Annotated in this window: 43 protein-coding genes, 1 tRNA gene, 1 pseudogene and 1 riboswitch (1 of these 46 running past the window's edge); of the genes and pseudogenes, 24 read left to right on the forward strand and 21 right to left on the reverse strand. The window is 50.7% G+C overall.

All coding sequences use genetic code 11. From position 1 onward, the window contains the following. Nucleotides 1–38 precede the first annotated feature (38 nt). Nucleotides 39–1,367: pseudogene (locus HHO50_RS12770) on the forward strand (acetyl/propionyl/methylcrotonyl-CoA carboxylase subunit alpha); the annotation flags it as partial. 362 nt (nt 1,368–1,729) lie between these two features. Here HHO50_RS12770 and bshB1 read toward each other — a convergent pair. The 3 genes from bshB1 to trxB all read right to left on the reverse strand — a co-directional run bounded on the left by bshB1 (nt 1,730) and on the right by trxB (nt 4,566). Next, the gene (bshB1, locus tag HHO50_RS12775) at nt 1,730–2,458 is read right to left on the reverse strand and encodes a bacillithiol biosynthesis deacetylase BshB1 (protein ID WP_181306455.1); all 729 of its coding nucleotides are present in this window, start codon (nt 2,456–2,458) and stop codon (nt 1,730–1,732) included. Nucleotides 2,459–2,466: 8 nt separating this feature from the next. After that, complete coding sequence (locus tag HHO50_RS12780) at nt 2,467–3,513, reverse strand: M23 family metallopeptidase (RefSeq protein WP_219921543.1); 1,047 nt, start codon at nt 3,511–3,513, stop codon at nt 2,467–2,469. Nucleotides 3,514–3,624: 111 nt separating this feature from the next. Next, nucleotides 3,625–4,566, reverse strand: a complete 942-nt coding sequence (trxB, locus tag HHO50_RS12785) for a thioredoxin-disulfide reductase (RefSeq protein ID WP_181306456.1) — start codon at nt 4,564–4,566, stop codon at nt 3,625–3,627. Between the two features lie 447 nt (nt 4,567–5,013). On the opposite strand from trxB, the gene HHO50_RS21320 reads away from it, so the two are divergent. Next, nucleotides 5,014–5,145 (forward strand): hypothetical protein, encoded by a 132-nt coding sequence (locus HHO50_RS21320; RefSeq protein ID WP_255478727.1) that lies wholly within the window; start codon nt 5,014–5,016, stop codon nt 5,143–5,145. A 2-nt stretch (nt 5,146–5,147) separates the two neighbouring features. Here the strand turns inward: HHO50_RS21320 and HHO50_RS12790 are convergent, their stop codons facing one another. The 5 genes from HHO50_RS12790 to HHO50_RS12810 form a co-directional block, all read right to left on the reverse strand. Next, the gene (locus HHO50_RS12790) at nt 5,148–6,011 is read right to left on the reverse strand and encodes an RNA polymerase sigma factor RpoD/SigA (protein ID WP_048920485.1); all 864 of its coding nucleotides are present in this window, start codon (nt 6,009–6,011) and stop codon (nt 5,148–5,150) included. Nucleotides 6,012–6,214: 203 nt separating this feature from the next. Beyond that, nucleotides 6,215–8,365, reverse strand: a complete 2,151-nt coding sequence (pnp, locus tag HHO50_RS12795) for a polyribonucleotide nucleotidyltransferase (protein ID WP_181306457.1) — start codon at nt 8,363–8,365, stop codon at nt 6,215–6,217. Between the two features lie 141 nt (nt 8,366–8,506). After that, a complete protein-coding gene (rpsO, locus tag HHO50_RS12800) occupies nt 8,507–8,782 on the reverse strand; it encodes a 30S ribosomal protein S15 (protein WP_181306458.1) in 276 nt (91 codons plus the stop codon). A 111-nt stretch (nt 8,783–8,893) separates the two neighbouring features. Continuing rightward, nucleotides 8,894–10,306, reverse strand: a complete 1,413-nt coding sequence (locus HHO50_RS12805) for an LptF/LptG family permease (protein ID WP_181306459.1) — start codon at nt 10,304–10,306, stop codon at nt 8,894–8,896. Between the two features lie 95 nt (nt 10,307–10,401). Next, entirely contained in the window at nt 10,402–10,797 is a 396-nt protein-coding gene (locus HHO50_RS12810) for an START-like domain-containing protein (protein ID WP_181306460.1), read from the reverse strand. Nucleotides 10,798–10,932: 135 nt separating this feature from the next. Between HHO50_RS12810 and HHO50_RS12815 the strand changes: the two genes are divergently transcribed. Further along, nucleotides 10,933–11,006, forward strand: a tRNA-Met gene (locus HHO50_RS12815). A gap of 781 nt (nt 11,007–11,787) precedes the next feature. After that, nucleotides 11,788–13,107: a tRNA (N(6)-L-threonylcarbamoyladenosine(37)-C(2))-methylthiotransferase MtaB gene (gene mtaB / locus HHO50_RS12820; RefSeq protein ID WP_181306461.1), complete on the forward strand. Its 1,320-nt coding sequence runs from the start codon at nt 11,788–11,790 to the stop codon at nt 13,105–13,107. 623 nt (nt 13,108–13,730) lie between these two features. Here the strand turns inward: mtaB and HHO50_RS12825 are convergent. Then, a complete protein-coding gene (locus HHO50_RS12825; protein ID WP_181306462.1) occupies nt 13,731–14,786 on the reverse strand; it encodes a bile acid:sodium symporter family protein in 1,056 nt (351 codons plus the stop codon). A gap of 549 nt (nt 14,787–15,335) precedes the next feature. Between HHO50_RS12825 and HHO50_RS12830 the strand changes: the two genes are divergently transcribed. The 4 genes from HHO50_RS12830 to HHO50_RS12845 all read left to right on the forward strand — a co-directional run bounded on the left by HHO50_RS12830 (nt 15,336) and on the right by HHO50_RS12845 (nt 21,794). Next, nucleotides 15,336–17,771: an outer membrane beta-barrel protein gene (locus HHO50_RS12830; RefSeq protein WP_181306463.1), complete on the forward strand. Its 2,436-nt coding sequence runs from the start codon at nt 15,336–15,338 to the stop codon at nt 17,769–17,771. A 560-nt stretch (nt 17,772–18,331) separates the two neighbouring features. Next, complete coding sequence (locus HHO50_RS12835; protein WP_181306464.1) at nt 18,332–18,487, forward strand: hypothetical protein; 156 nt, start codon at nt 18,332–18,334, stop codon at nt 18,485–18,487. Nucleotides 18,488–18,571: 84 nt separating this feature from the next. Beyond that, nucleotides 18,572–21,016: an outer membrane beta-barrel family protein gene (locus tag HHO50_RS12840; RefSeq protein ID WP_181306465.1), complete on the forward strand. Its 2,445-nt coding sequence runs from the start codon at nt 18,572–18,574 to the stop codon at nt 21,014–21,016. A 130-nt stretch (nt 21,017–21,146) separates the two neighbouring features. Next, nucleotides 21,147–21,794, forward strand: coding sequence for an OmpH family outer membrane protein (locus HHO50_RS12845; protein ID WP_370457587.1), 648 nt, complete (start codon nt 21,147–21,149; stop codon nt 21,792–21,794). A 518-nt stretch (nt 21,795–22,312) separates the two neighbouring features. Here HHO50_RS12845 and HHO50_RS12850 read toward each other — a convergent pair. Together HHO50_RS12850 and HHO50_RS12855 are read right to left on the reverse strand one after the other, a co-directional pair. Next, a complete protein-coding gene (locus tag HHO50_RS12850; RefSeq protein WP_181306466.1) occupies nt 22,313–23,638 on the reverse strand; it encodes a voltage-gated chloride channel family protein in 1,326 nt (441 codons plus the stop codon). Between the two features lie 51 nt (nt 23,639–23,689). Further along, nucleotides 23,690–23,760, reverse strand: a riboswitch (Fluoride riboswitch). A 57-nt stretch (nt 23,761–23,817) separates the two neighbouring features. Further along, nucleotides 23,818–25,053, reverse strand: a complete 1,236-nt coding sequence (locus tag HHO50_RS12855; protein WP_181306467.1) for an ABC transporter permease — start codon at nt 25,051–25,053, stop codon at nt 23,818–23,820. 128 nt (nt 25,054–25,181) lie between these two features. On the opposite strand from HHO50_RS12855, the gene HHO50_RS12860 reads away from it, so the two are divergent. Beyond that, a complete protein-coding gene (locus HHO50_RS12860; protein WP_181306468.1) occupies nt 25,182–26,453 on the forward strand; it encodes an asparagine synthetase B in 1,272 nt (423 codons plus the stop codon). A gap of 798 nt (nt 26,454–27,251) precedes the next feature. Here HHO50_RS12860 and HHO50_RS12865 read toward each other — a convergent pair. The 3 genes from HHO50_RS12865 to lpxK all read right to left on the reverse strand — a co-directional run bounded on the left by HHO50_RS12865 (nt 27,252) and on the right by lpxK (nt 31,157). After that, on the reverse strand, nt 27,252–27,845 hold the full coding sequence (locus HHO50_RS12865) for a tRNA-(ms[2]io[6]A)-hydroxylase (protein WP_370457588.1): 594 nt from the start codon (nt 27,843–27,845) through the stop codon (nt 27,252–27,254). A gap of 268 nt (nt 27,846–28,113) precedes the next feature. Continuing rightward, a complete protein-coding gene (locus HHO50_RS12870; RefSeq protein ID WP_181306469.1) occupies nt 28,114–30,078 on the reverse strand; it encodes a putative porin in 1,965 nt (654 codons plus the stop codon). Between the two features lie 2 nt (nt 30,079–30,080). Continuing rightward, complete coding sequence (gene lpxK, locus HHO50_RS12875) at nt 30,081–31,157, reverse strand: tetraacyldisaccharide 4'-kinase (protein ID WP_181306470.1); 1,077 nt, start codon at nt 31,155–31,157, stop codon at nt 30,081–30,083. A gap of 60 nt (nt 31,158–31,217) precedes the next feature. On the opposite strand from lpxK, the gene HHO50_RS12880 reads away from it, so the two are divergent. The 10 genes from HHO50_RS12880 (at nt 31,218) to groL (ending at nt 43,025) form a co-directional block, all read left to right on the forward strand. After that, entirely contained in the window at nt 31,218–32,315 is a 1,098-nt protein-coding gene (locus HHO50_RS12880; RefSeq protein ID WP_181306471.1) for a Nif3-like dinuclear metal center hexameric protein, read from the forward strand. A 7-nt stretch (nt 32,316–32,322) separates the two neighbouring features. Next, the gene (locus HHO50_RS12885) at nt 32,323–33,060 is read left to right on the forward strand and encodes a zinc ribbon domain-containing protein (protein WP_181306472.1); all 738 of its coding nucleotides are present in this window, start codon (nt 32,323–32,325) and stop codon (nt 33,058–33,060) included. A gap of 360 nt (nt 33,061–33,420) precedes the next feature. Further along, on the forward strand, nt 33,421–34,713 hold the full coding sequence (gene pabB / locus HHO50_RS12890) for an aminodeoxychorismate synthase component I (RefSeq protein ID WP_181306473.1): 1,293 nt from the start codon (nt 33,421–33,423) through the stop codon (nt 34,711–34,713). A gap of 203 nt (nt 34,714–34,916) precedes the next feature. Then, nucleotides 34,917–36,350: a tRNA (N6-isopentenyl adenosine(37)-C2)-methylthiotransferase MiaB gene (miaB, locus tag HHO50_RS12895; protein ID WP_181306474.1), complete on the forward strand. Its 1,434-nt coding sequence runs from the start codon at nt 34,917–34,919 to the stop codon at nt 36,348–36,350. Between the two features lie 100 nt (nt 36,351–36,450). Next, nucleotides 36,451–37,725: a sigma-54-dependent Fis family transcriptional regulator gene (locus HHO50_RS12900; protein WP_181306475.1), complete on the forward strand. Its 1,275-nt coding sequence runs from the start codon at nt 36,451–36,453 to the stop codon at nt 37,723–37,725. After that, the gene (gene lptE, locus HHO50_RS12905) at nt 37,712–38,248 is read left to right on the forward strand and encodes an LPS assembly lipoprotein LptE (RefSeq protein ID WP_181306476.1); all 537 of its coding nucleotides are present in this window, start codon (nt 37,712–37,714) and stop codon (nt 38,246–38,248) included. The genes HHO50_RS12900 and lptE overlap by 14 nt, the downstream gene beginning before the upstream one ends. A gap of 116 nt (nt 38,249–38,364) precedes the next feature. Then, complete coding sequence (locus HHO50_RS12910) at nt 38,365–39,909, forward strand: tetratricopeptide repeat protein (protein ID WP_181306477.1); 1,545 nt, start codon at nt 38,365–38,367, stop codon at nt 39,907–39,909. Between the two features lie 7 nt (nt 39,910–39,916). Then, nucleotides 39,917–40,306, forward strand: coding sequence for a preprotein translocase subunit SecG (gene secG, locus HHO50_RS12915; protein WP_181306478.1), 390 nt, complete (start codon nt 39,917–39,919; stop codon nt 40,304–40,306). Between the two features lie 746 nt (nt 40,307–41,052). After that, nucleotides 41,053–41,340, forward strand: coding sequence for a co-chaperone GroES (locus HHO50_RS12920; RefSeq protein WP_181306479.1), 288 nt, complete (start codon nt 41,053–41,055; stop codon nt 41,338–41,340). 41 nt (nt 41,341–41,381) lie between these two features. Further along, on the forward strand, nt 41,382–43,025 hold the full coding sequence (gene groL / locus HHO50_RS12925; protein WP_181306480.1) for a chaperonin GroEL: 1,644 nt from the start codon (nt 41,382–41,384) through the stop codon (nt 43,023–43,025). A gap of 540 nt (nt 43,026–43,565) precedes the next feature. Here groL and HHO50_RS12930 read toward each other — a convergent pair. The 3 genes from HHO50_RS12930 to HHO50_RS12940 all read right to left on the reverse strand — a co-directional run bounded on the left by HHO50_RS12930 (nt 43,566) and on the right by HHO50_RS12940 (nt 46,863). After that, the gene (locus tag HHO50_RS12930; RefSeq protein WP_181306481.1) at nt 43,566–44,159 is read right to left on the reverse strand and encodes a hypothetical protein; all 594 of its coding nucleotides are present in this window, start codon (nt 44,157–44,159) and stop codon (nt 43,566–43,568) included. A gap of 118 nt (nt 44,160–44,277) precedes the next feature. After that, complete coding sequence (locus HHO50_RS12935; protein ID WP_181306482.1) at nt 44,278–45,123, reverse strand: glycoside hydrolase family 25 protein; 846 nt, start codon at nt 45,121–45,123, stop codon at nt 44,278–44,280. 345 nt (nt 45,124–45,468) lie between these two features. After that, complete coding sequence (locus tag HHO50_RS12940; protein WP_181306483.1) at nt 45,469–46,863, reverse strand: peptide MFS transporter; 1,395 nt, start codon at nt 46,861–46,863, stop codon at nt 45,469–45,471. 220 nt (nt 46,864–47,083) lie between these two features. Here HHO50_RS12940 and pckA point away from each other — a divergent pair, with 220 nt between their 5' ends. The 5 genes from pckA to smc all read left to right on the forward strand — a co-directional run bounded on the left by pckA (nt 47,084) and on the right by smc (nt 54,651). Beyond that, nucleotides 47,084–48,697, forward strand: a complete 1,614-nt coding sequence (gene pckA, locus HHO50_RS12945; RefSeq protein ID WP_181306484.1) for a phosphoenolpyruvate carboxykinase (ATP) — start codon at nt 47,084–47,086, stop codon at nt 48,695–48,697. Nucleotides 48,698–48,821: 124 nt separating this feature from the next. Then, nucleotides 48,822–49,535: a 16S rRNA (uracil(1498)-N(3))-methyltransferase gene (locus tag HHO50_RS12950; RefSeq protein WP_181306485.1), complete on the forward strand. Its 714-nt coding sequence runs from the start codon at nt 48,822–48,824 to the stop codon at nt 49,533–49,535. A 27-nt stretch (nt 49,536–49,562) separates the two neighbouring features. Beyond that, entirely contained in the window at nt 49,563–50,225 is a 663-nt protein-coding gene (locus HHO50_RS12955; protein ID WP_181306486.1) for a DUF4159 domain-containing protein, read from the forward strand. A 126-nt stretch (nt 50,226–50,351) separates the two neighbouring features. Further along, nucleotides 50,352–50,918 (forward strand): hypothetical protein, encoded by a 567-nt coding sequence (locus tag HHO50_RS12960; protein ID WP_181306487.1) that lies wholly within the window; start codon nt 50,352–50,354, stop codon nt 50,916–50,918. Nucleotides 50,919–51,090: 172 nt separating this feature from the next. Next, nucleotides 51,091–54,651: a chromosome segregation protein SMC gene (gene smc / locus HHO50_RS12965; RefSeq protein WP_181306488.1), complete on the forward strand. Its 3,561-nt coding sequence runs from the start codon at nt 51,091–51,093 to the stop codon at nt 54,649–54,651. 237 nt (nt 54,652–54,888) lie between these two features. Here the strand turns inward: smc and HHO50_RS12970 are convergent, their stop codons facing one another. The 4 genes from HHO50_RS12970 to HHO50_RS12985 form a co-directional block, all read right to left on the reverse strand. Further along, the gene (locus HHO50_RS12970; protein ID WP_181306489.1) at nt 54,889–55,437 is read right to left on the reverse strand and encodes a lysophospholipid acyltransferase family protein; all 549 of its coding nucleotides are present in this window, start codon (nt 55,435–55,437) and stop codon (nt 54,889–54,891) included. A gap of 73 nt (nt 55,438–55,510) precedes the next feature. After that, nucleotides 55,511–56,131 (reverse strand): hypothetical protein, encoded by a 621-nt coding sequence (locus HHO50_RS12975; protein WP_181306490.1) that lies wholly within the window; start codon nt 56,129–56,131, stop codon nt 55,511–55,513. A 102-nt stretch (nt 56,132–56,233) separates the two neighbouring features. After that, nucleotides 56,234–57,004 (reverse strand): patatin-like phospholipase family protein, encoded by a 771-nt coding sequence (locus HHO50_RS12980; protein WP_181306491.1) that lies wholly within the window; start codon nt 57,002–57,004, stop codon nt 56,234–56,236. Nucleotides 57,005–57,007: 3 nt separating this feature from the next. Further along, nucleotides 57,008–57,671 carry the 3' portion of an MBL fold metallo-hydrolase gene (locus HHO50_RS12985; protein ID WP_370457589.1) on the reverse strand. It continues 185 nt past the right edge of the window, so 664 of the gene's 849 nt are visible here — the last part of the coding sequence; the start codon falls outside the window, past its right edge — the gene reads right to left on this strand; it ends in the stop codon at nt 57,008–57,010.

Genomic DNA, 57,671 nt, shown 5'->3' on the forward strand with positions numbered 1-57,671 from the left:
GCCGTTATCAAAAGAGGGACACCGTATGAGGTGAGATTGAACAATATTTAGAGCAAAGCACTTGTTTTACTCATAGATTTCGGTTGGGGGTAGACGCCATTCACCCCGGCTACGGTTTTCTCTCTGAGAACGCCCAGTTTGCCCAACAGGTAAAAGAAGCCGGCATCACGTTTATTGGCCCCTCGCCAAATGCCATTGAGCTCATGGGCAGCAAGCTGGCCGCCAAAGCCGCGGTGGCGCAGTACAACATTCCTATGGTGCCCGGTACCGAGTACGCCATCACTGACCTGGAAGAAGCCAAAGTGATTGCCACCAACATCGGGTTTCCTATCCTGATCAAAGCCAGTGCGGGCGGTGGCGGAAAAGGCATGCGCGTGGTAGAGCGGGTCACCGAATTCGAGGAGCAGATGCAGCTAGCCGTGAGTGAGGCAACCTCCGCTTTCGGCAATGGGGCGGTCTTCATTGAGAAATACATCGGCTCGCCGCGCCATATTGAGATACAGGTGCTAGGCGATACCCACGGCAACATTGTGCACCTGTTTGAGCGGGAATGCTCCATTCAGCGGCGGCACCAGAAAGTGATTGAAGAAGCACCCTCGGCGGTACTTACCCCAGAGCTGCGGGCCCAGATGGGCCGTTGCGCCGTAGACGTGGCCAAAGCCTGTGACTATGTGGGCGCCGGTACCGTTGAATTCCTGTTAGACGAAAACCTAAACTTCTTCTTCCTGGAGATGAACACCCGTTTGCAGGTGGAACACCCGGTTACGGAGCAAATTACCGGGCTGGACTTGGTGAAAGAGCAAATCAAAATCGCGCAGGGCGCGCCCCTCTCCTTCTCCCAAAAAGATTTATCCATCAACGGGCACGCGTTGGAACTGCGCGTCTACGCCGAAGACCCTACCAACAATTTTCTCCCGGACATTGGGACGCTTACCACCTACAAACGCCCGCAGGGCTTAGGCGTGCGCGTGGACGATGGCTTTGAGGAAGGAATGGAGATTCCCATCTACTATGACCCCATGATTGCCAAGCTGGTCACCTTCGGGAAAGACCGCCAGGACGCCATTGACAAGATGATACGCGCCATTGATGAGTACCAGATCACCGGCATAGAAACCACCTTGCCCTTCGGGCGATTTGTGATGGAACATGAGGCATTCCGTTCCGGCAACTTTGACACGAAGTTCATCCAGCGTTACTTCCAAGACCCATCGGTTCTCAAGCCCGCCCCTTCTCAGGAAGAAGCCGAAATAGCCGCTGTCCTGGCCGCCCTGTTCGCCGGACAGACCAAGGAAACATCGACCTCAACGACACCTGCAACCCCCACCTCCGCCATGTCAGACTGGCGCAAGAACCGACTGAAGTAAACTATTCTTATGCAACCTGAAGCCCTGCGTTTTCAGCCTATTTTCTGGAAAGTAGGCTGAAAACGCAGGGCTTCGTTATAGTGAAAAGAGTTGTGCGTAGAGTTAGCGGCAGCGCTCTACGCACTAAAGGAAAGCCAATCTCCTGATTGGCAAAATGGGAAGGTTGTTGGCACAGACGCTACGAGGTCTTTTGGAGCAGACGGTATAGCGTTGCCAAAAACTCCCCTCCTATTGTAGGGGAGGTGCCCGGAGGGCGGGGTGGTACATTTTGCAGATTACCCTGTAAACTAGGATTCCGTTTTAGGCCCGCTTTTTAAAAAGTGGGCCTAAAACGGAATCCTAGTTTTTTCTAGCCTTTGTGTTTACATCAAATCAAAGAGGTTCTTCACCCCTAAGAAACGTTCTTTCGTGAAACCTTCCCCGTAGGTGGTGCCAATGGCGTGGCCAAACTCCAGCGCGCGGGCTTCAATGAACCGTACAAACTCTGGGGAGGAAATGTAGGTAGCGGGCTCATTGCTGTGGGGGCTATCCTGCGTGAAGAACTGGGTTTTAAACGCTCTGATCGCCTCTATTTTCTTCTCCCAGAAGGGGGTGATGTCTACTACCAGGTCTGGGGTAATGAAACGATCCTGTATGTAATGGTAGACTGCTTTGGGTCGCCAGGGCTGCTGCTCGGCTCCGTTTTGATCCTGCGTTTTGATTTGCCGCAACCCTGCGTAGAAACAAGCCTCAGATACCAATTGGCTGCCCCGCCCATGGTCTGGGTGGCGGTCATGGATGGCGTTCATCAGCACAATCTCTGGCTGGTACTTCCGGATGGCTTGAATGACTTTCCGCTGGTGTTCTTCATCGTTCCGGAAAAAGCCATCAGCTAACCCCAGGTTCTCCCGGGCATCTAATCCTAAGATTCGGGTAGAATCAGCAGATTCCTGGGCGCGGGTTTCCGGGGTTCCTCTGGTTCCCAGTTCGCCGCGGGTAAGGTCTACTACGCCTACTGTTTTTCCTTGGGCTTTATGGGCTAAAAGAGTGCCAACGCAGCCTAGCTCGGCATCATCTGGGTGGGAGGCAAACGCCAGTAAGTCAAGCTTCATGTAAGGTTTTATTTGATACGAAGACTACGCCCAATCTTTAAGGTAGTTCTGGTGCTGATGTTGTTGAGGCGGGTGATCTGGGAAACAGACACGCCGTATTTACGGGCAATGGAGCCCAATACCTCGCCGCTTCTTACTTTGTGGTAAACTACCCTCCTGGCACGGCTGGCCTGCGACGAAGATTTCTTTTTGGTTTTGTTGTAGTAACTGAAGAGTGCCGAGGTGATTGTGAAGTTTTCACCCTTTAGAAGATACTCAGGAAAGTCATAGAGTTCTTCGGGGTCAATGGGGTTTCCGGCATAGCGCACCTCGTAGTGCAAGTGGGGCCCGGAAGAACGGCCCGTGCTACCGCCCCAGCCAATCAGTTCCCCCGCTTTCACGTATTGTCCTACTTTGGCAATTGGTTTGCTCAAGTGACCGTACAGCGTTTCTAGCCCGTTCACGTGGCGTACCACCAGGTAGTTGCCGTAGCCGCCCCCGTCCCACTTGGATACCCTGATAACCCCGTCAAAGGCAGTTTTCACAGAGTCACCGGTGTCTAAGTCTAAGTCAGTACCGTAATGCCAGCGGTAGCCCCTAAACCCAAAATCTGAGGTGACAGGGGTTTTGACCAGGGGCATCTTGTAGGGGTGCTGCTTATCAAAGAGCCTCAGGTTGACCGTATCTTTGAGTTGGCGGCCGTCTTTGCGGTAGGGGTTCAGGTTTTGCGTGTCCCAAATGGCGTAATAAGCCGCAATCTTCACCCAGGCACTGTCATCCATCTGAATCTGCTCAGACATCTCCACTATGCTTTGCTCTCCCAGGTGCAAAGAACTGGTATCTTCGCTTACAATGGAGAGTTTGCGCACTGGGCTAAACTCTGCCCGGTTGGGCTTATCTTTGTCTTGTAACGTCTCTTGCTTAACCACCACCGCCGTGTCTGGCTTCACGTGGTTTATTTTGGGAGACTTCCTTCTGTATTCTTTCGTGTTTCTTTTTCTCTGCGCTTCGGCCAGGTGCCCAGAGAGGGTGAGGCTTGCGAACAGCAGAAAAAAAAGTAGCTTTCTTAGATACATTTAATCTGATTAATCACCAAAGCCCAAATTCCTTGGGTTTGGCTTTAGAACTGAACAAGCCCCTATTTTATTGCCTTGGCAACCCATAGGGGCTTGTTCTTCCTTTATTTTCTAATCCTCCAGCGAGGCTAAATACCGCTCGGCATCCAGGGCAGCCATACAACCGGTACCCGCGGCGGTCACCGCCTGGCGGTACACGTTGTCCTGCACATCGCCGCAGGCAAATACCCCGTCAACGTTTGTTTTAGACGTACCCGGAATGGTTTTGAGATAGCCGCTTTCATCATGCTCCAGGTAAGGCTGGAAGATTTTGGAGTTGGGCTCATGCCCAATAGCCACAAAGAAGCCATTCACGGCAATGTCTCTGGTCTCGCCGGTGGCGGTATCTTTGATGCGGGCTCCTTCCACCCCGTGCTCCCCCAGGATTTCCTCGGTCACGCTGTTCCAGAGAATCTCAATGTTGGGCGTGTGCTTCACGCGGTTCTGCATGATGGTGGACGCCCGCATTTCATTTCGGCGTACAATCATGTACACCTTGGAGCACAGGTTGGAGAGATAATGCGCCTCTTCGCAGGCGGTGTCACCGGCGCCCACAATGGCTACGTCCTGGCCGCGGTAAAAAAATCCGTCGCACACGGCGCAGGCAGAAACCCCGCTGCCGTTCAACCTTGATTCTGACTCCAGTCCCAGCCATTTGGCCGAAGCTCCGGTGGCGATGATCACGGTATCGGCTTCAATTTCTTTCTGCTCGTCAATGGTCACTTTGTGCGGCTTACCGGAGAAATCTACCGAAGTAGCAATGCCATAGCGAATATCGGTGCCGAATTTAGCGGCCTGCTGACGGAAGTCTTCCATCATCTGCGGGCCATTTATGCCGGAAGGATACCCGGGGTAATTTTCAACGTCGTTGGTAATGGTCAACTGACCACCGGGCTGTAAGCCTTGGTACATGACCGGTTTTAAACCGGCACGTGAGGCGTAAATGGCGGCAGTATATCCGGCCGGGCCGGAACCTATGATCAAACACTTTACGCGCTCCTTTTGGTTTTCCATATCAGGTAATAATTTGGGAGTGCAATATTACGAATTATTTTAAAGACAGCGGCAGAGGTACCCATTGCCTGTTCCTGCAAATAAAAGTTATCCAATAGGCTACTTTGAAAAAAAGGCCTATATGCCTAGAAAGAAAACTTATGGCCTCTGCTAAATAGAACAAAATAGAGGAAGGAAGAATTCTCTGAGGCCGGAACAATCTTTAGACAAGGAGTACGGCCGGTGGTTTAAAACGGCATTTCTGTTTTAAGCCTGTTTTGTTAAAAAGGGCTCTAAAACAGAATCATACCAGCCCTTCCGCAGAAAGCCTCACCCTAGCTTCTCTCCAGTAGAGCGTTTTGGGGCTGTTTTCCAGAAAACAGCCCCAAAACGCGGAGACCTGTGAGGTCTCCAAGACCTCACAGGTGTAGAGTAAACTGGCGCGAGACTCTCGTCTCATGACCGGGGATGAAGCGAGTTTCCCGACTCGCCGGGAACGACCAGCAGGATGGCGGAACGTCAGATTATAAAATAGGGCCCCAGAAAAAGCAAAAAGCCTTGGACTCTATTGAAACCAAGGCTTTCATGCTTCTCTGCTAAACTTATCCTAAGTAAGGTTTTAAGGCCTTGCTGCGGGAAGTATGGCGTAAACGACGGATGGCTTTCTCTTTGATCTGACGTACGCGCTCGCGGGTGAGGTTGAATTTCTCGCCAATCTCTTCTAAGGTAAGGGAGTGTTCCCCGTTCAATCCAAAGTAAAGGGTGATCACATCTGCTTCGCGTTTGGTTAGGGTAGAAAGGGCGCGTTGTACTTCCTTGCGCAAGGAGTCGTTCATGAGGCCGGTGTCCGGAGACTCTTCGTCTTCGTTTTCCAAAACATCCAATAAACGGTTTTCCTCGCCCTGCACGAACGGGGCATCTACGGACACGTGACGGCCAGAGATCTTCAAGGTATCTACTACCTCAGCGGTAGTCAACTCCAATACTTCGGCAATTTCCTCAGGAGACGGCTCCCGCTCAAACTTCTGCTCCAGTTCTGAGAAAGACTTGGAGATCTTGTTTAAAGAACCTACCCGGTTCAAAGGAAGACGCACAATCCGAGACTGCTCGGCCAAGGCTTGCAGAATAGACTGGCGAATCCACCAAACGGCGTAAGAGATGAATTTGAAGCCGCGGGTTTCGTCAAAGCGTTTGGCGGCTTTGATAAGACCTAAGTTTCCTTCGTTGATCAAATCGCCCAGGGAAAGGCCCTGGTTCTGGTATTGCTTTGCCACCGACACCACGAAGCGAAGGTTGGCTTTGGTTAATTTTTCGAGGGCGAACTGGTCACCTTCTCTAATGCGCTGGGCAAGCGTTACCTCCTCGTCTGGGGTGAGCAAGTCCACCTTGCCAATTTCCTGTAGATACTTGTCTAAGGACTGGCTTTCGCGGTTGGTAATCTGCTTGCTTATTTTCAGCTGTCTCATTGGAGTGTATTTCTATCTGTGTAAATCTCTGATTTGGTTGGCTGTTGGGATAACACTCTCCCCCGCTCCAAAAGTTCTCTATAAATGAAAACACCTGCTAACTTGCGTGGTTTCAGGCCTGTTTTCATAAATTAACCCCAAAACCCGACCAGACACGTTCTCTTGCAAGACGCGTTTGGCCGGGTTAAAAAGAGGTTTCTTGCTTAGTCCTTTTTAGGAGCAGACTCGGGGCGCTCTGGCCGGGGCAGCAACGCTTTACGCGAAAGCTTGAATTTACCGGTTTTAGGGTCAACGTCCACCAGTTTCACCTGGATTTCCTCGCCTAACTCCAGCACGCCTTCCATGCTTTCCAGACGCTCCCATTTCACCTCAGAGATGTGCAACAGACCGTCTTTGCCGGGCATGAACTCTACAAACGCGCCGTACGGCTGAATGGATTTCACTTTACCAAAGTAGGTATCGCCCACTTCCGGCACCGCTACAATGGCTTTGATTTTAGAGACCGCCATTTGCATGGCATCTTGGTTCGTGGCGAACACGTTCACGTAGCCTTTGTCGTTTTTCTCTTCAATTTGGATAACTGCCCCAGAATCACGTTGGATCTGCTGGATTACTTTACCACCCGGCCCAATGATAGCCCCAATGAATTCTTTTTCAATGATGATGTTGGTAGAACGTGGGGTATGTGGTTTGAAGTCGGCGTTTGGCTGCGCGATGGTTTTGTTCATCTCACCTAAGATGTGCAACCGTCCGTTTCTGGCCTGGGCCAAGGCCTGGCCCAGGATTTCAAAGGAAAGACCTTTCACTTTGATGTCCATCTGGCAAGCCGTGATGCCTTTGGAAGTACCGGTCACTTTGAAGTCCATGTCACCCAAGTGATCTTCGTCACCCAGGATGTCAGAAAGAACCGCGAAGTTGCCAGATTCCTCGTCCATGATCAAGCCCATAGCGATACCCGAAACCGGTGCTTTGATTTGAATACCGGCATCCATCAAGGCCAAGGTTCCGGCGCAAACCGTTGCCATGGAAGAAGAACCGTTAGATTCCAGAATGTCAGAAACAATCCGGATGGTGTAAGGGTTCTCGTCTTCGGCTGGCAACACTTTCTTCAACGAACGCATAGCCAGGTTTCCGTGTCCTACTTCTCTACGGCCGGTACCGCGCATGGGCTTGGCTTCACCGGTGGAGAACGGCGGGAAGTTGTAGTGCAGCATGAACTTGTTGTAGCCCGAGAACATGGCGCCGTCAATCATCTGCTCGTCTAATTTGGTACCTAAGGTCACCGTGGTCAACGACTGGGTTTCACCGCGGGTGAACACGGCAGAACCGTGCGCCGACGGCAGGTAATTCACTTCTGACCAGATAGGACGGATTTCATCCAAGGCACGACCGTCCAGACGACGACGCTCTTTCAAGACGGCATCACGTACGGCTTCTTTTTCGGCATCATGGAAGTATTTTCCAATCAACGTAGAATCATAGGTATGATCCTCGGGCAGCGATGCTACGAACTCTTCTTTGATGGCTTTGAAGGCAGCCTTACGCTCCGCTTTCACGTTGTTACCAGAAGCGGCAACTTCATAAGCTTTGTCATAGACCGCTTTGAAGATCAATTCTTTCAGCTCCGCATCATTGGTTTCATGGCTGTACTCGCGCTTGGTGGTTTTGCCCACTTCCTGGCCTAACTCCACCTGCACCTGTACCTGCATTTTAATAGCTTCATGCGCTACGCGGATGGCTTCCAGCATGTCTTCTTCAGACACCTCACTCATTTCGCCTTCCACCATGGCGACGCTGTCGGCGGTACCACCTACCATCAGGTCAATATCGGCGCGCTTCAGGTCAGACAACAAGGGGTTGATCTGGAACTGGCCGTCAATCCGGGCTACGCGCACCTCAGAGATGGGGCCGTTGAACGGAATATCAGAAACCGAAATGGCGGCAGAGGCGGCCAAAGCAGCCAAAGCATCTGGCAACACTTCCGCGTCAGCGGAGATGAGGTTGATGATGACCTGGGTTTCGGAATGATAGTCGTCTGGGAACATAGGCCGCAGAATACGGTCTACCAAACGGCTGATCAGGATTTCATAGTCAGAAAGGCGGGCTTCTCTTTTCAGGAAACCGCCCGGTATTTTACCGGAGGAGGCAAATTTCTCCTGGTAATCCACTGACAAGGGGAGGAAATCTACCCCTTCGCGGGCACCCACGTTAGATACTACCGTGGCCAGCAGCATGGCATTTCCGCATCTCACCACTACAGATCCGTCTGCTTGTTTGGCAAGCTTGCCGGTCTCAATGGTGATATCACGGCCGTTGGCCATGCGGATTGTTTTGGTTATAGCGTTATATGACATCGTTCTTGAAATAAGAGGCATTCAAAGTAAAAGGCACCCAAAGGCAGAGAGCCAAGGGCGCTAAATGCAGGAAAGGAAAGCGGAGGCAATAAAAAAGATTAGGGAATCCAATAACCGAATTCCCTAATCTTTTTCTGTGAATTATTTACGTATGCCTAGTTCAGCAATGATAGCGCGGTAACGCGTGATGTCAGTCTTAGTAAGGTAATTCAGGAGTCTTCTTCTCTTACCAACCAACTTCAAAAGACCCAAACGGGTGGAGAAGTCTTTTTTGTTTGCTTTCAGGTGGTCTGTCAGGTGGTTAATCCGGGCAGTAAACAGGGCGATTTGTGATTCAGCAGAACCGGTGTCGGTGGCTGACTTTGAAAAACCGCTGGTTTGGAAGATTTCTTTTTTCGCTTCGGTAGTTAATTTCATTGCGTGTAACTGTACTTGTCTATTTATCGCAGTTCAGAATATAAGGCGCAAAGTTAGCAAACAAACCCTATAATTCAAATATTTTACCGGAATAAAGAGGGGTAATTTCTTTTATTGGGCCTTAACAGATCTAAATCTAGCCGTCAGTTTGCGCCAGAAGTCAAATTCCAGCAGGTTAGAATCATTGCGGGCCTGGTACAGGAAGAAAAGGCCCACAGGGAGCAAGATGAGGTTGGCCGCCCACATGCCCATTACCACCGGCGCCACTCCTTCGCGGCCCCATTTCTCCCCCAAAATGCTGAGTACGTAGTAGACAATGAAGAAGGCGATGGAAATAATCACCGGCATGCCCAAGCCCCCCTTCCGGATGATCGCCCCCAGCGGGGCCCCAATCAGGAACATGATAAAGCAGGCAAACGCCTGGGTGAACTTACGGTAGATTTCTATTTCGTAGTTATTCCGTTCCCGTTGGATGGTGGTTAACCGGGAGGCGTAGGAGCTGGTGTAACTTTTTACGTTGCGGGCCGCGTTGGCCGCCGTCTGCACATCCTGCAGGGTTATCTCTGGGGTAAACCTCTGGGGCGGTACCTTTATTTTGCTTGTGTCACTGAATTGAAGACTGGAGAAGTGCGAGTAAAAAGGGCGCACGTTGGGCTCCAGCAAAGTAGTTTCTTTGTCTATCTGTTTCTGCAGCGAGTCTGTTACCTGGGTTAGCTGGTCAATGTTTTTCATCATCTTGTTATCAGCGAACCATTGGGAATTACTGCGGGTCATCTGGAAAGAGGACAGATTCACCACAATCTTGTTTTTGGTGAACGCCTGCCGCAGATAGCCCGTGGTCTGCCCAAAGCCGTTGGAGCTGCTGGGTTTTTCCTCGGCGAAGGTTTTGCCATTGAACATTTCCAGTACCAGATACTGGTCATTGAACTGGGTGTACATTTTACCGGAGTCTGCCAGCATGACCACGGCATTCCCCTGTCCGTTGGAATGGTCGTAGATCATGATGTCTTTCAGGGTCTGTCCGTCTTCAAACTTCTTGCCTACCCTAATGCTGCGGTTGGGCAACCCGTTATAGAAAGCGCCTTCCTTTAAATCCAATGACGGTTTTTTCTGGCGGATGTCCCACATGAGGCTATACGCTTTCAGGTTGGCCCTGGGCACAATGGTGTTATGGAAGAAGAAAGCGGCCACCGTGAGCACCACGGCAAAAAAGAAGACCGGCCGCAGGGCCCTCACCAACGAAATGCCAGAGGTTTTGATGGCTGTGAGTTCATGGTGTTCCCCCAGGTTGCCGAAGGTCATGAGGGAAGAAAGCAGGATGGCCAACGGAAAGGCCATGGGGGCCAGGTTCAGGCTGAAGTAAAACAACAGTTCTGAAATAACCCCCACGCCCAGATCTTTCCCTATCAGATCATCCAGATACTTCAGGATAACCTGTAGCAGCAGAATAAATTCTACAACGGCAAAGGTGAGAACGAAAGGCCCCAGAAAGGACTTAAGAATAAGTTTATCTAATTTTTTCATGTAGTGCTACCGCTTCCTTCAGCACCGGCCGTAAGGTACAGAGCCCGCTTTACTGGAAAAGTGGCCAAATTTACGAAAAGCGGCGCAAAGGCGGACTATCCTCCTATCAACTCCCGCAGCGTTAATACCTGGTTGTCCCAGAGCTCGGTCAGTTGTTCAACGTCTCCCACATCTGTGTAGTCTACCACCCGCAGAAATTGTTCCTGGGTCAGTTCCCCAGACTCAATGGAAAAGTCTATGTAGCTGTAGTCATGCGAAGCCCCTTTGTTACTGCCCGGAAACGTGAACCTGACCGATTTGTTCATTCGGTGGCTGGTCATTTCCGCAATATGGTCTTGGTTGTCCCAGATGAGGTTGTACTTCCGGTCTCCTATCTGCATGGCGGCATCACACAACCACTGGGCCAAGCCAGACGCGGTACTCAGGTAAGGGTACAGCATCTTGGCCGATGCGTTTAGAGGATACTCTCTCACAAACTTTATTTTACTCATAAGACAATAAAGCTAAAAGGTAAAGGGGTTAGTAAAGGTTGGGGGGCGGATATGTTCTCAATTAAAGGAAAATATTTTATACAAAAAAACTTGTGTGGTTATAATTCTTATTCCTACTTTTGCAGCATCAAAAACGGCGGGGTAGCTCAGATGGTTAGAGCGCAGGATTCATAACCCTGAGGTCGGCAGTTCGATTCTGCTCCCCGCTACAAAGCTCCACCAGTGTGGAGCTTTTTTTATTTCCCCTTCCATTCTTTCTACCCCCGCCCGCCCACGAGGCTCCCGCCAGGGGTTAGATCTTGTTTGCCGTTATTTTTTGAAAAAGACCTGCTAATCGCTGGTAGGTAAAACTTCTTCAGAGCTTGTTTGAATTTCAGGTTTGCTGGCGAAAATGGCCAGAGAAAGGTTCTGCGGAAGCGTTTTTGAGCAGCGCTACGGGGCGACTCAAGCGCGAACGCAGGTTCTTTTTATGGTTGTTTGCAGCACAAAGATGAAATTTAAACAAGCTCTCACCACTAGTGATGAAGAGAATGGAAAACTGGAACTGCAATAGCTTACTGGAGGCTTTTACTTAGGCAGCCATACTTTGTTGGTATAACCACTCTTCATATTGACTAACACGGCGGTGAGGTAGCCTAATGCCGAGTGTCTTCTTTCCCCATAAACCCTCCAGTTAAAGGTGGCAACTTCAACTCGGCCTACGTGCACTTCCCCCGCTGGGCCGTGAAGGGCGTGTGGGAGCGAGTGTTCCAGGGGCCGAAGCGCTCGGGTAGACCCCGCCAGGGCGCTTCGGCCCCTGGAACTTCCGGTTTTCCCTAGCCGTGCGCGCCACGTCGCCCTTTCCCGGGCAGGAGCGGCGCGACCAGTTCCCAATGATGGTCTGTGGCCTCAAAGCGTCTCATACCCTTTTTAACTTATGAGCAACATCTGCCAGAAATCATTCACTATTTGCCAACACGCCCTATTTCTCCGTATCTTTGTGCCTTGCTTATGAAAAAGGTAGCATTTTATACATTAGGCTGTAAGCTCAATTTCTCTGAGACCTCTACCCTCTCCAGAATCTTTCAGGAGCGGGGGTTTGAGAAGGTGGAGTTTACGGACACGCCCGATATCTACGTCATCAACACGTGCTCTGTCACCGACAATGCCGATAAGAAGTGCCGCAAAGTGGTGAAGGAAGCGCTCAAGCATTCACCTAACGCATTCATTACCATTGTGGGCTGCTATGCCCAGCTAAAGCCGAAAGAGATCTCCGAAATTCCTGGGGTAGATGCCGTGTTAGGTGCCGCCGAGAAGTTTCAGTTGGTAGACATACTGGAGGCCTTTGAGAAGAAAGACGCGCCGCAGGTGCACGCCAGCCCGGTGTCTGAGGCCAACACGTTTGTGAACGCCTACTCCTTCGGCGACCGCACGCGCACGTTTTTGAAAGTACAGGACGGCTGTGATTATTCCTGCACGTTCTGCACCATTCCGCAGGCCCGCGGCAAAAGCCGCAGCAATACCATTGAGAAAGTAGTGGCGGAGGCCCGAAGCATCGGTGACTCTGGCGTGAAGGAAATTGTCTTAACCGGCGTAAACACCGGAGACTTCGGACTACAAGAGGGTGCGCGCAAAGAAAACTTCTTCCAATTGGTACAGGCGCTAGACCAGGTAGAGAACGTAAACCGCTTCCGGATTTCTTCTATTGAACCTAATCTGTTAAGTGAGGAGATCATCAACTTCGTGGCAGGTTCTCAGCGGTTTATGCCGCACTTCCACGTTCCGTTGCAGTCGGGCAGCAACAAGATCCTGAAGTTGATGCGCCGCCGGTATTTGCGGGAACTGTACGCCCAGCGCGTCACCTGGATTAAGGCTGCCATGCCGTACGCCTGTATTGGGGTTGACGTAATTGTGGGCTTCCCCGGTGAAACCGAAGAAGATTTTCTGGAGACCTACAACTTCCTGAACGGATTAGACATCAGTTACCTGCACGTGTTTCCGTACTCTGAGCGCGCCAATACCACGGCCTTGGACTTACCCGGTGTGGTACCCCAGAAAGAACGCAACCGCCGCGCTGATATGCTGCGCATTCTCTCTGAGAAGAAGAAACGAGCGTTCTATGAAAGCCAGATCGGCTACGAAGGCCGCGTGCTTTTTGAGGCCGATATTACTGATGGCTTCATGGAAGGCTTCACCGAAAACTACGTTAGGGTGGTTGCCAAATACGACCCGGTACTGGTGAACGAGCAGAAACACGTGCGCCTCACCAACATCACTGCCGCCGGGTTGATGGAAGCCGAGGAAACCTACCACGAAATGTTGGCGCATTAAGCGCTTCTTACTCTCTTTTTTACTACTGAAAGGCCCAGCTATGAATTCAAAGCTGGGCCTTCTACTTTCTACTTACTTTCACCAAAACGAGCAGGAAACGGAAGGTTATAACTCAGCAGTCTTTTTACGTTCTGGGTTAGCGCCATTATTATTAGTATTCTCACCATAATCGTCAGGCTAAGAAGGAATGTGTACGGCGTTACAGGGTAACGTCGCTACGGAATACCCGGCCATGTAGCCTCCTTACCCTGTAACGAGGTACTCATGCAGAAGAAATGTGCTCTGCCTATCGTTAGCCTGACGGCTATATGGTGAGAATACCAACAATTTGTTAGAGGTTCAAGCCTTTAATCATCCTTTGCCTACCTCTTAAATACCCTCCCATATTCTGTCCTCCTGAAAGGATCTCGTGGGCGAACGGTAATGCAGTTTACTACACAGCTTTTCTAGTTCGCCCACAAGATCTTTCCAAGAGGACAGAATGAGAATGACAGTGACTAGAAAGACAGCGAAGGAAATTGCAGAATGAGAAATTGCAGAATAGAGAATTTGAGCTGTTGAGATAGGGAATCAAAAGCTGTTCCGTTTTCAACCTACTTTTCCGAAAACAGCCTTAAAACACTTCAGCCATTTTCCTTAGAAGCACCGGCCCGCCGCGCCATGCGCTGGGCCAAGACACTTGCGGCAATCAGTTGCAAGGCGTGGTACAGCATGAGCGGCAAAAGGATAATCCCTACAATATTCGCGTCCGGGAAAATCACCTTTGACATGACCGTTCCGTGCACCAGAGACTTCTTAGATCCGCAGAAAATGGCCGTGATCCGGTTTTCGCGGGAGAAACCCAGGGCGGTGCTAAGTACATGAATCATCCCGAAGACCAGGAAGAACAAGGCTACCATGGCGCCTCCCAACAGCAGCAGTTGCGCCGCGCTGTAACCTTTGAACATCTCGCGGGCGAAGGAATCGCAGAACGAGGAATAGACAATGAGCAGGATGATGGTCTGGTCAAACAGCCGGAGCCTGCCTTTCCGCTGCTCCGCAAATGCCCCGAACCGCTTGTTCAGCAACACTCCCAGGGAAACGGGTAACAACACCTGAAGCATCAGTTTAAAGATAATACTGCCTAAATCCATCTCGGCGGCAGAACTGGTGCGCATGAATAAACCCATCCAGAGCGGTGTCATGAACACGCCTATGAGGCTGGAAATACTGGCGTTGAAGATGGCAGACGGAATATTGCCTCCCGCTATAGACACCATCACCACCGAGGATGAAACCGTGGACGGCAAAGCGGCCACGTAGAAAACGCCCAGCCACAGCAACTGATTTTCCTGGTCGGCTAACAGAAGGTTGGCGGCGTACACCAGTAAGGGGAACAACAGAAATGTGCTTAACTGCACCACTAGGTGGAGACGCCAATCACTCAAGCCTGCTTTCAATTTGGTTGGGCTTAACCGCAAGCCATAGAAAAAAAAGATCAGGGAAACGCCGTAGGTCGTGATTTCCTCCAGCGGCAGGGGGCCGTTTTCCTCGCCCAATTCCGGCCACAGATAAGCCAGCAAAATCATCGCCAGTAACGCCAATAGAAAGGCATCCAAGCCAATCCTTTTCAGAAACCCTATTCTGGGTTTATTCTCTTTCTGGGGCACTAAGGGCGGAACGGGTACTTCTGAGCGCATGGGGCGGATAAATGAGGTACTATATTTTGTCTGTTGAGCAAAGTACGGGCAAAACGGCAAAACAGGTCAAACCTACAGAAAAACAATCGCGTCCGTTTTCAGCCGCTAATTCATCCTCGCCGGGGAAAAGCCTCTGAAGTTGAACTTCCCTCTAAAAGGATTGTCTCTGCATATCACCATTCGTTTTAGAGCCGATTTCTCTAAAACAGCCCTAAAACACCAGGGCAGCCCCTGTGCTTAAGAACCACTTTTCTGTGTTTTTTTGAAGTTCTGGTAAGGTTTGTCTGTTCCATTGTGGACATTATCTGTCCGGTTCTGAACACCTTTCTGTATCCAATCCATTAATAAAACATTGACAATCAAATAATTAACAGCAACTACATTTCTTGGCAAGGAATTGACATAAGGGAGTGGGCGAACAAGATGGTCTAAAAATAAAATATAACGCTTTAGGCAACCATCAGGCAAATGCCTTCATCTATGGAGTATCAGCTGAACAAAGAATTACCGGTTCTCCCTCCTTTCACGCTTTCAATCCTTCCAAGTCACATGAAAAAATTAGTACACCTTCTCATTTTCAGTTTTCTCTGTTGTACGGTTCAGGCCAGCTTCGCCCAAAATGCTGGTTTGCTGACCGGTATGATTAAAGACGAAAAAGGCGAAGCGCTTTCCTACGGTACCGTATCGTTGCTCAAGATGCCCGAGGCGTCGGTTGTAAACGGGGCCGGAGTGGAAGTGGACGGTACCTTCAAAATGCCCGCCCCGGCTCCCGGTTCCTATCTGCTGCGGATTAGTGCGCTGGGATTCGCCGCTCTGGACACCCCTCCTTTCACCGTGACGGCGGGCGGATTCAGCAAAGATTTCGGGACGATGGTTCTGAAATCTGACAGCAAAATACTGAAAGAAGTAACCGTAGAGGCCATGCGGCCCACCGTTGTGCACCACCCAGATAAGATGGTGGTGAGTGTGGAGGGAACGGCCATGGCAGCGGGCAGTACGGCGCTGGAAGTGCTTTCCAAGGCCCCCGGCGTGTGGGTAGACCAGGACGGGAACATTCAACTGAACGGCAAGGCCGGGGTGCGCATGATGATTGACGGCAAACTCACGTATCTCACCGGCAAGCAACTACAGACCATGTTGCAGAGCATGCCCGCTGAAAACATCAAAGACCTGGAAATTATCAGCAATCCTTCTTCCAAATATGACGCTGAGGGCAATTCGGGCATCATCAACCTCAACCTGAAGCGCAACACCCAGGTAGGCATGAACGGCAGTGTGTACACCGGCTACCAGTTCAACGGACAACACGGGTTCAACACCGGCGCCAACGTGAACTACAAAACCAGCCGCTGGAGCTCCTTTGCCAACGTAGATGTTTCGCGGCGCGTGAACCTGCGCACCAACACCATGACCCGCGTGTTCAACAGCGAAAAAGGCGCCACCTATTTTGACCAAAGCGGAGATGAGTTGGGCGTCCGCCTAGTTCCCTCCCTGCGCGCCGGCACCGACTATGACTTCAACGACCGCCACAGCATTGGCGCCACCGCCAACTACACCGCCTTGACCTGGGACAATGCCTATGACACCCATACCTACCTGCGCAACGGAGATCTGGCCGAAAACGAGTTCATCAGAGCCAATAACAAGGTGGATGGAGACTACTATAATATTACCCTCAATGGCCATTACGTTTTCAAGATAGACACGCTGGGTTCTTCACTCTCCGCAGATGTGGATTACGTGCAGATCAAAGACCAGGACAATTCCCGCTTTCTGAACACCTTTGCCTATCCTAATTCCACCAAACCTGCTCTGGTACAGAACCTGGGCAGTGACAACCCCACCAAATACCACATCTATTCGGCCAAGGCCGATTACACGAAGAAATTCCTGAACAAGAGCAAACTGGAGGCCGGGGTTAAGACCAGTTACGTGACCTCAGACAACCAGCTCAAGTTCTTCTTCCTGGAAGGCAGCAACCAAGTAAACGACCCCACCCGCAGCAACCATTTCATCTACCAAGAGAACATTTACGCGGGTTACGTGAACTACACCATGAACCTGGGTACTACATGGAGCGTGCAAACCGGCCTTCGGGCCGAACATACCGTGTCGGAAGGTTACTCCAAAACGCTGGACCAGACCACGCCGCGCGAGTACCTCAACTTCTTCCCCAGCGTGTTCGTGCAGCAGAAAGTAAGTGACAATTATCAACTTACCTACAACTACAGCCGCCGCATCAATCGGCCCAACTACGGTTCCCTGAACCCGTTCATTTTCTACCTTGACCCTTTGACCTGGGCACAGGGCAACCCGTACCTCCGGCCCCAATATTCCAACTCCTTTCAGGTAACCCAAACGTTCAAGAATACCTACATTCTGACTTTGGGCTACTCTAAAACCACGGATTTTATTGCCGAGATCCCGGAGCAGAACACGGAGAACAACACCTCCGTCTTCGGCCCCCGGAACGTGGACGACTTTGATTCCTACTTCGGAACGCTGGTGGCTCCCGTGAAAATCTCCAACAAATGGGACATCAACAACAACCTGACGCTGGGCTACCAGGCTTACTCCATCTCTATTAGAGATAAGGTACAGGAGAACAAGCAGTTTTATTACATGCTCAACTCCAACCACACGGTGCAACTGCCCAGGAAATTTAAGATGGAATTGAACGCGGGCTATCAGGGGCCAAACGCCTACGGTCTTTATAAAATAGAGCAGAACTGGTGGCTGGATGCCGCCGTGAAACGCTCCTTCCTGAACGACCAACTGGAGGCCTCCCTCGCGGTGACTGACATCTTCAGAACCCGCAAAGTGGTGGGAGCCGCTAACATAGACGGCAACATCAACGCCTTTGACCAGTATTTCGGAGCGCAAAGTGTCAGACTTAACCTGCGCTATAGATTCAACAAAGGCCAAAAGTTTGAGATGCAACGCCGCAACACCACACTGGAAGAATCTAACCGCGCCGGGGGCTGAGGAAGTCAACTTTAGTTTCGGGGCTGTTTTTAAGATAACGGCCCTAAAACAGCTTGCTACTCCTTTCCTTGTATTCTGCTGTTAGTACTAACCTGAACCAGGCAATTGAAAGGGGTTTAAGGACAACAGAAAATTTCAGGAAACCTAGCTGCGCCTTTTCAATGCAGATTCTCCCCTTGAGGGGAGTTAGAGGGGTGTTTACACCTGCCGATCCGCAGCTTGTTGGCTCTGCTTTGTTTCTCTTATGCAAAGACACGGATGTAATAGGTTCTGGAATGCGTGTTCTTCTGTGTAAACACCCCTCTTTATCTCCCCTCAAGGAGAGAATCTACTCACTGAAGTGCTGTTACATGGAACGTAGAAGAATTTAGATAATCCCCGAGCCCATGTTAATACCACCTCAATTCTGCTCCACCCCTTCTTCCATCGGGTTCACTCCTTGTTTATACGGCTTCGGAGAATTTTTTAAATATTCTTTAACAGTACCTTGTGTTACATAGTACCTTATACTATATTTGTTCCATTCTTAGAGATTCCTCAACCACAAACAACATACAGCCATGGAAAACCAAGCCCTGCTTCAGCTCTTACTTCAGGTGATGCTCTTTTTAGGTTCCTTCACGGGCATCGTGTTTGGCTATGTGTACCTGACTTCCGGCCATGGTGCCTCCCGGGTGAAAAAAGCCGTCGGTACCCCAGAGACGTTCTGGTTGTAGGCCACTGGGCTTTTTTTTTCTGCATGTACCTTGCATAACACAGTACTATACACATTCAAAATCCACACATAAATACCTACTATTATGAAAAAGCTGTACAACTTCCTCCTCTTAATGGCCGCCCTGGCGTTCTTAACCCAGGCGGCCCTGGGCCAATCTACAGGTTCCCTCACCGGCTTGGTGGTAGATGAAAAAGGCGAGCCGCTTCCTTACGGCACCGTGTCCCTGCTGAAAGCCGCCGATGCCTCCTTAGTGACTGGTACCGCCATTGAGCTGAACGGCACGTTCAAACTGAAAACCCCCGCTCCCGGCAAGTACCTGCTCCGCATCAGCGCCCTGGGTTTCGCCACCCAAGACTTGCCCGCGGTAGAGGTAACCGCCGCCGGTTTCTCGCGTGATTTCGGGAAAATAGCCCTGAAACAGGATGCTAAGGTGCTGAAGGAAGTGACCGTGCAGAACCTGCGGCCCAGCGTGGATGTGCAAGCCGATAAAATGGTGGTGAGTGTGGAGGGAACGGCCATGGCGGCAGGCAATACCGCCTATGATGTGCTGGCGAAATCGCCGGGCGTGTGGGTAGACCAGGACGGCAACATCCAGCTCAACGGCAAACAAGGCGTGAAGGTAATGATTGACGGCAAACTGACCTACCTAGACGGAAAACAGCTCCAGACCATGCTCCAAGGCATGCCCGCCGACAACCTGAAGAACCTGGAAATCATCGCCAACCCTTCTGCTAAGTTTGACGCCGAAGGCTCAGCGGGCATCCTCAACCTGAACCTGAAGAAAAACACCTTAAATGGCCTGAACGGCAGCGTGTACGCAGGGTACTTGAACAACACCAAAAGCGGCGGCAACGGCGGCCTAAACCTGAACCTGAAACAAGGCAAGTGGAGTTCTTTCGCTTCTCTGGATGCGGCCCAACGCCCCAGAAAAAGAACGTTCACCATGGACCGCACGTTCTTCAGCGCCGAGGGTGAAAACGCCCTCCTGAACCAGAGCGGCAAAGAAGAAGGCCAGACCTTCGCCCCTTCCGCCCGCTTCGGGACGGATTACGATTTCAACAAAAACCACAGCGTGGGCGTCTCGGTGAATGTCGCGTACTCCAGATACAAAGCTGGGGTGAACACCAACTCCACCTTGCTGGATCCCAAGGAAAACGGCGCTATCCTGAACCAAACCGCTACTCATGACAACCGCAAATTCGGCAGTGCCACGTTCAACGTGCACTACGTGGGAAAACTGGACACCATCGGCTCTACCCTTTCCGCTGACGTGGACGTAGCCCGCATTAAAGACCACGGCGTAAGCGATTTCCTGAACTTCAGAACTCGGGTTGCTACTAGGGCCGGGGAGGAAGAGTACTTTGAGACCGATAACCCCACCGCTTACCAGATTTACTCCGTGAAGGTTGATTACGTCCGGCCGTTTCCTTCCATCAAAGGCAAGCTGGAACTGGGTGCGAAAGCCAGCTACGTGGAGTCCGACAACCAGAATGACTTCTTCACCCTGGAAGGGTCTACCCGGGTGCCAGACCAGAACCGCCGCGGCGACCATTTCATTTATGACGAGAACATCTACGCCGCTTACTCCAACTTCAGCGCCAGCCTGAGTCCGAAATTCACCTTGCAGGCCGGGCTTCGGGCCGAGTACACCAATTCTGAGGGCAACTCTATCCCCGAACAGAAAGTGACACCCCGCTCCTACCTGGATTTGTTTCCCAGCGTGTTTGTGCAGCAGAAAATCTCTGAGAACTACCAGATTGGCTACAACTACAGCCGCCGCATCTTCCGGCCGCGCTACAGCAACCTGAACCCGTTCCGGTTCTACATAGACGCCAACACCTACGCCCAAGGCAACCCGTACCTGAAACCCGAGTATACCAACTCCTTCCAGGTGACCCAGACATTCCGGAAAAACTACAACCTCATCCTCGGCTACGCCCACACCAAAGACGATATCTCTGAAGTGCCGGCCTTCTACCCCGAAACCAATACCATGGTGTTCCAGCAGCGCAACGTGGAAAGCGAAACCGCCAACATCACGCTGGTAGCCCCCGTGACCGTCACCTCCAAGTGGAACATGAACAACAACGTGACCGTGGCCTACCAGAATTTCACCACCTTGGTAGACGAGATAGCCATCCAGAACGCCCAGACCATGTTTACCGCGCAAACCAACCACAACATATTGCTTCCCAACAACTTTAAAATGGAAGTGAACGGCAATTACCGCGGCAAAGGCGTGTTCAACGTCTACAAAACCGAACCGGCAGGCTGGGTGGACGTGGCCGTGAAACGCTCCTTCCTGAAAGACCAACTAGACGTGAGCGTGGCACTCACCGATATTTTCAGAACCCAGAAAATGGTGGGCACCTCTGAGGTGAACGGCAACATCAACGCCATCAACATGTACCAGTTTGGCCAGGGCATGCGCCTGAACCTGCGCTACCGTTTCAACAAAGGCGAGAAATTTGAGATGAAGAAACGCGCCACCAACCTGGATGAGGTGAACCGCGCCGGCGGAAATTAACCTTCCTCCCCACCAGGGTTCTCCCCCTTCTGATTTATTTTCTTAAATTAGAGCCCAAACTACAGATCAGGGGCCGCGAAACGATGGTCGCGGCTCCTGATTTCATTTTCACCATCCTTATTTATTGACTGTGAGCATCACTAGAAAGCTTCTCTTATTGGCTGTGTTATCAGCTTCCTTCTCGGCCTGTAAAAACGACCAGGCTCCCAAACAAGCCACCACGGCTACCACGCAAACCGCTCCGGCCACCGAAACCACGGAGGCTGATGACACCGAAGCCGCTCCGGCTGCCGCTGTTGCGCCCGAGATTGTCTTCGTGAACTCAGACACCCTCCTGAACAGATACCAGTACTTCAAAGACGTGAAAGCCCGCCTGGAAGCCAAAGGCAAGCGCATGGAAAATGACCTGAGAGGCAAAGCCACCAGTTTCCAGAAAGAAGTGGAGCAATACCGCCAAACCGGGGCCAACATGACCCAGGAACAACGTGCCGCCACCGAGCAGCGCCTGGCCCAGAAAGAACAGCAATTGGCCGGTCAGCAGCAGACCCTGGGCAACCAGCTAGCCAAAGACGAGAACGATGAGATGAAAAAGATCTACGAAAAGGTAGAAGCGCATCTTAAAAAAGTAAGCCAGGAGAAAGGCTATAAAATGGTCTTGACCTACACCCGTGGTAACAGCGCCATCCTCTACGGAGACCAAACGCTGGACATCACCAATGACGCCGTAAAAGGCCTGAACGAAGAATACAAAGCAAGCAAAGCTTCCACCAAGAAGTAACGCACCTCGCCTGCATAAAAAAAGCCTGACGTTTGTCAGGCTTTTTTTATGCTCTTTTAGGGAAAACAATTGATTTTCTTCGTTCGCCTTTGGTGGGTGTGGGCTTCGGTCTCTGGCCGTTTCTTTCCTATACAAAGCGGCGGAACACAGCAGGTATTACACACTCGCCAGAGACGATTCATCACCTGCAAGCTTCTGCTACTTTCCCCGGTTCCAGTCTTCCCCGAGCGCGCCTCGCTTTTGGCCATAGATAAACTTCAGCTAAGAGAGACATACCTCTCAGGCCGAAAGGGCAGTGCGAGAGGGGAAGACTGGAACCGGGGCCGTGAGCGCTTCCCAGCAAAGATGGAACAATACAGCACTTGCACCCACGCAAAAAGCGGACATGCCAGGGGAACAGCGCAATACGCGCATTCAGTAACTGTAAAGAAATGAAGAGGCTTTCTCCTCACGGAAATTGGAAACTGGAGCCATGTTTCTCGGTGAGTGAATTAACCCTGCTATTTTTATAAAACACTTCAAAAAAGCCTTCTCTTCACCTCAGACAATTTAGTGCCTGACTCGCGGGCATAGAACGGATGCTTGCTCTCCGTCACCAACTGCGCCCCATAAATACCGCTGTGCCCGGAAAACACATAAGCTACCGCGCAAGCCAAACCCGCATACAGACCACATTCGGCCCCGAATAATTCAATGGCCATGAGCGTGCAGGCCAGCGGCGTGTTGGAGGCTCCGGCAAACACCGCCACAAATCCTATGGCAGCCAGTAGCTCCAGGGGCAAAGGCAATCCGGTAAAAAGCGCGTTTCCCAAGGTAGCTCCCATGTAAAACAACGGCGTGACCTCTCCCCCTTTGAAGCCACTCCCCAAGGTCAATGCCGTAAACGCCAGCTTTACCAGAAAATCATACGGTGGCAGCGGTGAGGTAAAGGATTCTACAATGGTAGGAATGCCCAAGCCAATGTGTTTGGTGGTACCCAATGCCCAGACAAGCAGTGCCAGAACCGCTCCCCCCACCACCGGTCTGAAGGGCGGATACGAGATAAACTTTTTGAACGTGGTGCCCACCGCATGGGAAGTCCAGGAGAAAAGCCTGGCCGCCAACCCAAAGCAAATACCCGCCAATAAAGTTGCCCCCAAGGTCAGACCCGAAATGGCCGGAACTTCCACTTGTGGGTAGGCCGTGTGCCCAATCCCCCAGGCGGTGGTCACGTAATCTGCCACTACGGCCGCCAGAAAGGAAGGAAGCAATGCCTGGTACCGTACCTGCCCCAACAGGAAAACCTCCAGCCCAAAAATGGCTCCGGCTAAAGGTGTCCCAAACACCGAGGCAAAACCAGCGCTTACGCCACAGATCAAAATCAGTTTCCGGTCACGGGGAGGCAACTTGAAAAGGCGGGTTAATTGGTCAGCCAGAGTCCCCCCCATTTGCGCCGCCGTTCCCTCACGGCCGGAGGAGCCGCCCACCAGGTGGGTCAGAACGGTGGTCACAAACACCAGCGGTGCCATGATAAGGGGAAGCCGTTTAGAAGCAGGTTCTTGGATAGAATGTAGCAGCAGGTTGGTTCCGGCTTCGGCTTCCTGCCCCCAGGTATAGTACAGCCAGCCAATCAGGAAACCGCCCACGGGTAAAAGGGCGATGAGCCACAAATGGCTTTCGCGGTAAGCGGTTACCACGTCCAGCAGTTTCAGAAACAGAGCCGAAGTGCTTCCCGCCATAATTCCTACCAGCAGGGCAAGGCCTACCCACCGCAGCAGATACAATAGGTTCAGGTAAAATTCCTGCGGAAAAGTGCTCTGGGAAAGAGTTGACTTGGAGAGGAATCTCTTTTTGAAAAAGGTCATACTACTTCTGTTGATACGTCATCAAAGGCACAGCCGGTTCATCCCGACTACGCAGAAGCAGGAGTCATCAGCCTTCACAGAAGGCGACTTTATACTGGTGGTACCCCATCACCTTCACAAAGCAAATGTATCAGAATGAACCCTGTAGGGCATACGCTTCTTTCTTCCGCTATACCATGTTATTCGTACCGGAGCGAATCTATGGGGTCTAGCTTTGACGCTTTGTAGGCCGGGTAGTAGCCTGAGATAAGCCCTACGGTAACACAGATGCCCATGCCCACAATCATCCACAGCCAGGGCACAAAAAACTCCCCTTTACCGATGAGCATGGCAATGCCGTTGCCCATTAAGATACCCAGCACTATTCCTACCACTCCGCCCAGTACGCAGATGACAATGGCCTCAATCAAGAATTGCAACCGTATCTGTTTAATGGTGGCTCCCAAGGCTTTCCGGATGCCAATTTCGCGGGTGCGTTCGGTCACGCTCACCATCATAATGTTCATCAAACCAATAGACGCGCCCAGTAGCGTGATAAAGCCCACCAGAAAACCGCCCGTTTTCAGGTAGCCCGTGATGTTGTTCAGGGTTTGCTCCACTTCGTCACTGCGGGTAATCTCAAAGGAATCTTCCTGCCCCAACCGGTCTTGCCGCACCTTGCGCATGATGCCCGTGGCTTCTTCCATGGCAAACGCCAGACTAGAGCCATTTAAAATGGCCGATTTTATCTCAAATGTCAATGGATTTGGTGTAGGAATCTGGGTAGCCGCTTCCAGCGGAATAATAATGCGCCGGTTGCTGCCGCCGCCGCCCAAACCACCGCCTTCGTTTTTGATTTTGCCAATCACCTTGAACCGCCGGCCCAACATGATAATGCTCTTTCCTTCGGGACTTTGTTTAGGGAACAGCTTTTCAGCCACTTCTTCCCCAATGATGGCCACCGGGGAACCGTTTTCAATCTCGGTATTAGAGAAAGGCCGCCCCAGTTCCAGGTCATAGTTTTCATTTACCAGGTAATTCTCATCGCCGCCAATCACGCTCATGTTGGGGTTGGTTTTGATGCTTCCGGCCTTCACAGACACATTGCCGCTTACCCAGGCAGACAAACTCACGCGGGCTTTGTCGGCCATCAATTCTTTGTACTGCCGAGCCTGGAATTCCGTAATGTTGGGGTACACCTTGTTCTGCCGTCCGCCCCGTTGTCCGCCGCCGTCCCATTTCTTTTCAATGTCGAAGGAATTGGCCCCTAAGGAGGAAAATGTGCTGGAAACGGAATACTTGATGCCCTCAATTGCCGTTAGAATACCTACCAAAGACATAATCCCGATGGAGATGATGAGGGCCGTGAGCACCGTGCGGAGCATATTGGCTTTGATAGAGCGGAAACCTTCTTTCGTGTTTTCTATAAGATCCATATTTTTTGGAGGGCCAGTACCAGAATAGTCTATCAGTCGTAAAAGTGAGCTCTTTCTTACTGTTATAAAAGTAATGGTTTTCCCGTTTATTGCCCGTTTTTCTTAAATTCGTTCCAAACCGGTTACTAATGAAGACTTTGTCCCGAAATTTATTTCTGCTGCTGATCCTTTTGGGGATTTCGCCCGCCAGTTGGGCTTCTTACCTGCTCCTGCCCATGGACGAGTCTCAGAAAAACCATTTAAAGGCTTATGGGCTAGCGTATTGGGCCCTGCAACGCCAAGTAGAGGTAGAATGGCTCTTGAACTACAAAGGCGGCGCTTTTGCGGTGAAACAGGCAAACCCCATTGAAAACGAACTGGTGGTGCGTGGTATCAGCTACCAGACCATTTCAGATGCGCAGTACAGCCAGATACTCTCTCAGATTGCCGCCCCAGAGTCTAACATGGACGTGATGAAGCTGGAGAAAGCCCCCAAGATTGCCGTGTACTCGCCCAAGTCCAAACAGCCCTGGGACGATGCCGTGACCTTGGTGCTCACCTACGCTGAGATCCCCTATGACATTATCTATGACCCCGATATTCTGGAAGACAAATTGCCCAAGTACGATTGGCTGCACCTGCACCACGAGGATTTCACCGGCCAGCACGGCAAATTCTACACGGCCTTCCGGAACGCCCCCTGGTACCTTGAGCAGAAGCGCGAGGCCGAAGCCACCGCCAAACGGTTCGGGTACTCCAAAGTGCCGCAGCTGAAAAGTGCCGTGGCCCAGCGCATCCGGGACTTCTGCGCGGGCGGAGGCTTTATGTTTGCCATGTGCTCCGCCACCGACACCTACGATATCGCCCTAGCCGCCGTAGGTCTGGACATCACCGAAAACATGTTCGACGGCGACCCCTCAGACCCTCAAGCGCAGCAGAAACTGAATTTCAACAACACCTTTGCCTTCAAAGACTTCACCCTCATCAGAGACCCCTACCACCCTGAGTTCTCCAACATTGACAATTCGCAATTGGAGCGGGGCCTCCGCGAGAACAATGACTTTTTCCAGCTTTTCACCTACTCGGCGAAGTGGGATCCCATCCCTACCATGCTTACCCAAAACCACGTCAAAACCATCAAAGGGTTCATGGGCCTCACCACCGGTTTCAAAAAGCGCCTCATCAAATCTGAAGTAGTGGTGATGGGCGAAAACAAGGCCATTGACGAGGCCCGCTACATACACGGCACCTTCGGGAAAGGCACCTGGACGTTCTACGGCGGCCATGACCCCGAGGATTACCAGCACTTCGTGGAAGAGGAACCCACAGATTTGGCCTTATACCCCAATTCCCCCGGCTACCGCCTTATTCTGAATAACATCTTATTCCCGGCGGCGAAGAAGAAGAAACAGAAGACTTGATTTGGAGATTTGGAGATGTGGAGATTTGAAGATGTGGAGATGAGGTGATTTGAAGATTTGAAGATGTGGGGATTGGATAAATGCAGAGGGGTTTTGGGGCTGTTTTTGTAAAAACAGCCCCAAAACCCCTCTGCATTTTAAGCAAAATGCCTTCGTTTATTTTATGTGACCAGCAGCAAGGATCTGGCTTTGATTTGAAGCTTTTACAGGTTGCTTGTCATTCAGGAGCGCGCACCCTATTCACTGATGTTGCGCCCTCCTGCTGGTGGTTCCCGGCGAGTCTGGAGACTCGCTTCATCCCCTGGCGCGAGACTGGAGTCTCGCGCCTGCGCTTTGGAACAGCCAGCTTCCATGATGCCGCCTGTTCCAAAGACCTCGTAGTGCGCGCAGCTCCTACGAGTGTCTAGGCGGCCATTGCCGTTTTCAGGCTGTTTTCGCCAAAACAGCCTGAAAACGCCGAGGCAAAGGGAGGATGTCTGTACCCGCCGAAAGAAAACCATAGAAAGCAACGCCTCCCGGTGACCAGGTATTGCCTCTACCGGTATGCAATAATTACGGTTTCCACGTTTTGAGCCCGTTTTCTGCAAAACAGCTTCAAAACGCATCAGCGGGGCTCCCCTCTCCGCGGGAGAGGGGCTGGGGGTGAGGTCTCTTTCTGCGGAAGCGTTTTACCATTTGTGCACAAGATCCTCCCAAGATGACAGAAAGAAAGGAAAGTGCTTAAAAGTTTGCACCCCGCAACCTGCTCTACTTTAATCAGTTAAAATTTTATCCCTCATCTTCACATCTCCTCATCACCTAATGTATCCTGTCTGGCCGGTGCTCCAGGTTGGCGATAATGTTGGCTTCAATCTCCAGTAGTTCCTGTAGGCGGGCGTCTACTACTTCTTTGGGCATGTATTCTTTGGCCAGCTTCACAAAGCTCACGTAGTGGCTTGCCTCTGACACCATCAGTTCATAGTAGAATTTCTGCAGGTCTTCGTCTTGCAGGTTCTTCCAGAGTAGCTTGAAACGTTCGCAGGAACGAGCCTCTATGAGGGCGTTTACCAGCAGATGATCCATGAGCTGGCGTTCGCGCTTGTCGCCTTTCCTAATGTGTTTGCTGAGTTGCACCACGTATTCATCGGGCCGGTTGCGTCCTAGTTCATAACCGCGCTTCTTCAGTTCTTCCAGTACCCGCTCAAAGTGGCTCCACTCCTCGGCCACCAAGGCGGTCATTTCCTCTACCAATTTGGTTTTATCGGGGTACTTCACAATCAGGGAAATGCCAGACGTGGCGGCTTTCTGCTCACAATAGGCATGGTCTACCAGAATATCCTGAATGTTCATCTCCGCGATGTTCACCCACCGGGGATCTGTAGGAAGCTGTAGTTTTAAGATTGATTTCGCCACTTTTTTAGGTGTGAAGATGAGATGATGAGGAGATTTGGAGATTTGAAGATGTGAAGATGAGAAGATGTGAAGATTTGGAGATGATTGGAAGGAAGTTAGGGTATTATTCTCTTTGGCCTTCTATGGCGCGGAAGTTACTTCCGTGGCTTGAGAAGGCAGAAAGTCACGGAAGTAACTTCCGCGCCATAGCATGGAGACTTTCCTCTTCACATCTTCAAATTCCCACATCTTCTCATCTTCAAATCTTCTCATCTTCAAATCTAAAAAACTAATCATAGAAGTTCCACTGCAGGCCAAAGATGAAGCTGAAGGGGTTGGCCAGGTAGTACGGGGTGGTAAAGTAGCCGGGTTCCCAGGCGCTGGTCACGGTGTTGATGTTACTCAGTTTCAGGAAGAGGTTCACCGTCTTGATATCGGTATTCAGGTAAAGATCCAGCGTGGGATAACGGTTGACCAGGAAGCGGTTCTGCAGGTGAAACTGCTGGGTGACAGGCATGTAGCCATCGGCGTAGTATTCAGAATGCCAGTTCATCTCCAGTCCGGTCTGCACATGGATGGCTCCTTTGAAGAGCGGCCCCTGCACATAGGCTTTGGAATTGACGTACCATTCCGGCATCCGGATGACATCTTCCCCGTTCACTTTGTTGTAGTAAACGGTGTTGTCAAAGACGAATGACTTGACCTTGAACCTATACCGAAGGCTGGCCTGCACCAGATTGGTGTTGCCGGTTTCCTGCGCCGGAGTAGCCCACAGGGTTTTGCCACTTTCCAGGGAATCACGGTAGTACACGTAGTTCCGGAGATTGGTAAACTGAAGCTGGGCATTGAGGTAATGGTTCTTGTAGCCAGCCTCCAGCGAGGCGGCCGTCTGGTTGGCCTGGGTGTTCTCAAAATCTTTGAACCACTCGTAATGGTTACTGATGAAAACCCGCTGCAACAACGTTGGGGAATACGAGATTCGGGTTTGCCGAAGCGTCAGGAACTTGTAGCGGGCCTGGGCATTGATCCGGTAATCGCCGCCGCCAATCTGGAGCTCCGCATCTGTGGTGACATAGATGTCGTTCTTCAGCCGGAACTGCGCCTCTCCGCCAATAAAGTTGTCGGCGATGGTTCTTTTTACCCGGTCAACTCTGTAGAGCAACGTATCTTCCTGCCCGGTTCTGTCTTGCACATCCACGGCTTCGGCGGTCACTTCATAAGAACCGTCGCGGCGTTTGGCGTAGGCGCGGTACACGAACAGACGGCCGCTGCCCATGACCCCAAACGTGTTCTCTATCTGTTTAAAGTAAGAATCATCATACGTACGGGCAGAATCTAACCGCACGGCAGGGTAGAAATTCACGGTTCGCCTGCTGGCACTGCCCGTTCCTGCGGTTTCATAGGTCAATGTTTCATCAGAATATTCATTATGCTGTGAATGCACATCAACGGTATGGTACAACTGCAGTCCCGGCCCTAACAGCTTGTACCATTGGGTGGCACGGAAATTACTGCGTCTTTCTCCAGACGCGGCAGTCACCAACCAGACGTCTTCTTCTTTGTAGTCAAAAAGATTTGCCCTGGTGTTGCCCGCTTGTGGTCTGATGCCGCCTAATTCAATCTGTTCATGGCTGGTCTGGCTGAAGTTAGCCATTAAACGGTACCGGTCGTTCTTGCTGTAATAATGCGTGAAGGCCTGCAACCCATAGTGGCTCAGAAAAGCGTCTCTGCCGGGGCCCGGGCTGCCAAACTGCCGCTCCGCCCCCAGGCGTTCATAGCCAAGGCCCACGTTCCAGTTAGCGGAAACATTGCGCGTATGCTTCGCCCGGAAGACCTGCTCCCCCAAACTCCCCTGCATGTAGTTCAGGAACGTGAAAGGCGATTTGGTATCATAGTACGGCAAAGTGGCCGGGTTGACCGCATACGGGTCAAAGGCGTTTCGGCCCAGCCGGTTGCCCAGGGTGGTGGGCATCCGCCAGAAAAGCGGCTGCGAGGCAGTCCCCACGTTGCCCAGGTTCTGCTGCAGCGTAGTATCATAGTACCAGTGCCGGAAATTCTGCAGATTGGTGAGCGAGGTATCTATACGCGCTGGGGTGAGGTTCCCTTTGAAGACATCTGCCTCATACAGCACCATAGTGGTGGCCGAACCATAAATGGCTTTGGTGGAGTCATTCAGGATTTGCGCAGAAGCCTGCCGGGCGCAAATACCCAGCCCCATCACAAAAGCCGCAGCTAAAAATTTCTTATACGTCACGTTCAAAAGTAAGCATTAAAATCTGAACCCGCCTGGGGTAGCCATCCTCTAACGGTATCATCAAAGGAAGGAACCTGCGGGGCAAAGGCATTGGTAATAGGCACATAGAAAACCGGGTAATCACGCCAGCGCGATTCCAGCGCGGGTGCCTGCCATTTCACGGCGTCTTTCTGCGTCATGAGAATACTCACCTCTGGGTCTTGCAAGGAAGTATAAAAGGAAATTACCTCCTCAACCCGCTCTGCGGTGACCGCCGCATGGTCTGGCCACTCAAAATGCCGTACCAGCTCCGCTCCCGTTTTCTGCAAGTGCCGTACCAGCGGTTGCGCATTGGCAATGCCCGTCACCAAAATCAACCTTTTCCCTAACGTTTTCCCTCTCCCAACCGGTACAGCCGGGGCGTAGACTATTTGCGAGAAAAATAGGGGGGTAGCCGGAGCAGTATACTGTTGCACCTGCTGCCGTATAATCGCTTGCTGCTCAGCCGTCACATTCTCTGGGCATTTGGTGACCACCACGGCATCTGCCCTGGTGGCTCCGGTTCTGGGTTCCCGCAAAAGGCCCACAGGCAGCAGGTAATCCTGCGTGAACAGACAGCTGAAATCAGTGAGCAGCAGATAGTGAGAAGCTTTGACGGCCCTATGCTGAAAAGCATCATCCAGCAGAATCACCTCCAGCTCTGGGAAGAGGTGCAGCAATTGCTGTATTCCCAGCGCCCGCTTCTCGCAAACCGCTACTTTCACCTGGGGCAGGCTTTGGGTGTATTGGAAAGGTTCATCGCCCAGCGAGGTTGCCGTGGCCTGGGCATCTGCCAAAACAAAGCCTTTGGTGGCTCGTTTATAGCCCCGGCTCAGGATGGCGATGTTTCTGGGCTGCAAGAGCCGCGCCAAGTATTCAACCTGCGGGGTTTTGCCGGTGCCGCCCACGCTCAGGTTTCCCACACAAATCACCGGAATGGGTGCCTGATAGACACCAAAGACCTCCTTTTCGTATAAGGTATTGCGTGTCCGCACAATGCCTTCGTACAGCAAGGCGAACGGATACAGCGGGTAACGAAGGACAGACGACAGAGCGGGCATGGCCTGCAAAAGTACACGAAATTTAGCTTTCTTTGCCCTCCACGGCTTTAAACCTATAGAATGACCCAGATAAAGGAAGTAGTACAGGTACTGGAGCGCTACGCCCCACCCGCCTATCAGGAACCGTATGACAATGCCCTGCTCCAGATCGGAGACCCGAACGCAACCGTGACAGGCGTTCTGGTAACCCTGGATTGTACCCTGGAAGTAGTGGAAGAAGCGGTAGAACGGGGCTGTAACCTCATTGTGGCCCACCACCCGGTCATCTTCAAACCACTGAAAAGCCTGACCGGGAAAACGCCCGTAGAACGTATTTTGTTGAAAGCACTGCTGCACCAGATAGCTATTTTTGCCTGCCATACCAATCTGGACCACGTACACAACGGTGTCAACGCCAAACTCTGCGAGAAATTGGGCATCCTCAACCCCAAAGTTCTGGCCCCCAAAACGCAACTGCTGACCAAACTGGAGACTTACGTGCCCTTAGAGGACACCGAGAAAGTCCTGGCCGCGCTTCACCAGGCCGGGGCCGGACAGATTGGCGAGTACACCGACTGCAGTTTCCGGGTAACGGGTACCGGCCGGTTCACCCCTTCGGCCCAAGCCAACCCGCACATAGGCGAGCCCTGCCAAACCGAGGAAACCATTGAAAACAAAATTGAGGTGATTTTCCCCACCTTCAAGCAGCACCAAATCATGCGGGCTTTGTTCAAAGCCCACCCGTATGAAGAAGTGGCGCATTATATAGTAGCGCTGCAGAACGAGAACCAGGAAGTGGGCGCGGGCATGGTGGGCGAACTGGAAGAAGCCCTTTCCGCAGAGGAATTTGTGCAGCACGTAAAGGAGAAGTTACAGATCAGCACCTTCCGGCACACGGCCTGGCCGCAGAAGCCCATCCAGAGAATTGCGGTGTGCGGCGGGGCCGGAAGCTTTCTCATCAGGCAGGCCAAAGCGGCCGGGGCCGATGTTTTTCTAACCGCCGATCTGAAGTACCATGAGTTCTTTGAGGCCACCCCGCACCTGGCCCTGGTAGATGTAGGACATTATGAAAGCGAAGTTTACACGAAGGAGCTTTTTTATGATATACTTACAAAATCTTTTCCTAATTTTGCAGTCGATTTGTCCTATACTGAAACAAATCCCGTAAGACACAGCTAAATAATACATGGAAAGTACCGTAGCAAGTAAGTTAGAAGCACTTCTAAGACTTCAGAGCTTAGATTCTGAATTGGACAAAATTCTACAAATTAGAGGCGACCTTCCAGAAGAAGTTCGTGACCTGGAAGATGAGATTGCCGGCTACCAAGTACGCGTGAGCAAATTTGATGATGAGATCGCTGAGTTGCAGCAGTCCATCGCCAGCCGCAAACAAGGCATCAAAGACGCTGAGAAACTGATCAAGAAATACGAAGAGCAACAGGAGAACGTCCGCAATAACCGCGAGTTTGACGCCATCACCAAAGAGATTGAGCTTCAGAAACTGGAAATCCAGATCAACGAGAAGAAAATCCGCGAGGCGAATTTCCAGATAGAGCAGAAAAACCAGGACATCCAGGAAATCAAGAACCGCCTGGAAGAGCGCCAGAAAGACCTGAACACCAAAAACGGGGAACTTCAGGTAATGGTGAACGAAAGCGAGGAAGAAGAACGCCGCCTGAACAAGGAAAAAGAAGAAGCGAAATCACACATTGAAGAGCGCCTTCTCTTCGCCTACAACCGCATCCGCAAAAACGTACGCAACGGCCTGGCCGTGGTAACCGTGAAGCGTGACGCCTGCGGCGGATGTTTCAACACCGTCCCCCCCCAACGCCAGTCAGACATTGCCGCCCACAAGAAAATCACCGTTTGTGAGCACTGTGGCCGTATCCTAGCTGATGTAGACCAGAAGGCAGTCATTCAATAACATCAAGTAACTTCTAGTGGGAAAGGGTGGTATAAAGCCATCCTTTTTTTTATGCGCCGCCTTTTCTTAAGGGAGAAAGTCCCGTCCTAGGTCAATGCGTTTTGGGGCTGTTTTAAGGAAAACAGACCTAAAACGCATTGACCTGTGAGGTCTTGAAGACCTCACAGGTTTAAAGTAAACGGGCGCGAGTCTCCAGACTCGCCGGAAACCACCAGCCGGAGGGGCATCAGAACCTCGATAACCGTTTCAGGGCCATTTTTCTGGAAACAGCCTTAAAACAGGTGCGTGGTCTCCGCGAAAGCCAAGCACCGCCCCAGATATACTCCTTATCTTTGCCAGATCAATCACCATTTTTTTTTCATGCATCAGTTGACGCTGCCTTTTTCTGAGTTGCCGGTTTCCATCCTCCTCTGGAAACAGAAAGCCTTAGCCTGGGCAACCCAACAGAACGAGGTGGTGGCCTATTATGAACCAAACGGCATCAGGTACCGGCACGGCGCCTTTGAAAACCTGCTGGGCATGCGCAGACACAGAAGCGCAGCTGACGTTTCTTCCTGGGAGATGCTGCAGAATGCCCTGGAACAGAACAGTACTATTCCGCTACTAGGCTACCTTACCTATGACCTGAAGAATGGTTTGGAACAGCTGCAGAGCCAGCATCCAGATCAACTTGGGTTTCCGGAACTTTACTTCTTCCAACCGGAAACCTGGCTTGTTTGGGCAGAGGATTCTGTGACCATCTTTTCCGGCGTGGAAGACCCAGCCGCCATTGCCCTGGCTATTCAGGGCACCTCGTATTCAGGCTCTTTTTCCAAAAACAGGATTGAAACGCAGCCCCGGGTCGCCAAAGAGGAATACCTGCGGGCAGTGGAACAACTAAGGCAGCACATTCTGGAGGGCGACGTGTACGAAGTGAACTATTGCCAGGAATTTTACGCCCACGAAGTCTCCGTAGACCCGCTCCCGCTTTTCTGGAAACTGCACGCGGCCTCCCCTACTCCGTTTGCAGGCTTCCTTAAATTAACAGACCGTTACTTGTTGTGTGCCAGCCCAGAAAGGTTCCTGAAGAAGCAAGACAGCCTCCTCATCAGCCAACCCATCAAAGGCACTATCCGGCGCGGAGCCACTTTGGAAGAAGACCAACGGCAACGGACGCTTTTGGCCACCAGCGAAAAAGAACAGGCCGAAAACATGATGATCGTAGACCTGGTGCGCAATGACCTGAACCGGGTAGCCGTGACGGGTTCGGTACAGGTAGACGAGCTGTTTGGCTTGTACGGTTTTCAGTACGTCTGGCAGATGATCTCCACCGTAACCTGTCAAGTGCCGGACAGTGTAACCGCCGTGGAGATACTCAAAGCCACCTTCCCCATGGGCAGCATGACCGGCGCGCCAAAGATCAGGGCACTGGAACTGATTGAACAGTATGAGAAAACCAGACGCGGCCTCTACTCCGGTGCCTTCGGGTATTGCCTGCCCAACGGTGACTTTGACTTTAACGTGGTCATCCGTAGTTTACAATACAACGCCCAGACCGGCTACCTCTCCTTTGAAGTGGGCAGTGCCATCACCTATGACTCTGACCCAGAGCAGGAATACCAGGAATGCCTCCTGAAAGCGGCGGCCATCAAGCGAGTGCTGGAAAATCTCTAAACCCTGCTTTCAGCTTTATCGCCGCGGACAATACAAGTTAGCTTATCTTTCATAACACATCTTGCCCTATTTCCTTTCTCAAATTTGCGACAATCGTTTTTGGCCTGTTTTTACGAAATGAGGTTATTTTGACCTAAAAAAGTGTCTGCCATTCTGTCACAAGCGCGTGAATATGCTTATCTTTGTCTTTTTACTTGCAAGCTATGCACGCACCTATTCTGGACTTAGACTTTATTGATAACCGTACGCCGGAACAAGCCGCCGCGTGCGACACCAAAGTAACCGTAGATTCCAATACCGGCCGTCAGCGGAAACTCTACATTGAAAGCTACGGCTGCCAGATGAATTTCTCTGACAGCGAGATTGTGTCATCCATCATGTTTGAGGCCGGTTTTGATACCACGTCAGAGGTAACCAACGCTGACTTGGTGTTGCTGAATACCTGCTCCATCAGAGAAAAGGCCGAGCAGACCGTACGCCACCGCTTAACCCAGTTGCAGCACCTGAAAAAGAAGAAGCCTGGCTTGGTAGTGGGCGTGTTGGGCTGCATGGCAGAGAGATTGAAGAAAAACCTGCTGGAAGAAGAGAAAATGGTAGACCTGGTGGTAGGCCCAGACGCGTACCGCGATTTGCCTTCGCTCATCAACGAGGTAGACGGTGGCCACAAAGCGGTGAACGTGCTGCTTTCCCGCGAGGAAACCTATGCCGATATCAACCCAATCCGCTTAAACAGCAACGGGGTGAGCGCGTTTGTGTCCATCATGCGGGGCTGCGACAACATGTGCTCGTTCTGCGTGGTGCCGTTCACCCGGGGCCGCGAACGCTCCCGTGATGCGCACTCCATTGTGCGGGAAGCGCAGGAGCTGGTGCACCAGGGCTACAAAGAAGTGACCTTGTTGGGGCAGAACGTAGACTCCTACAAATGGGCTTCGGAAGACGGCACCCAACGCGTCAACTTCGCGCAACTGCTGGAAAGCGTGGCCTTGATCAGCCCAGACCTGCGGGTGAGGTTCTCCACCTCGCACCCCAAAGACATTACAGATGAAGTCTTGTACACCATGAAAAAGTACGGCAACATCTGCAAATACATCCATTTACCGGCCCAGAGCGGAAACTCCCGCGTGCTGGAACTCATGAACCGCACCTATGACCGCACCTGGTACATGGAGCGCGTAGATGCCATCCGCCGTATTCTGGGCGAAGACTGCGGTATCTCCACCGACATGATTGCCGGTTTCTGCTCTGAAACGGAAGAAGAACACCAAGACACCTTGTCGCTCATTGATTACGTGCAGTATGACTACGCGTACATGTTCTTCTACTCTGAGCGCCCCGGCACCTTGGCGGCCCGCAAATTGGAAGACGATGTTCCGCTGGAAACCAAGAAGCGTCGGTTACAGGAGATTATTGACAAACAGCGCCACTACTCGCACCTGCGCAACCAACTAGCCGTGGGCCAAGTGCACCGAGTGTTGGTAGAAAACTTCTCCAAGCGCTCAGACGAAATGCTGAGTGGCCGAAACGACCAGAACAAAGTGGTCATCTTCCCCAAGATGCATTTCAAGAAAGGCGACTACGTAGACGTGCTCATCACCGACTGCTCGGTAGGCACCTTGTTTGGGGAACCTGTTTTATAATTTGAAAATTTGGAGATGAGGAGATTTGAAGATGAATTTCCTCTGAGCTAAAGTTCTGCATTTCCAAATCTTCCCATTTTCAAATCTTCAAATTTAATACATGCGTGATATTGAAATACAGTCGGTGAAGCAGCGGTTTGGCATCATCGGGAACTCGCCTTTGCTGAACTATGCCATTCAGGTGGCGGTGCAGGTGGCCCCTACTGACATGACCGTTCTTATTTCCGGCGAAAGCGGCAGCGGGAAAGAATCGTTTTCCAAGATCATCCATCACCTTAGTCCCCGCAAGCACGGCCAGTTCATTGCCATCAACTGCGGCGCCATTCCCGAAGGCACCATTGACTCAGAATTGTTCGGGCACGAGAAGGGCTCCTTCACCGGCGCCGCCGAAGCCCGGAAAGGTTATTTTGAGGTGACCAACGGCGGCACCATCTTTTTAGATGAAATTGGCGAGATGCCTTTGGGCACCCAGGCCCGATTGCTGCGCGTGCTGGAAAACGGCGAATTCATTAAAGTGGGTTCTTCCAAAGTACAGAAGACCGATGTGCGCGTGGTGGCGGCTACCAACGTGAACTTGATGCAAGCGGTAGAGCGCGGCCAGTTTAGGGAAGACCTGTATTACCGTCTAAACACTGTGCCAATCAATGTACCGCCTTTGCGCGAGCGCGGCGAAGACACGCACCTGCTGTTCCGGAAATTCGCCAGCGATTTTGCGGAAAGATACCACGTAAAGCCCATCACCCTGTCCTCAGAGGCCGTGCAGGAACTACTGCGTTATCGTTTCCCGGGCAACATCCGGCAGTTGAAGAACATTGTGGAGCAGATCTCGGTGCTGGAGTACGAGCGCGAAATCAACGGGGCCACCTTGCGTAGGTACCTTCCGCAGGAACAACAGAACCAACTGCCCGCCCTCTTCCATTCCAATGTCGCCGCCGATGGAGCCAGCGGAATCTCAGAGCGTGATCTGCTGTACAAGGTCTTGTTTGACATGCGCAAAGACATGAACGACCTGAAACAGGTGGTTTTTGACCTGCTTTCGCACCACCAGGAAGACGCGGAACTTCTGAAGAACAATCGGCATTTATTTGAAGAGGTACGTCCGTTTGAACAACAGCCAACTTACCGGACTCCGGAGCGCCGCGATGGCTACATGCTGTCGGTGGATGAGCCAGACGAAGAATACGAGGACAAAGTGGAAGACATTTCCCATGAAACCGAAGAAGAAAGCCTTTCTCTGGAGCACAAGGAAAAGGAAATGATCCTGAAAGCGTTAAAGAAACACGGGAACAAACGCAAATACGCCGCCAAAGACCTGGGCATCTCAGAACGCACCCTCTACCGCAAATTAAAACAATACGACCTTGAAGACCTCTAAACCTTTTACGTACCTGCTTCTGCTCTGTCTTCCCTTCTTACTGGGCGGCTGTTACTCCTTCACCGGAACCAATATCTCGCCAGACGTACAGACCATTTCCATCACCAACTTCAGCAACGCTGCCGGACAGGGCCCGTCTAATTTACAGCAGTTTGTCACCGAGGACTTCAAAGACTACTTTCAACGGAACACCAACTTACGTATTCTTCCGCAGGCCGGTGATCTACAGATTGAAGGGCAGATTATGAGCTATACCTTTAGTCCGGCCGCTATCCAGCGTACCGATGCGCCAGCCGGTGGAAATATTGGTTTAGACCAGGCAGGGGCCAACCGTTTGACCATCGTTATCCAGATCAGCTACACAGACACCAAGAACCCCACCAATAACTTTGACCAGAGTTTCTCTGGCTTCGCCGACTTTCCCCCTTCCCTGGATATCAACCAGATAAGCCAGGCGCAGATCAGGCAAATCACAGAACGCATTATTTACAGCGTTTTTACCAAAACGGTAGCAAATTGGTAAGTATCTTTGCAGCACCAGAAAGGCACTGAAAATATAAATTTCAGTGCCTTTCTCCTCTAATTCCCTTTTAATCAGTAATTTGTATTTGCCATTCGCGCAAAGCAAACCAGAGCTTCATGAACAAAGCGGCATTTTTAAACATTGTACGGCAGGTAGCCCCCATCCAAGACCAGGAAGTTGACGACCTGGAGCGGTTGGTGGTGTCTTTCCCGTACTGCCAGACCGCCCATGTTCTCCTGGCCAAAGCCGCCCATGACCGGGGCAGTATGCTCTCCACCCAAAAACTGAGAAGGGCCGCTGCCCACGTTTCTAACCGGCAATTGTTAAAGCAGCTGGTTTACGCCACGCCGGTCTTAGAAGAAGTAACCGCCCCCGTTGAACCCGAAGCACTTGAACCTGTTTCTTCCGCTACTCCTGTTTCAGAGCCCTTTTTTGAAAAAGAGCCCCAAAACGAGGTAGCACCAGAAGAAGAACCGGTTGCAGAGGCGGTAGAAGCAACGTATGAAGCAGAGACAACCGAGGAAAATCCTGAACTTCTTGCACAGGAGCCTTTGGCAGCGCCTGCATCACAATCAATAGAGGAAGAAACAGAGATTGCCGCTGTTTCTGTAGACCAGGAACTGGTTGCAAAGGAAGTTCAAACGGCTCCTCTTGCCCTTGAAACCACGCTCCCCGAGGTGGCTGCCGCAACCCAGGAAGAGCAGGTAGTTTCTATTGACGTCCCCCCCACACCAGAGGTGCTTTCTGTTGAGTTAGCCGAAGAGGTTGGGGAAACCACAACGGTGGAGGCATGGGAGACAATAGAAGATTCAGGAGAAATTGCGGCAGACCCTACGCTGGCCGAAGAAGACGACAATTTGGATGAATTGCTGGAGTTGATCCAAATCAGTAGTCTTTCATCTTACAGTGCCCCTGGCCCCAGCGTTACCCTGACGCATGAGGAAACCATCTCTGAGCTTACCCCTGCCGGGGAGCCAACGGAGATTGAAGAACCAGCTATTGGTTTTGAGAAAGTTGCCGAACGGTTATCTTCCCCAAGCACACCTGAGCAGGAAACCGAAGACGTGGGGTTAAGCGCTTACTTGGAAATCGCGAAGCTTGATTCTTTGTATGATACCTCGGGCTACGAATTTCCCACCTTAAAACTCCCAGAAGTTGCAACAACTTCCTCGGCAACGGACGAAAACCAGGATCCGTACCTTTTCATCTTCACCCAGAACAACCTGGCCTACTGGATGGGCTCCAGCCGTTTAGGCGAAAGCATTCAACTGAAAGATGAACTGACCTCGGCCACGCCTTTCTATTTCCAGCCAGAGCTAATCCTGGAGCACGTGAAAGAAAAGAACGCGCCCGTTTCTACCCCTGAGCTGAGCCCGGCCGCCAAACTGGACAAGCAACTGGACATCATCAACCAGTTTCTGAAAACCACGCCCAAGCGCAAGACCCTGGCCAACGCGCAACTCAACCATGAACCCATTGAGGATCTATCGGCGAAGAGCACGAAGATCAAGAAAACCCTTGTGTCTGAAAACCTTGCCCTCATTCTGGTGAAGCAAGGAAAGGCCAAAAAGGCCATCAAAATTTATGAACAACTAATAGTGAAGTTTCCCGAAAAAAAGAGTTACTTTGCGACACAAATTGAAAATCTAAGAAACGAATAGTCCAATTATGTACATTGCTCTGATCAGCGTTATTTTATTCCTGTGCGTACTACTTGTATTAGTGGTCTTATCCCAGAACTCAAAAGGAGGCGGATTATCCAGCCAATTTGGCGGCGGCGGCACCAGCCAGTTAATGGGCGTGAAACGCACCGGCGACCTTCTTGAGAAGTTAACCTGGGGTTTCGCAATTGGCATCATTGTACTGACCTTGGCTTCCCATACTATTGTAAATGATGGCGCTGGCGCAGATAACCGCACCATCAACGAGCAACGCGCCGGTCAGGCGGCCCCGGCCCCGGCCGCCCCGGCTCTTCCGCAACAAAACGCTGCCCCTGGCGCTGCCACTCCGGCACCAGCCACGGCTCCGGCTCCAGCAGCTGATACGGCGAACCAATAACAAAAGCCGATACCGATAACCCTTTATTGGAGTCCGTCCCTAACTGGGATGGACTCTTTTTTTTGCCCCGTTTTCAGCTCCTTTTCCCTAAAACACCCCTAAAACAGCCTCCAGTTTGCCATACCCCTATTGATTGATTGATTGATTGATTGATTGATTGATTGATTGATTGGTGCGCCTTAGAAGGAAATGCTGCCTTGTCTCTACAAATACTTTCCCCCGTTCCAGTCTTCCCCGAGCGCGCCTCGCTTTTGGCCATAGACAAACACCAACTAAGAGCAATAGACAGTTCAGGCCGAAAGGGCAGTGCGAGAGGGGAAAACGGGCCCCCGCGGCCGTGAGCGCTTACCGCCAAAGATGAAACAACAAAGTATTTGCACCCACGCAAGAAGCAGACAAGCCAAGGGAACAGCAAAGGGCATGCACCTGCTAATACCCACGCAAAAAGCAGAAAAGCCAGGGGAACACCGTAAGGCGTGCACAAACTAATCTCCCCACAGAAGCCAGATCCAAGCAGATGCAAAACGCAGAAACTAACCACTACTGAAATCAAATCTGACAAAATTTAAGTCTGGTCATCACTTCGTGTCAGTACAGAAGAAAGGCTGACAGGGGCAAAACTGCCAGAAAACGGCAAGTTTGGCAGAAACCAAGACTTGGCACAAGAATCGCTAATAGGCTAACCGTCTTAGGCGGGTTTGCCGCCAGACAATAAATGTTAACTTAATCTAATCTTATAACAACCTATGGCCTTAAACATCAAACCAATTGCTGGAACTGCGAACAGAGTAATTGTAGAGCCAGCTCCGGCGGTAGAAAAAACCGCTTCTGGATTGTACATTCCAGACACTGCCAAAGAGAAACCACAGAAAGGTACAATAGTAGCAGTATCAGAAGAAGACGGCGAAGGCAAAAAACCAACTGTGAAAACTGGTGACGAGGTTTTATATGGTAAATACGCCGGTACCGAGATCTCTTTAGACGGTTCAGATTACCTGATCATGAAAGAGTCTGACATCCTGGCGGTTCTTTAATTTTAAATTTAATCATCAACCATAATCTACTTTAAGAAACTATGGCATCTAAGAACATTACCTTCGACATCGAAGCCCGTAACAAAATCAAAAAAGGCGTGGACACTTTGGCCAATGCCGTAAAAGTAACCTTAGGCCCAAAAGGCCGCAACGTGATCATCGACAAGAAATTTGGTGCTCCTAGCATCACCAAAGACGGTGTAACCGTTGCAAAAGAAATTGAACTGAAAGACGCCGTAGAGAACATGGGCGCTCAGTTAGTGAAAGAAGTAGCTTCTAAAACCGCTGACATGGCGGGTGACGGTACTACTACTGCTACCGTATTGGCGCAGGCTATCTACACGGCCGGTTCTAAGAACGTAGCGGCAGGTGCCAACCCAATGGACTTGAAGCGTGGGATTGACAAAGCCGTTGCCAAAGTGGTGGCTAACCTGAAAGAGCAGTCTAAGAAGATTGAGAACTCCTCTGAGATCGCGCAGGTAGGTACTATCTCTGCCAACAACGACAGCGAGATCGGGCAGATGATCGCCGATGCCATGGACAAAGTGGGCAAAGACGGTGTGATCACGGTAGAAGAAGCAAAAGGTACTGAAACCGAGGTAAAGACGGTGGAAGGGATGCAGTTTGACCGCGGTTACTTGTCTCCTTACTTCGTGACCAACCCAGAGAAGATGGAAGCCGAGTTTGAGAACGCTTACATTTTGATCTACGACAAGAAAGTTTCTACCATGAAAGAATTGCTTCCGGTATTGGAGCAAGTGGTACAAACCGGTAAAGCCTTGGTGATCATCTCTGAAGACGTGGACGGCGAAGCCCTTGCTACCCTGGTAGTAAACAAACTGCGTGGTTCCTTGAAAATCGCGGCGGTGAAAGCCCCAGGTTTTGGTGACCGCAGAAAAGCCATGTTGGAAGACATCGCTATCTTAACCGGTGGTACTGTTATCTCTGAAGAGCGCGGTTACAAACTAGACAACGCTACCCTTGACTACTTAGGCCAGGCCGAGCGCATCATCATTGACAAAGACAATACTACTATTGTGAATGGTCGTGGTGAGAAAGACGGTATCACTGCCCGTGTAAACGAGATAAAGTCTCAGATTGAGAAAACCACCTCTGACTACGACAAAGAAAAACTGCAAGAGCGTTTGGCTAAATTGTCTGGCGGGGTAGCTATCCTTTACATTGGTGCCTCTACTGAGGTAGAAATGAAAGAGAAGAAAGACCGTGTAGATGATGCCCTTCACGCTACCAGAGCTGCCGTGGAAGAAGGTATTGTTGCCGGTGGTGGCGTTGCCTTGATCAGAGCGATTGACGCCTTGAACGATGTGGATACCCGTAACGAAGATGAGAAAACCGGGGTGCAGATCATCCGCACGGCGCTGGAGTCTCCGTTGAGAACCATTGTGGCCAACGCCGGGGGCGAAGGATCCGTGATTGTAAACGAAGTACGCGCCGGCAAAGCTGACTACGGTTACAACGCCCGTGACGACAAGTTTGAGAACATGTTCGCGGCTGGTATCATTGACCCAACCAAAGTAACCCGTCTTGCGCTTGAGAACGCCGCTTCGGTAGCTGCCTTGTTGCTGACAACTGAGTGTGTGATCGCTGATGAGCCGGAAGAAGCTGGTTCAGCTGGCGGTGGCGGAATGCCAGGTGGTATGGGCGGCATGGGCGGCATGATGTAATCTCCCCCAGCACACGCTGATTGTATAAAAAAAGGCCCCGGTTCTAAGAACCGGGGCCTTTTCATTTCTATCTGACATTGTTTTAAGCCTGTTTTCCGGAAATCAGCGCAAAAAGGATGAGATACCAGAATCCTTGATGGTTTTGCCTTGTTTTAAGCCTGTTTTCAGAAAAATAACCGCAAAACGCTCTTCATAAACCGCGCGTTTGTATAACGTGAACTCGGAAATTCTCACGCATTCCGTCCCCCTTTGAAGGGGGTGGGGGGATGATTACTCGTGCTAAATACGGCATTTTGGAAGCTCCAAGAGGGGGAGGATGTACCATTGAACAGGCGGATTTCCGCCCTCTTCCGCCTTTGTCATTCCCCTACCCCCTTCAAAGGGGGACGGAATGCGTGTACAGCATAGCAGAAAGGCAAACAATGGAAACAAAATGGATTATCGTATCCCTTTAATTCCCGAGTTCACGTTTGTATATGAACTTCTCTTAGAAGCTGTAATCTTTGTTTCTGGCCTGTTTTCAGAAAATCAGCTCAAAAACTAGTTCAGTACTTTAATCTTGATGTTGATTTCATGCGGGGCGGTCTCATCACCGCCAAAGTACGGGTACAGTTGGTAACCCATTCCTTCTCCGTCACACCCTCTTGCATGCTCAACCGTGCGCTCCCCTACTTTATAGATATACTTGTTTCCCGAAAGAACGAGTTCACAGGTATAGGTTTTGTTCAAGTCAATGGCCGTGATGAAGGTAGAAGTGTTCACTCCATCTTTGTAAGAGTAGGCATGCAACTCTAGTCTGTTGTTATACCATCGCCACCCAAACCGGGCACTGTTCTGGTGATGGAAAGTACTGCAGTCAGACATGCCGTACAGTTTGTTGATGTCTGCCTGGTTGCTTTGGTCTTTGGTCTGGTAGATAGCGGAAGCGTCAAATTTCACTTCAAACTTAAGGCTGTTGGTTTGTAAGCCTTTTAGGGGGTTGGTGGTTTCGTGTACCCCGCTTTTGATAATGTAGTTGATCCCTTCTTCGGCGGTGGGCACAATAGGGACTACCACCTCTTCGGGTTCATGACAGGACAGAAGAAAGAAAGGAAAAGCTGCCAGTAAATAGAAATTGCGTAGAACGTGTTTCATAGACTTTGGTTAAGTAAACCAAAGGTATTCACCAGAAACGCTACTTCAAATAATTATAATTAAGATCATGTTTTACTTATAATAGATTCAAAATATAATTAAACTTATTTTGCAACACCTATAAAGTCTCTGGTTCATAGCACAGGTTGTACAGATCTTCCATAGTGCCGTTGAAGACGTTCAAGTCCAGGTTGCCTTTAACTCCTTTTAGTTTCCCCTGCTCTGTGTGTTGCCAGAAAACCCAGTCTCTATTGGCTAATTGATGGCTCTTTTTAGGGTTGTAGTGCGCAATCCAAAGGGGGTAATCATCAAAATACCCGGCCAGATGCTGTTCATAGAAGGAATAATTGGTATAGATGATCGGTTTTAAATCGTACTCCTCCTCTACCACATCCAGCCACAGTTGCACCCCGGCCCTAATTTCCTCGTCTGACTGGTGGTTGGTTACTTCCACGTCTAGTACGGGCGGCAGATCACCGGCTTCCAGTTTCACTTTTCTCAGAAAGCTGCGGGCTTGCTCTTCGGCATCACGGGAGGGCAGAAAGAAATGATACGCTCCTCTCAGCACATCATGCTTTTTGGCCTGCCGCCAATGTTTCGCAAAATACCTGTCCTGGTGGGTGATGCCTTCAGTTGCTTTGATGAAGGCAAATTTGATATTCTGGGCTTTTACCGCCTTCCAGTCTACCTGCCGCTGGTGATGGGAAATATCCAATCCGGTGACCTCGTACCCAGCCGGATTAAACTTGGTCAAGGTGTTGGTTTGGGTGGCTTCTTCCACCTTATGGCGCAGGAAAGCCAACCGTCCGCCCTCTTTGAAGTATTCAATGCCCAGGCACAGTAAGAAAAAGGCCCCAATGCCCAATGACAAAGGCTTCCACCAGGTTTCATTGCTGGTTGCCGGTTTCTTGCGTGAAGCTGCTTTTCTGGTACGCGGACGTGGTGCCACGGGCTCTCTTTTCATATACCAACTTTGACGGAAGGAACCCTGCCTTCTCAACTACTTACAAATTTACCATTTATTTAAGAGCATGTTTGAATTTCATCTTTATGCTGCAAACAAGCTCTAAGAGCATGTATAAATTTTGGCTTCGTAAGCGAAAACGGCAAAGAAGGTTCTCCGGATTGGTTTTTGAGCCTCGTAGCAGCACTACGAAGGCGATGAAAGCGCGAACGCAGGTTCTTGCTAGGATCCAGTTTGCAGCACGAAAGATAAAGTTTAAACAAGTTCTAAGGAGGAAGGTGGAGCGTAAACAAAAAAGCCTCTGCTTCTAAGGAAGCAGAGGCTTTAGATAGTAAGGACTAAATATTAATGCACCCCGTGCATTAACTTAACAAGCTTGCGTGAAAACAAGAAAAGAACCAAAGAAGCTAGAGCTGCTATCCCCACAAATATCAAGAAGAAACTTGACATCGTTTGTGTTTTTGCCATCTCGTCAATCATACCAGCCAAGGCGCCGCCAATGTAATTCCCAATAGCAGAGGCTAAGAACCATACACCAAACATAACTCCTATTAATTTCACAGGAGAAAGCTTATTAACAAAGGATAGCCCTACAGGAGAAAGGCAAAGCTCACCCATAGTATGCAATAAATAAGCAAAAACCAACCACAACATGCTAACACCTGCTGACTCAGCACCTTTTGGAATAGATAGTGATCCAAATACCAATACAGCAAAACCTAAAGAAAGCAATAATAAACCTATAGCAAATTTGTAAGGGCCTGCAGGATCAATGTTTTTCTTAGCCAATTTAACCCAAAGCATAGAGAAAAAGGGAGCCAAAGTAAAGATGAAGAAAGCATTAACAGACTGGAACCAAGTGGCTGGCACTTCAAAATCCAGGAAATCTATGGTTCTATCGGTGTACTTGTAGGCGAAAATATTCATGGAAGATCCTGCTTGTTCAAACGCAAGCCAGAAAAGGATAGAAAAGAAGGAGAGTGCTAATATCACCGATAAACGGTCACGTTCAACTTTAGTGAGGGGCTCTTTGGGGGCTTCAACAATTGATTTATCAACTGGCGCAGGTTTCAGCCCTATTTTCCCAAGGGCGCCTTGTCCTAAATAAAACAATATCAAGCCGAAAACCATACCAATACCAGCAGCACCAAAACCCCAGTGCCAGCCTTTGGTCTCACCTAGCCATCCACAGATAAGGGCTCCAAAGAATGCGCCTAGGTTTATACCCATATAAAAGATCGTATAAGCAGAGTCTTTTAACCTACTTCCTTCTGGGTATAATTGACCTACCATAGAAGAAATATTTGGTTTAAAAAATCCGTTGCCAATGATCAATAATCCTAGGCCAGTATAGAAAGCAGGCATAGCTTCAATGGCGAGTGCTCCGTGCCCAAGGGCCATCAATACCCCCCCAATCAGAACGGCGTACCTATAACCTAAAAACCTATCAGCTATAAAGCCCCCAATTAAAGGAGTCACATAGACTAAACCGGTGTAAATTCCATAGAGTTGCCCAGCTTCAGCTGAACTCCAACCTAATCCTCCATCAGAAATCTCAGAAATAAGATAAAGAGTTAAGAGCGCGCGCATACCATAGTAACTGAACCGCTCCCACATCTCCGTAAAGAATAATAGATAGAGAGCCTTAGGGTGTCTCAGATCAAGCTCCGTTGATTGGGTTCCGTAAGGAATGTTGTGCTTACTTACTTGATCAGAAAGTGGATGGTCTTTTTCAGACATAAGATAAGGTTTAAGTGTTGTTTGTTTTCAGGGTTTTGTATTTCTACAAGGGGTAAATATATCATAATAGCGGTAGAAGGGCAAACCGACCGGGTTCACAGACGTTTTTAGAAGAAAGTTTTTCCAAAAGGATAACATACGTTAGTTTTTTTATAAATTTGAGAATCGAATTTCAAAACCACTCTTCCATTTTGAAAAAATAAAAAATAAAGCTTCCTTTATGAAAGAATTTGGTAAAAAGTCAGGCACCATGGATTTAGCAGGCGTAGGCATCATGCAAGCAAAAGAGGTTCTCTGGAATCTTTCACCGGCAGAGTTAGTGGAAGAAGCTCTAAAGAACGGCGAAGGCTATCTGACAGACAATGGCGCTCTAATGTGCGATACCGGTACCTTCACCGGCCGCTCTCCCAAAGACCGCTTTGTGGTACGCGATGCCGAAACGGAGAATTCTGTCTGGTGGGGCGATGTGAACATTGCCTTTGACCCAACCAAGTTTGAAGCCCTGCACCAGAAAATGCTGGCACACCTGGAAGGCTGTAAATTATACGTGCGCGACGCATACGCCGGAGCCCACCCAGAATACCGCCTGAACCTTCGCATCATCAACACCCAGGCCTGGCACAACCTATTCTGCCATAACATGTTCCTTCGCTTGACCGAAGAAGAACTTCAGCACCATACCCCAGATTTTACCATCATCAATGCCCCTGAGTTTTTAGCTGATCCTGCCGTAGACGGTACCCGCCAGAGCAACTTTGCCATTATCAACTTCTCCCGCAAGATGATCTTGTTGGGAGGCACGGGCTATGCCGGCGAAATGAAGAAAGGCATCTTCTCGGTGTTAAACTATTTGTTGCCGCACAAGCGCAACACGCTCTCCATGCACTGCTCGGCCAACGTAGGCCAAGACGGCGACACCGCCATTTTCTTCGGATTATCCGGCACCGGCAAAACCACCTTATCCGCCGACCCCAACCGCGGTTTGATTGGCGACGATGAGCACGGCTGGACGGAAGACAGCGTTTTCAACTTTGAAGGCGGCTGCTACGCCAAAGTCATTGACCTTACCCGCGAAAAAGAACCGCAGATCTGGGATGCCATCCGGTTTGGGGCCATTGTAGAAAATACCCGCTTTAAACCCGGCACCCGCACCGTAGACTACACCAACAAATCCGTCACCGAAAACACCCGCACGGCCTACCCTATCCACCACATTGACAACGCCATTGAACCTTCACGGGCAGACATTCCCAAAAACATCTTCTTCTTAACCGCCGATGCGTTCGGGGTGTTGCCTCCCATCTCGCGCCTAAACAAATGCCAGGCCATGTACCACTTCATCTCGGGCTACACCGCCAAAGTAGCCGGTACCGAGGTGGGCGTGACCGAGCCGCAGACTACCTTCTCCGCTTGTTTCGGCGCGGCTTTCCTGCCCCTGCACCCCACCACCTACGCCGAGATGCTGGGCAAGAAAATGACAGAGAACAACGTGAACGTGTGGCTCGTGAACACCGGTTGGACGGGCGGCGTGTACGGCGTGGGCTCCCGCATGAAACTGGGCTATACCCGGGCCATGATTACCGCCGCCCTAAACGGTGAGTTGAATGGAGTTAATTTCCTCAAACATCCGGTTTTTGGCGTAGAGATGCCAACGTCCTGCCCTAACGTTCCGGCAGACATCCTGAACCCGCGCAACACCTGGGCCGATAAAGATGCCTACGACCACAAAGCCAACGACCTGGCCAAGGCTTTTGTCAAGAATTTCCACAAGTACGCCGATTACGCGAACGAAGAAATACTGGCTGGTGCCCCGCAGATGGCGGTAGAAGCCTAAGAGTTTAATTATTTCCTTCACCTTATTAAAGCCTTCCATGCTATGGAAGGCTTTTTTTATTTCTGAAGCCACTCTTTGGGTTTTTGCCGTATTTTTGGAAAAACACCCTGTAAACAGATTTCCCATGCACCTCTTCTTCACCCCAGACCTGCAACCCACAGACGCGTCTTACACCCTGTCTGAAGAAGAGTCCAAACACTGTGCGCGGGTACTCAGATTGGGGCAAGGTGATGAAGTGACCCTGATTGATGGCCGGGGCGGTTTGTTTAAAGCAGAGATTGCAGAGGCAAACCCTAAGAAAACCAAAATCAGCATTTTAGAATATCGTCCTGAGTACCATAAGCGAGGCTACAGAATCCATATTGCAGTGGCTCCTACCAAAAATATGGATAGAATGGAATGGTTCGTGGAGAAAGCCGTGGAGATGGGCATTGACGAAATCACCTTCCTGCAATGCGCCCGCTCAGAGCGCAAGAACCTGAACCTAGACCGGCTGGAAAAGATTGCCATCAGCGCCATGAAGCAGTCCATGAAGGCGTACCTGCCCACGCTTCACGAACTCACCCGCTACGCAGATTTCATAATGCAGCCTCAAAGCGGACAGCGGTTCATTGCGCATTTGGTGGAAGGTCAGGAACGGCACTCGCTTGCAAAAAGTATTTCAGGCGAAGACACGTACACCATCTTGATTGGGCCGGAGGGTGACTTCAGTCCGGAGGAAGTGGCGCAGGCTCTACAAGCTGGTTACAAACCGGTAACGCTGGGCCAAAGCCGCTTACGCACCGAAACCGCCGCTTTAGCCGCTTGCCATACCATTCACGTACTGTTAGACGTTTAACGTTTTAGGCTTCTTTTCTGAAAAACCATGCAAAAACGGCTTCTTCTCTGGCTTCTTATAGTAATAAGTACCGGTTCCGCGTGGGCGCAGCGTCCCAGCTTTAAGATTGCCCGGCTCAAGTACGGCGGCGGGGGCGACTGGTACGCGAACAAAACTTCGTTGCCCAACCTCATCTCCTTCTGCAACCGCGAACTGAAAGCCAACATCGCCCCGCAGGAGGAAGCGGTGGAGCCCGGCAGCCCCGAGTTGCTGGATTACCCGTTCGTGCACATGACCGGCCACGGCAACGTCATCTTCACCGAGGCCGAAGTCCAGAACCTGCGCAAATATCTTACCAGCGGCGGCTTCCTGCACATTGACGACAACTACGGTCTGGATAAATTCGCCCGGCGCGAAATGAAGAAAGTCTTTCCCGAACTGGATTTTATTGAACTGCCCTTCAACCATCCCGTCTACCACCAGAAGTTCGACTTTCCGCGCGGTTTGCCCAAGATCCACGAGCACGACAACAAACCACCGCAAGGCTTCGGGATTATCTACCAGGGAAGGTTGGTGTGCTATTACTCGTATGAAACGGATTTAGGCAACGGTTGGGAAGACCAAGCGGTGCACAATGACCCGGCAGAGAAACACCAGGCCGCTTTGCGCATGGGCGCCAACCTGGTGTCGTATGCCTTGACCAATTTTTAAATCTTCCTACGGCTTTTCATGAAAATTCTCCTGACGTTGGTTCTGCTGCTATCAGTCAACTGCTTGTTTGCGCAAACCTTTACGCCCCCAGCGTTTCCGAAGACGGGTAAAAACTTCCATTCCTTTGTGCCAGAGAACTGGTTTGTCAAAGACAGCGCCCAAGGCGACCTGAACGGCGATAAAGTAGCAGACAGAGCTTTGGTGTTGGAACTGAAAGCTACTATCAATGAAGTACGACCTGACAGTTCAGTTAATCTAGGAAGCCCTCGGGTACTTCTGATTTTGTTTAAAAACCCCACTTCGGGAGGGTATGAGTTAACGCTTCAGAACAATTCCTTTATTCTACGCCACGGCGAAGGCGGTATGGAACCAGAACCTTATAGAAAAATCAGCATTAAGAATCGGGTACTGGAAATTGTTTTCGAATTTGTACGTAGTAGCGCTACCTATAAATTCAGGTATCAGCAGAATGACTTTAAATTAATTGGCGCTACCTCTGGCGGTACTTCCGGCGGGCAAATTGAAAGTTGGGACATCAACTTCTCTACTAAAAAAGCGCTTCATGCATGGGGCGGCATTTCTGATAAAAACCTAAAACAGGAATGGAAAGCTGTGCCCACTGCCAAACTCAGAAGCCTGAAGGAGATGTTAATGCCTTTTCAGTGGGAAGTACTGCCAAACGTTTTGCTTTAGGAACAACTACTTTTCTAACCACGAACATTGCTTCCCTTAGCCGTTTTTCGCCTGTTTCTACCAAAACTCCCCTAAAACGGCTCCCCTAGTTTTCTCCTGCGCTAATCCGCTCGCAACTCCGCACACTTTTTTGTAATTTTGAGATTGGGGTCGGGTTTTCTGGCCGATGTGTATGGAATTAGCAAGATTAGAAATCAAGGGCTTTAAGAGCTTCGGCGACAAAGTCACCATCAATTTTGACAGCGGCATTACCGGTATTGTAGGGCCCAACGGCTGCGGCAAGTCCAACATTGTGGATGCCATCAGGTGGGTGTTGGGCGAGCAGAAGACGCGGAATTTGCGCTCTGACAAGATGGAGAGCGTGATTTTCAACGGAACCAAGAACCGGAAGCCGCAGCAGCTCGCCGAGGTGTCGCTTACGTTCAACAACAACAAAGGCATTCTGCCCACCGAGTACTCGCAGGTAACCATCACCCGCCGCTACTACCGCTCCGGCGAAAGCGAGTACCTGCTCAACAACGTCACCTGCCGCCTCAAAGACATCAACGACCTGTTCCTAGACACCGGAATTGGCTCTGATTCCTACGCCATCATTGAGCTGAAGATGGTGGATGACATTCTCACGGACAAGGACAACTCGCGCCGCAACCTGTTTGAGGAAGCGGCCGGTATCTCCAAGTTCAAAGTCCGGAAAAAACAGACGCTCAAGAAACTGGAAGAGACCGATGCAGACCTGGAGCGCGTGGAAGACGTGCTGTTCGAGATTGGTAAGAACTTGAAGAGTCTGGAGCGCCAGGCCAAAACCGCTGAACGCTACCTTAACCTCAAAGACGAATACAAGAAACTAAGCCTGGAATACGCCCGCCGCAACATTGGCCACCACCAGGAGGCGCTGGAGCGGTTAGAAAACGAACTGAAGAAAGAAACCGACCGAAAAGGTTCCTATTCTGAAGAGTTGGCCATGCTGGAAGATACCTTGCAGGAGCAGAAATCGCTTTTAGACCGCACCCAATTTGAACTGCAGAACAAGCAGAAAGAAGTAAACGAGCACACAAGTGAGTTGCGCCAGCGGGAGAACGACATCAAGCTGAAGAACGAGCGCAATATGTACCTGCAGGAGCGGGTGAAAACGCTGCACACCCAAATCAACCAGGACACCACCAACATTAGTCAGACCGAGCAAAGCTTGGGCCAGCTGCAGAATGATTTAGAGCAGATTCAGGAAGAGTTGCTTATTTCTGAGGAGCAGCTGGGCATGACCAAAAAGGAACTGGAGCACGTCAATCAGCAGAAAGCCGAGTTACAGAAGGAACTGCAGGAGAAAACCATGGCCCAGCGCCAGGTACAGAACGAGGCGTTCACGGTTAACAAAAGCATTGAGATTACGCAGGTGCAGATGCAGAGCCACCGCCTGGAGCTGGAGCGGCTGCAGCAGATGGAAGGCCACGAGAACGAAATCGCGCAGCAGCATGAATCGGCGCTAGCCGAAACCAAAATCCTGCTGGAAGAAGCGCAGGAAAATCTGGTACAGTTGCAGGAAGCGGAAAACGAGCTTCGGGCGGAGATGACCAAAACCGAGGAAACCCTGCACGAGTATCGGCAACAACTCATTGACCTGAACCGAGAGCACGACGCGAAGAAAAACCAGTACCACCTTATGAAGTCTTTGGTGGACAACCTGGAGGGTTTCCCCGAGGCCATTAAATTCCTGTACAAAGCCGAGAACTGGGAAAAACCCGCCCCGCTCCTCTCAGACATCATCTCCTGCGACCCCGAGTACAAGAACCTGATTGAAACATACCTGGAGCCGTACATGAACTTCTTCGTGGTAGACTCGCCGCATGACGCCGTAGAAGCCATTGAGTTACTGAAAGAGCAGAACAAGGGCCGCGCCAGTTTCATCATTCTCTCTGAGGTGGAGGAAATGGAAATCCCAGACACGCTCAGCACGCCCAAATACAAAGCCGCCCTGGAAGTGGTCGCCGCCGAGGAGAAATACCACTCCCTCCTGCGCTTCATGCTCAGCGAAGTGTACCTCACCGATACCGCCGACACCGAACTGTTTCTCAGCGACGGTCGCACCTATATCTTAACCGATGGCACGGCCATCAAAAAACCGTTGAGCGTGGCCGGTGGTTCGGTGGGTTTGTTTGACGGCAACCGGTTGGGCCGCAAGCAGAACTTGGAGAAACTGGCCGAAGAGCTGGAAACCTTGAAGGAAGGCCAAGACCGCCTGAAAGTGAAGATCACTACGTTGCAGCAGGTGTTGCAAAACCAGAAGGAAAGCACCCAGCAGGAACAGATAAGGGTACAGGAGCGCGACATCAATACCCTGCAGCAGGAATTGGTGAGCCACAAGGTGCGTTATGAGCAGTTCTTGTTGAACCAACAAAACCAGGCCAGCAAGAAAGACGAGTTATTCGATAAAATCCAGGAACTAGGCGATAAACTGGCCGACCTGATGCCGGATGCCGAGAGCAAGAACCTGGCCCTGAAAAGCTTTGAACAGGAGCTTTCTGGTTTAAGCCAGGTTTTGGAAAAACAGAACGAAATCATTACCGAGGTAAGCGGCATCTTCAACCAGGAGAACATCAAGTTCCACCAACTTAAGAACCGCCTGCAAAGCATCCAGCAGGAATTGGCTTATAAGCAGAAAACCGTCATGAACCACCAGGAACGCCTGGTGCAGTTGCAGGACGAACTGAGCCGGGCCGAAGACGAGACGGTTTCCCTGGAACAGTTTGTGGAAGACCAGAACCACTTGTTGGAAGAAGGCCTAGTGGCCCGCAAGGAAATGGCCCGCGAACTGGAAGAGATTGAGAAAGCCTATTTCTCTTTGCGCGGCGAGATAGACGAGAAGGAGAAAAACATACGGGAACTGCAACGCAAAAAGCAGAACACCGACGAGGTGTTCCAGTCCATGAACCAGGCCATCACCGATACCCGCATCAAATTGGTCTCGGTGATTGAGCGCCTCTCTGCGGAGTTCAACATGAACCCCGATGATTTGGCCGAGGCACCTACCGAGAAACTGGACATCACCAATGAGGAGTTGAGCCAGCAAGTGCAAACCGTGAAGCAGAAACTGGAGAACATAGGGCCGGTGAACCCCATGGCCGCCGAGGCTTACCAGGAAATTGACACCCGCAACCAGTTCATCCTCACGCAGAAGAACGACTTGCTGGATGCCAAAAACCAGTTGATGGACACCATCGCGGAGATTGACACCGTGGCCAAGGAGAAATACCTCACCGCTTTTGACCAAATCAAGGAGAACTTCATGCGCGTATTCCGGTCGCTCTTCTCAGATGAAGACACCTGTGACCTGTACATCGCCGACCCCAGCAACCCCTTGGAATCGAAGATTGAAATCATGGCCCGCCCCAAAGGCAAACGCCCGTTGACCATCAACCAGCTTTCGGGCGGGGAGAAAACCTTGACGGCCATTTCATTGCTATTCGCCATTTACCTGCTCAAACCCGCGCCCTTCTGTATTTTCGACGAAGTGGATGCACCGTTGGACGATGCCAACATTGACAAATTCAACAACATTGTGAAGAAGTTCTCCAACGACTCGCAGTTCATAGTGGTGACGCACAACAAACGCACCATGGTGTCTACCGATGTGATTTATGGCATCACCATGCTGGAGGTTGGCGTTTCCAGAGTGATTCCGGTGGATTTGCGTGATTTGGCTCCTGAACCAGAGACCCAGGCGGCATTAACAGCTTAGAAATTTTTGGTTAGATAAAAAATCCTTTTCCGTTTAGCGCCTGTTTTCTCAAAAACAGGCGCTAAACGGAAAAGGATTTTTATAGGAAAAAGAGAATGAATAATTCTTTTTCTCTCCCCCTCCTTCTTTGTCATGCTGAAAGGATCTTGTGGGCAAACTAGAAAGGCGAGGAATAACTGCTATACCGTTCGCCCACAAGATCCTTCCAGGATGACAAAATTTTATTATAGCGTCTATTTACCTCACGCCCTGGCTTGGGAACTTAGGGGTAACGGTGCGGTAAAAGTCTAAGATCTTTTTTAGATCTGCCTCATAATCTCCGGTGGGGTAAATGGTAGGCCCAATGCCGGCTTCTTTTTTGGCGTAATCAAGGTAGCCTAGCAGAATGGGAACACCCGCTCCTACGGCGGTGTGGTAAAAGCCTTTTTTCCAGCGGGGTTGGTACTTGCGGGTTCCCTCGGGCGTGACCATCATCACCATCTCTTCGTTTTCCTTGAAGATGTCAACCATGGCGGTTACCAGGTTGTTGTTCTTTTTCCGGTCAACGGGTACGGCACCCATAGATCTGAGCAGTGCGCCCATCGGGAAAAAGAAGGCTTCTTTTTTGATGGTTAATTTCACGGGCACGTCCATGAGGTAAAAGGCGGCACGGGCATAGATGAAATCCCAGTTACTGGTGTGCGGAGCCGCAATCATAATGGCCTGTTTCATACCCGGCGGCATGCTTCCTTTCAACTTCCAACCGGCAACCTTAAAAATAACCTTCGCTAATGCTTTACCAAACATAGATTTTACGTGAGTACAACTACAATATTACAAAAAAAACCAGCTTTATAGCTGGTTTCTCATTGTATTATGGTTAACGGGAAGACAGTTGGAATTTACGTTCCCGGAACAGATATACCTGCAAGCCTATATTCACCGAAGGCCCCCATTCCGTTACCTTTCTGTTTCCTTCGGTTGGTCTTTTTTCCTGGTAATACGAGAACATGACGGCTGGCTCAATGGCTACTTTGGGATTGATGAAGATGGCGTATCCCACTCCGCCCTTGAATTCAGCGAGATCCGTTTTGGTACTGTTGGGTCTATTGTTGACCCCAACGGCAGCACTGGCTTCGCCATAAAAGCCATTATCCAGGTAATAGCGGGCAAAAGGCCCCACCAAGATGTTGGTAGCCTGGGTTGGAATCTGGTCATCCATCTCTTCTTTGTAATGGTAGACGGTTCCTTTCATCCCTAATGCCACATCACTGAGAACGAAGTAGCCTATTTTGGCATCCAGATCAAACTGCTGCCGATGCCCGGAAATAGGTTCACCACTACTGCTGATGTTGATTTGTTTGTAGGAGCCAGACACGCTTCCGCCTACCATCAAGGTGCGCTGGAATATTTTGGCTGGTATCAGGGTACCCCGGTTTTCCTGAGCCCGGGCTTGAATACATGTCAGAAGTAAAATGCTTGCGTAAAGCAACTTTCTCATAAAACCAAAATAGAGGTAAAACGCATCCTGTAAGATGACTCATACGGAAAGGAAAGGAAGGAAATCTATACAATAATACTATTATATAGAACTATGAATAGATTAATTTACCTCAGGCTTCATCAAAGCCTCAATCTCCTGGGAAAGCCCCATGGTGTAGTCATAGCCGATGGTGTACATTTCCTTGGCTTTCTTGAGATCATAGATATTGAATTCGGCCAGTTTGGGAGGCTCCAACAGCAGATCGCAAAGCGCAACCCGGCTCTGGATGTTGGCGTGCAGGGCCAAGTGGAAGATGCGCTCCGTTACCTGTCTTATGCCGGTGATCTCGGCGTTGTGGGGCGTGGGGTTTACGTGCACCCCAATGATTTTATCGCACTCGCCGGTAATGCATTCCACCGGCAGATTATTGATGAGGCCGCCGTCTACCAGCATCCTTTTCTCCAATTGCATGGGTTTAAACAAGACCGGCACGGCCGAAGATGCTTTCAACGCTTCTACCAGGGAGCCTTTGGTGAAGTAGACCGTGCAGCCTTCTACCAGATCCAGGGCAGAGATAGTCAATTTGATAGGAAGTTCCTCAAACGTGCGGCCCTGCAAATGCTCTTCAAAGATTTTGTGCAGCGCCTGGGTATGCAGAATACCTCTGTTTAGCGCAGGCTTGAATAATCTAGGCAAGGGCAAATCAATGACCAATTGGAGCACTTCGGCCGGAGAAAACCCGGCGGCAAAGAAAGCCCCCACAATTGCCCCAGAACTTACCCCGGAGATAGCATGAATGGAAACCCCTATTTCCTGCAACGCCTGCAGTACCCCCAAATGCGCGACTCCTCTGGCGGCCCCGCCAGACAAACAAATTCCTAACTTCTGCATCCGCTATAACGCCGACAAAGGGAAAACCTGGTCTACCCGTACTCCTTTGTCGGTGTGCTTTACGGTGCAGCATTCATTTTGGACGTCGTGCTCAAAGAATAATACCCAGTTTTCATCGGCGGCCTGCTTCAGAAATCTCTCTTTCTCTTGCAAAGTCAGCAGCGGTCTGGTGTCATAGCCCATCACGTACGGGAGCGGCAAATGCCCTACCGACGGCAACAGATCGGCCACAAAACAGAGGGTACGGCCTTTGTACTGTAGCCTAGGCAGCATCATTTTGTCGGTATGCCCGTCTACGTACGTCACTTCAAACCCGGGAAAAAACTGCTCCTGGCCTACTGTCAGGAATTCCAGTTGTCCGCTCTCCTGTATGGGCAGAATGTTCTCCTTGATAAAACTCGCCTTCTCCCGGGGGTTAGGCTCGGTGGCCCAAGCCCAATGGTCCTGGTTGCTCCAGTAGCGGGCCTTGGGGAAAACCGTTTCCAGGCTGCTTCCGTCTTTGCCGTACTTGACAGAACCGCCGCAGTGGTCAAAGTGCAGGTGCGTCAGAAAAACATCGGTCACATCAGAAAACCCGAACCCCGCTTGGTGCAATGATTTCTCCAGCGAGTAATCTCCGTGCAGGTAATAGTGGCTGAAGAATTTGGCATCCTGCTTGGCCCCTATC

The organism is Rufibacter sp. XAAS-G3-1 (assembly GCF_013623775.1).
Taxonomy (GTDB): Bacteria; Bacteroidota; Bacteroidia; order Cytophagales; family Hymenobacteraceae; genus Nibribacter.

Bases quoted from the DNA above. Each gene is read 5' to 3' on its own strand.
- bshB1 (WP_181306455.1), bottom strand. From the start codon at position 2,458: ATGAAGCTTGACTTACTGGCGTTTGCCTCCCACCCAGATGATGCCGAG.
- HHO50_RS12780 (WP_219921543.1), bottom strand. From the start codon at position 3,513: ATGTATCTAAGAAAGCTACTTTTTTTTCTGCTGTTCGCAAGCCTCACC.
- trxB (WP_181306456.1), bottom strand. From the start codon at position 4,566: ATGGAAAACCAAAAGGAGCGCGTAAAGTGTTTGATCATAGGTTCCGGC.
- HHO50_RS21320 (WP_255478727.1), top strand. From the start codon at position 5,014: ATGAAGCGAGTTTCCCGACTCGCCGGGAACGACCAGCAGGATGGCGGA.
- HHO50_RS12790 (WP_048920485.1), bottom strand. From the start codon at position 6,011: ATGAGACAGCTGAAAATAAGCAAGCAGATTACCAACCGCGAAAGCCAG.
- pnp (WP_181306457.1), bottom strand. From the start codon at position 8,365: ATGTCATATAACGCTATAACCAAAACAATCCGCATGGCCAACGGCCGT.
- rpsO (WP_181306458.1), bottom strand. From the start codon at position 8,782: ATGAAATTAACTACCGAAGCGAAAAAAGAAATCTTCCAAACCAGCGGT.
- HHO50_RS12805 (WP_181306459.1), bottom strand. From the start codon at position 10,306: ATGAAAAAATTAGATAAACTTATTCTTAAGTCCTTTCTGGGGCCTTTC.
- HHO50_RS12810 (WP_181306460.1), bottom strand. From the start codon at position 10,797: ATGAGTAAAATAAAGTTTGTGAGAGAGTATCCTCTAAACGCATCGGCC.
- mtaB (WP_181306461.1), top strand. From the start codon at position 11,788: ATGAAAAAGGTAGCATTTTATACATTAGGCTGTAAGCTCAATTTCTCT.
- HHO50_RS12825 (WP_181306462.1), bottom strand. From the start codon at position 14,786: ATGCGCTCAGAAGTACCCGTTCCGCCCTTAGTGCCCCAGAAAGAGAAT.
- HHO50_RS12830 (WP_181306463.1), top strand. From the start codon at position 15,336: ATGAAAAAATTAGTACACCTTCTCATTTTCAGTTTTCTCTGTTGTACG.
- HHO50_RS12835 (WP_181306464.1), top strand. From the start codon at position 18,332: ATGGAAAACCAAGCCCTGCTTCAGCTCTTACTTCAGGTGATGCTCTTT.
- HHO50_RS12840 (WP_181306465.1), top strand. From the start codon at position 18,572: ATGAAAAAGCTGTACAACTTCCTCCTCTTAATGGCCGCCCTGGCGTTC.
- HHO50_RS12850 (WP_181306466.1), bottom strand. From the start codon at position 23,638: ATGACCTTTTTCAAAAAGAGATTCCTCTCCAAGTCAACTCTTTCCCAG.
- HHO50_RS12855 (WP_181306467.1), bottom strand. From the start codon at position 25,053: ATGGATCTTATAGAAAACACGAAAGAAGGTTTCCGCTCTATCAAAGCC.
- HHO50_RS12860 (WP_181306468.1), top strand. From the start codon at position 25,182: ATGAAGACTTTGTCCCGAAATTTATTTCTGCTGCTGATCCTTTTGGGG.
- lpxK (WP_181306470.1), bottom strand. From the start codon at position 31,157: ATGCCCGCTCTGTCGTCTGTCCTTCGTTACCCGCTGTATCCGTTCGCC.
- HHO50_RS12880 (WP_181306471.1), top strand. From the start codon at position 31,218: ATGACCCAGATAAAGGAAGTAGTACAGGTACTGGAGCGCTACGCCCCA.
- HHO50_RS12885 (WP_181306472.1), top strand. From the start codon at position 32,323: ATGGAAAGTACCGTAGCAAGTAAGTTAGAAGCACTTCTAAGACTTCAG.
- pabB (WP_181306473.1), top strand. From the start codon at position 33,421: ATGCATCAGTTGACGCTGCCTTTTTCTGAGTTGCCGGTTTCCATCCTC.
- miaB (WP_181306474.1), top strand. From the start codon at position 34,917: ATGCACGCACCTATTCTGGACTTAGACTTTATTGATAACCGTACGCCG.
- HHO50_RS12900 (WP_181306475.1), top strand. From the start codon at position 36,451: ATGCGTGATATTGAAATACAGTCGGTGAAGCAGCGGTTTGGCATCATC.
- HHO50_RS12910 (WP_181306477.1), top strand. From the start codon at position 38,365: ATGAACAAAGCGGCATTTTTAAACATTGTACGGCAGGTAGCCCCCATC.
- secG (WP_181306478.1), top strand. From the start codon at position 39,917: ATGTACATTGCTCTGATCAGCGTTATTTTATTCCTGTGCGTACTACTT.
- HHO50_RS12920 (WP_181306479.1), top strand. From the start codon at position 41,053: ATGGCCTTAAACATCAAACCAATTGCTGGAACTGCGAACAGAGTAATT.
- groL (WP_181306480.1), top strand. From the start codon at position 41,382: ATGGCATCTAAGAACATTACCTTCGACATCGAAGCCCGTAACAAAATC.
- HHO50_RS12930 (WP_181306481.1), bottom strand. From the start codon at position 44,159: ATGAAACACGTTCTACGCAATTTCTATTTACTGGCAGCTTTTCCTTTC.
- HHO50_RS12935 (WP_181306482.1), bottom strand. From the start codon at position 45,123: ATGAAAAGAGAGCCCGTGGCACCACGTCCGCGTACCAGAAAAGCAGCT.
- HHO50_RS12940 (WP_181306483.1), bottom strand. From the start codon at position 46,863: ATGTCTGAAAAAGACCATCCACTTTCTGATCAAGTAAGTAAGCACAAC.
- pckA (WP_181306484.1), top strand. From the start codon at position 47,084: ATGAAAGAATTTGGTAAAAAGTCAGGCACCATGGATTTAGCAGGCGTA.
- HHO50_RS12950 (WP_181306485.1), top strand. From the start codon at position 48,822: ATGCACCTCTTCTTCACCCCAGACCTGCAACCCACAGACGCGTCTTAC.
- HHO50_RS12955 (WP_181306486.1), top strand. From the start codon at position 49,563: ATGCAAAAACGGCTTCTTCTCTGGCTTCTTATAGTAATAAGTACCGGT.
- smc (WP_181306488.1), top strand. From the start codon at position 51,091: ATGGAATTAGCAAGATTAGAAATCAAGGGCTTTAAGAGCTTCGGCGAC.
- HHO50_RS12970 (WP_181306489.1), bottom strand. From the start codon at position 55,437: ATGTTTGGTAAAGCATTAGCGAAGGTTATTTTTAAGGTTGCCGGTTGG.
- HHO50_RS12975 (WP_181306490.1), bottom strand. From the start codon at position 56,131: ATGAGAAAGTTGCTTTACGCAAGCATTTTACTTCTGACATGTATTCAA.
- HHO50_RS12980 (WP_181306491.1), bottom strand. From the start codon at position 57,004: ATGCAGAAGTTAGGAATTTGTTTGTCTGGCGGGGCCGCCAGAGGAGTC.